The 56,084-nt window shown below is 67.6% G+C and carries 54 protein-coding genes and 1 pseudogene (1 of these 55 running past the window's edge); 22 read left to right on the forward strand and 33 right to left on the reverse strand.

The annotated features are described in order from the left end of the window. Nucleotides 1–115: 115 nt before the first annotated feature. Nucleotides 116–922, reverse strand: a complete 807-nt coding sequence (locus D7T59_RS01420) for a TOBE domain-containing protein (protein ID WP_180851243.1) — start codon at nt 920–922, stop codon at nt 116–118. Nucleotides 923–1,104: 182 nt separating this feature from the next. Here D7T59_RS01420 and D7T59_RS01425 point away from each other — a divergent pair, with 182 nt between their 5' ends. Genes D7T59_RS01425 through D7T59_RS01450 form a run of 6 tightly spaced genes read left to right on the forward strand, consistent with a single transcriptional unit; the run spans nt 1,105 to nt 7,252 of the window. After that, the gene (locus D7T59_RS01425; RefSeq protein WP_180851244.1) at nt 1,105–3,087 is read left to right on the forward strand and encodes a TonB-dependent receptor plug domain-containing protein; all 1,983 of its coding nucleotides are present in this window, start codon (nt 1,105–1,107) and stop codon (nt 3,085–3,087) included. A gap of 2 nt (nt 3,088–3,089) precedes the next feature. After that, a complete protein-coding gene (locus D7T59_RS01430; RefSeq protein ID WP_164136300.1) occupies nt 3,090–3,632 on the forward strand; it encodes a DUF2478 domain-containing protein in 543 nt (180 codons plus the stop codon). Beyond that, nucleotides 3,629–4,666, forward strand: coding sequence for an ABC transporter substrate-binding protein (locus D7T59_RS01435; RefSeq protein ID WP_180851245.1), 1,038 nt, complete (start codon nt 3,629–3,631; stop codon nt 4,664–4,666). The genes D7T59_RS01430 and D7T59_RS01435 overlap by 4 nt, the downstream gene beginning before the upstream one ends. A gap of 2 nt (nt 4,667–4,668) precedes the next feature. Further along, complete coding sequence (locus tag D7T59_RS01440; RefSeq protein ID WP_164136302.1) at nt 4,669–5,682, forward strand: FecCD family ABC transporter permease; 1,014 nt, start codon at nt 4,669–4,671, stop codon at nt 5,680–5,682. Beyond that, nucleotides 5,679–6,455, forward strand: coding sequence for an ABC transporter ATP-binding protein (locus D7T59_RS01445; protein ID WP_180851246.1), 777 nt, complete (start codon nt 5,679–5,681; stop codon nt 6,453–6,455). Before D7T59_RS01440 ends, D7T59_RS01445 begins: the two co-directional genes overlap by 4 nt. Continuing rightward, nucleotides 6,452–7,252 (forward strand): class I SAM-dependent methyltransferase, encoded by an 801-nt coding sequence (locus D7T59_RS01450; RefSeq protein WP_180851247.1) that lies wholly within the window; start codon nt 6,452–6,454, stop codon nt 7,250–7,252. Before D7T59_RS01445 ends, D7T59_RS01450 begins: the two co-directional genes overlap by 4 nt. A 332-nt stretch (nt 7,253–7,584) precedes the next feature. Here the strand turns inward: D7T59_RS01450 and D7T59_RS01455 are convergent, their stop codons facing one another. From D7T59_RS01455 to moaA, 19 genes are all read right to left on the reverse strand, one after another. Next, the gene (locus D7T59_RS01455; protein WP_180851252.1) at nt 7,585–8,253 is read right to left on the reverse strand and encodes a sulfate/molybdate ABC transporter ATP-binding protein; all 669 of its coding nucleotides are present in this window, start codon (nt 8,251–8,253) and stop codon (nt 7,585–7,587) included. Next, nucleotides 8,243–8,926: a molybdate ABC transporter permease subunit gene (gene modB / locus D7T59_RS01460; protein WP_180851253.1), complete on the reverse strand. Its 684-nt coding sequence runs from the start codon at nt 8,924–8,926 to the stop codon at nt 8,243–8,245. The genes D7T59_RS01455 and modB overlap by 11 nt, the downstream gene beginning before the upstream one ends. Before the next feature lie 3 nt (nt 8,927–8,929). Beyond that, the gene (gene modA, locus D7T59_RS01465) at nt 8,930–9,673 is read right to left on the reverse strand and encodes a molybdate ABC transporter substrate-binding protein (RefSeq protein ID WP_180851255.1); all 744 of its coding nucleotides are present in this window, start codon (nt 9,671–9,673) and stop codon (nt 8,930–8,932) included. Nucleotides 9,674–9,692: 19 nt separating this feature from the next. After that, nucleotides 9,693–10,469, reverse strand: coding sequence for a helix-turn-helix domain-containing protein (locus D7T59_RS01470; protein ID WP_164136307.1), 777 nt, complete (start codon nt 10,467–10,469; stop codon nt 9,693–9,695). A gap of 11 nt (nt 10,470–10,480) precedes the next feature. Further along, nucleotides 10,481–11,695 (reverse strand): oxygen-independent coproporphyrinogen III oxidase, encoded by a 1,215-nt coding sequence (locus tag D7T59_RS01475; protein ID WP_180851256.1) that lies wholly within the window; start codon nt 11,693–11,695, stop codon nt 10,481–10,483. A 141-nt stretch (nt 11,696–11,836) separates the two neighbouring features. Beyond that, on the reverse strand, nt 11,837–13,162 hold the full coding sequence (locus D7T59_RS01480) for an MFS transporter (RefSeq protein ID WP_180851258.1): 1,326 nt from the start codon (nt 13,160–13,162) through the stop codon (nt 11,837–11,839). A 23-nt stretch (nt 13,163–13,185) separates the two neighbouring features. Continuing rightward, a complete protein-coding gene (locus D7T59_RS01485; protein ID WP_180851260.1) occupies nt 13,186–14,085 on the reverse strand; it encodes a peptidylprolyl isomerase in 900 nt (299 codons plus the stop codon). Between the two features lie 3 nt (nt 14,086–14,088). Further along, nucleotides 14,089–14,796: a respiratory nitrate reductase subunit gamma gene (gene narI / locus D7T59_RS01490; protein ID WP_180851262.1), complete on the reverse strand. Its 708-nt coding sequence runs from the start codon at nt 14,794–14,796 to the stop codon at nt 14,089–14,091. Then, the gene (narJ, locus tag D7T59_RS01495; RefSeq protein WP_180851264.1) at nt 14,793–15,473 is read right to left on the reverse strand and encodes a nitrate reductase molybdenum cofactor assembly chaperone; all 681 of its coding nucleotides are present in this window, start codon (nt 15,471–15,473) and stop codon (nt 14,793–14,795) included. The genes narI and narJ overlap by 4 nt, the downstream gene beginning before the upstream one ends. After that, nucleotides 15,473–17,014, reverse strand: coding sequence for a nitrate reductase subunit beta (narH, locus tag D7T59_RS01500; protein WP_180851265.1), 1,542 nt, complete (start codon nt 17,012–17,014; stop codon nt 15,473–15,475). Before narH ends, narJ begins: the two co-directional genes overlap by 1 nt. Continuing rightward, the gene (locus D7T59_RS01505; protein ID WP_180851267.1) at nt 17,014–20,808 is read right to left on the reverse strand and encodes a nitrate reductase subunit alpha; all 3,795 of its coding nucleotides are present in this window, start codon (nt 20,806–20,808) and stop codon (nt 17,014–17,016) included. Before D7T59_RS01505 ends, narH begins: the two co-directional genes overlap by 1 nt. Nucleotides 20,809–20,880: 72 nt before the next feature. Continuing rightward, nucleotides 20,881–22,299, reverse strand: a complete 1,419-nt coding sequence (locus D7T59_RS01510; protein ID WP_180851269.1) for a NarK family nitrate/nitrite MFS transporter — start codon at nt 22,297–22,299, stop codon at nt 20,881–20,883. Between the two features lie 145 nt (nt 22,300–22,444). Then, nucleotides 22,445–22,810: a hypothetical protein gene (locus D7T59_RS01515; protein WP_164136311.1), complete on the reverse strand. Its 366-nt coding sequence runs from the start codon at nt 22,808–22,810 to the stop codon at nt 22,445–22,447. Continuing rightward, nucleotides 22,807–23,349: a molybdenum cofactor guanylyltransferase gene (gene mobA, locus D7T59_RS01520; RefSeq protein ID WP_099553424.1), complete on the reverse strand. Its 543-nt coding sequence runs from the start codon at nt 23,347–23,349 to the stop codon at nt 22,807–22,809. The genes D7T59_RS01515 and mobA overlap by 4 nt, the downstream gene beginning before the upstream one ends. A 108-nt stretch (nt 23,350–23,457) precedes the next feature. Beyond that, nucleotides 23,458–23,958: a molybdenum cofactor biosynthesis protein MoaE gene (locus D7T59_RS01525; RefSeq protein ID WP_180851271.1), complete on the reverse strand. Its 501-nt coding sequence runs from the start codon at nt 23,956–23,958 to the stop codon at nt 23,458–23,460. Nucleotides 23,959–23,961: 3 nt separating this feature from the next. Further along, nucleotides 23,962–24,222: a MoaD/ThiS family protein gene (locus D7T59_RS01530; protein ID WP_180851272.1), complete on the reverse strand. Its 261-nt coding sequence runs from the start codon at nt 24,220–24,222 to the stop codon at nt 23,962–23,964. Beyond that, nucleotides 24,219–25,475, reverse strand: coding sequence for a molybdopterin molybdotransferase MoeA (locus D7T59_RS01535; protein ID WP_180851274.1), 1,257 nt, complete (start codon nt 25,473–25,475; stop codon nt 24,219–24,221). Before D7T59_RS01535 ends, D7T59_RS01530 begins: the two co-directional genes overlap by 4 nt. Next, on the reverse strand, nt 25,475–26,470 hold the full coding sequence (gene moaCB, locus D7T59_RS01540) for a bifunctional molybdenum cofactor biosynthesis protein MoaC/MoaB (protein WP_180851276.1): 996 nt from the start codon (nt 26,468–26,470) through the stop codon (nt 25,475–25,477). The genes D7T59_RS01535 and moaCB overlap by 1 nt, the downstream gene beginning before the upstream one ends. An 8-nt stretch (nt 26,471–26,478) precedes the next feature. Then, on the reverse strand, nt 26,479–27,459 hold the full coding sequence (gene moaA / locus D7T59_RS01545; protein ID WP_180851277.1) for a GTP 3',8-cyclase MoaA: 981 nt from the start codon (nt 27,457–27,459) through the stop codon (nt 26,479–26,481). Between the two features lie 194 nt (nt 27,460–27,653). Here moaA and D7T59_RS01550 point away from each other — a divergent pair, with 194 nt between their 5' ends. Then, nucleotides 27,654–28,058: a ribonucleotide reductase subunit alpha gene (locus D7T59_RS01550; protein ID WP_164136370.1), complete on the forward strand. Its 405-nt coding sequence runs from the start codon at nt 27,654–27,656 to the stop codon at nt 28,056–28,058. Here the strand turns inward: D7T59_RS01550 and D7T59_RS01555 are convergent. Continuing rightward, nucleotides 28,052–28,381: a hypothetical protein gene (locus tag D7T59_RS01555; protein WP_097047753.1), complete on the reverse strand. Its 330-nt coding sequence runs from the start codon at nt 28,379–28,381 to the stop codon at nt 28,052–28,054. The two genes, D7T59_RS01550 and D7T59_RS01555, sit on opposite strands and share 7 nt — an antisense overlap. A gap of 568 nt (nt 28,382–28,949) precedes the next feature. Between D7T59_RS01555 and D7T59_RS01560 the strand changes: the two genes are divergently transcribed. Continuing rightward, nucleotides 28,950–29,324 carry a hypothetical protein gene (locus D7T59_RS01560; RefSeq protein ID WP_180851279.1) on the forward strand — a complete coding sequence of 125 codons (375 nt, stop codon included), beginning with the start codon at nt 28,950–28,952 and terminating at the stop codon, nt 29,322–29,324. Between the two features lie 95 nt (nt 29,325–29,419). Here D7T59_RS01560 and D7T59_RS01565 read toward each other — a convergent pair whose 3' ends face one another. Then, nucleotides 29,420–30,430, reverse strand: coding sequence for an alpha/beta hydrolase family protein (locus D7T59_RS01565; protein ID WP_180851281.1), 1,011 nt, complete (start codon nt 30,428–30,430; stop codon nt 29,420–29,422). An 88-nt stretch (nt 30,431–30,518) separates the two neighbouring features. On the opposite strand from D7T59_RS01565, the pseudogene D7T59_RS21230 reads away from it, so the two are divergent. The 6 genes and pseudogenes from D7T59_RS21230 to D7T59_RS01590 all read left to right on the forward strand — a co-directional run. Next, nucleotides 30,519–30,702: pseudogene (locus D7T59_RS21230) on the forward strand (alpha/beta fold hydrolase); the annotation flags it as partial. Between the two features lie 689 nt (nt 30,703–31,391). Further along, on the forward strand, nt 31,392–32,018 hold the full coding sequence (locus D7T59_RS01570; protein ID WP_180851283.1) for a hypothetical protein: 627 nt from the start codon (nt 31,392–31,394) through the stop codon (nt 32,016–32,018). A gap of 59 nt (nt 32,019–32,077) precedes the next feature. Further along, nucleotides 32,078–32,503: a YbbD-related protein gene (locus D7T59_RS01575; protein WP_180851284.1), complete on the forward strand. Its 426-nt coding sequence runs from the start codon at nt 32,078–32,080 to the stop codon at nt 32,501–32,503. A gap of 35 nt (nt 32,504–32,538) precedes the next feature. Continuing rightward, complete coding sequence (locus tag D7T59_RS01580; protein WP_180851286.1) at nt 32,539–33,075, forward strand: Cif family virulence factor; 537 nt, start codon at nt 32,539–32,541, stop codon at nt 33,073–33,075. After that, nucleotides 33,072–33,752: a hypothetical protein gene (locus D7T59_RS01585; RefSeq protein WP_258012956.1), complete on the forward strand. Its 681-nt coding sequence runs from the start codon at nt 33,072–33,074 to the stop codon at nt 33,750–33,752. Before D7T59_RS01580 ends, D7T59_RS01585 begins: the two co-directional genes overlap by 4 nt. 82 nt (nt 33,753–33,834) lie before the next feature. Beyond that, complete coding sequence (locus tag D7T59_RS01590; protein WP_008265627.1) at nt 33,835–34,227, forward strand: diacylglycerol kinase; 393 nt, start codon at nt 33,835–33,837, stop codon at nt 34,225–34,227. A gap of 50 nt (nt 34,228–34,277) precedes the next feature. Here the strand turns inward: D7T59_RS01590 and D7T59_RS01595 are convergent, their stop codons facing one another. Beyond that, complete coding sequence (locus D7T59_RS01595) at nt 34,278–35,198, reverse strand: M14 family metallopeptidase (protein ID WP_180851288.1); 921 nt, start codon at nt 35,196–35,198, stop codon at nt 34,278–34,280. A 145-nt stretch (nt 35,199–35,343) separates the two neighbouring features. Here D7T59_RS01595 and D7T59_RS01600 point away from each other — a divergent pair, with 145 nt between their 5' ends. From D7T59_RS01600 to D7T59_RS01625, 6 genes are all read left to right on the forward strand, one after another. Next, the gene (locus tag D7T59_RS01600; RefSeq protein WP_180851289.1) at nt 35,344–35,997 is read left to right on the forward strand and encodes a DUF3348 family protein; all 654 of its coding nucleotides are present in this window, start codon (nt 35,344–35,346) and stop codon (nt 35,995–35,997) included. A 10-nt stretch (nt 35,998–36,007) separates the two neighbouring features. Continuing rightward, entirely contained in the window at nt 36,008–38,272 is a 2,265-nt protein-coding gene (locus D7T59_RS01605) for a DUF802 domain-containing protein (protein ID WP_180851291.1), read from the forward strand. Continuing rightward, complete coding sequence (locus tag D7T59_RS01610; protein WP_180851292.1) at nt 38,269–38,907, forward strand: OmpA family protein; 639 nt, start codon at nt 38,269–38,271, stop codon at nt 38,905–38,907. The genes D7T59_RS01605 and D7T59_RS01610 overlap by 4 nt, the downstream gene beginning before the upstream one ends. Next, nucleotides 38,825–39,265: a DUF2894 domain-containing protein gene (locus tag D7T59_RS01615; RefSeq protein WP_219629827.1), complete on the forward strand. Its 441-nt coding sequence runs from the start codon at nt 38,825–38,827 to the stop codon at nt 39,263–39,265. The genes D7T59_RS01610 and D7T59_RS01615 overlap by 83 nt, the downstream gene beginning before the upstream one ends. 269 nt (nt 39,266–39,534) lie before the next feature. Then, nucleotides 39,535–41,853, forward strand: a complete 2,319-nt coding sequence (locus D7T59_RS01620) for a TonB-dependent receptor (protein WP_180851295.1) — start codon at nt 39,535–39,537, stop codon at nt 41,851–41,853. A gap of 21 nt (nt 41,854–41,874) precedes the next feature. Beyond that, nucleotides 41,875–43,335 (forward strand): esterase-like activity of phytase family protein, encoded by a 1,461-nt coding sequence (locus tag D7T59_RS01625; protein ID WP_180851297.1) that lies wholly within the window; start codon nt 41,875–41,877, stop codon nt 43,333–43,335. A 76-nt stretch (nt 43,336–43,411) separates the two neighbouring features. Here the strand turns inward: D7T59_RS01625 and D7T59_RS01630 are convergent, their stop codons facing one another. From D7T59_RS01630 to D7T59_RS01675, 10 genes are all read right to left on the reverse strand, one after another. Further along, on the reverse strand, nt 43,412–43,858 hold the full coding sequence (locus D7T59_RS01630) for an REP-associated tyrosine transposase (RefSeq protein ID WP_180851298.1): 447 nt from the start codon (nt 43,856–43,858) through the stop codon (nt 43,412–43,414). 187 nt (nt 43,859–44,045) lie between these two features. Next, on the reverse strand, nt 44,046–44,804 hold the full coding sequence (locus D7T59_RS01635; protein ID WP_180851300.1) for a 2,3-dihydro-2,3-dihydroxybenzoate dehydrogenase: 759 nt from the start codon (nt 44,802–44,804) through the stop codon (nt 44,046–44,048). Next, nucleotides 44,795–48,685 carry an enterobactin synthase subunit F gene (locus tag D7T59_RS01640; protein ID WP_180851302.1) on the reverse strand — a complete coding sequence of 1,297 codons (3,891 nt, stop codon included), beginning with the start codon at nt 48,683–48,685 and terminating at the stop codon, nt 44,795–44,797. The genes D7T59_RS01635 and D7T59_RS01640 overlap by 10 nt, the downstream gene beginning before the upstream one ends. Further along, nucleotides 48,682–48,939, reverse strand: coding sequence for a phosphopantetheine-binding protein (locus tag D7T59_RS01645; RefSeq protein ID WP_180851303.1), 258 nt, complete (start codon nt 48,937–48,939; stop codon nt 48,682–48,684). The genes D7T59_RS01640 and D7T59_RS01645 overlap by 4 nt, the downstream gene beginning before the upstream one ends. Further along, a complete protein-coding gene (locus tag D7T59_RS01650) occupies nt 48,939–49,571 on the reverse strand; it encodes an isochorismatase family protein (RefSeq protein ID WP_180851304.1) in 633 nt (210 codons plus the stop codon). The genes D7T59_RS01645 and D7T59_RS01650 overlap by 1 nt, the downstream gene beginning before the upstream one ends. Then, nucleotides 49,571–51,223 carry a (2,3-dihydroxybenzoyl)adenylate synthase gene (locus D7T59_RS01655; RefSeq protein ID WP_180851305.1) on the reverse strand — a complete coding sequence of 551 codons (1,653 nt, stop codon included), beginning with the start codon at nt 51,221–51,223 and terminating at the stop codon, nt 49,571–49,573. Before D7T59_RS01655 ends, D7T59_RS01650 begins: the two co-directional genes overlap by 1 nt. Continuing rightward, nucleotides 51,220–52,413, reverse strand: a complete 1,194-nt coding sequence (locus tag D7T59_RS01660) for an isochorismate synthase (protein WP_180851306.1) — start codon at nt 52,411–52,413, stop codon at nt 51,220–51,222. The genes D7T59_RS01655 and D7T59_RS01660 overlap by 4 nt, the downstream gene beginning before the upstream one ends. Next, entirely contained in the window at nt 52,410–53,606 is a 1,197-nt protein-coding gene (locus D7T59_RS01665) for an MFS transporter (RefSeq protein ID WP_180851307.1), read from the reverse strand. Before D7T59_RS01665 ends, D7T59_RS01660 begins: the two co-directional genes overlap by 4 nt. A gap of 153 nt (nt 53,607–53,759) precedes the next feature. Beyond that, nucleotides 53,760–54,071: a DUF3817 domain-containing protein gene (locus D7T59_RS01670; protein ID WP_164136371.1), complete on the reverse strand. Its 312-nt coding sequence runs from the start codon at nt 54,069–54,071 to the stop codon at nt 53,760–53,762. A 153-nt stretch (nt 54,072–54,224) separates the two neighbouring features. After that, nucleotides 54,225–55,160, reverse strand: coding sequence for a TIGR03571 family LLM class oxidoreductase (locus tag D7T59_RS01675; protein WP_180851308.1), 936 nt, complete (start codon nt 55,158–55,160; stop codon nt 54,225–54,227). A gap of 66 nt (nt 55,161–55,226) precedes the next feature. Here D7T59_RS01675 and D7T59_RS01680 point away from each other — a divergent pair, with 66 nt between their 5' ends. After that, a complete protein-coding gene (locus D7T59_RS01680) occupies nt 55,227–55,676 on the forward strand; it encodes a GNAT family N-acetyltransferase (RefSeq protein ID WP_164136335.1) in 450 nt (149 codons plus the stop codon). 119 nt (nt 55,677–55,795) lie between these two features. Then, nucleotides 55,796–56,084: the beginning of a thioredoxin family protein gene (locus tag D7T59_RS01685; protein ID WP_180851310.1), read on the forward strand. 1,232 nt of this gene lie beyond the right edge of the window; the window shows 289 of its 1,521 coding nt (coding positions 1–289); the start codon lies at nt 55,796–55,798; the stop codon falls past the right edge of the window.

Here is a 56,084-nt window from a genome sequence, read left to right on the forward strand (position 1 = left end):
CCCCCCCCCCCCCCCCSCCCCCCCACCCCCCCCCCCCCCCCCCCGCCCCCCCCCCGCGCCGCCCCCGCCCCCCCCCCCCCCCCCCCCCCCCCCCCCCCGGCACTACCAGACCGCTCTACATCGGCACGCCCACAATCACGCTAGACGCCTTGAACAGTACTGTTGCCGTGCTGCCTACGCGTAGTTCCAGAGCTGCGGTACTGGCGCGGGTGATCACCGCCACCACACTGCAGCCATGGCCGATGTCCACCACCACCTCGTCATTCACCGCGCCCTCGGTGATGCGCTCCACCGTGCCGGCGAACTGGTTGCGCGCCGAGTAGCGCGCGCCCTCGCCCTGCGCCACGATCACCGAGGAAGCTTTCACCAGCGCATAGGCCGGCACGCCCACCGCCAGCCCCAGCGATTCCACGCTGCCATGGGTGATGGTGGCCACCAACGCCAGGCCCGGTGCCACTTCGACCTGCACTTCATCATTCACCGCACCGGTGGCCAGCGCACTGACCCGGCCATGGAACTGGTTGCGTGCACTGGTGATCATGCCGATTCTCCGGATCAGGGCCAGATCCTCGTCCAGCCCGGGGGTGGCCTGCAGCGACTGCAGGAAGGTGCGGTGCGCGCGCTCGACCTCCTCGAAACGGGCGATCAGCTGGTGGCCGCGCTCGGTCAGTCGTGCACCGCCACCACCACGGCCGCCCACGCTGCGCGCGACCAGCGGTTCGCCGGCCGCGGTATTCATCGCGTCCACCGCGTCCCAGGCGTTCTTGTAGGTCATGCCCATGCGCTTGGCGGCCTGGCTGATCGAGCCACACGCATCGATCAGGCCCAGCAGCGCGAAGCGTCCGCGACCGCCCACGCTCTGACCGGCAATGCTCAGCCACAGGTTGCCCTGCAGTTCCAACGGCGGCTCGGCCTCACTCATCGTGCATCGATCCCTGCGTTCGCGAGAGCGACCAGTGTACGGCGTGACCGCCCTGCACCGGGCTTGATATCGATCAAGGTGGCCGTGCCGGCCAGCGCCGAGAATCCCCGGGTCGGTCATCAAGTTGACCCCTGCCAACCGTTATATCATCTTGGATATAACGAACCCGAGGACTCGCGAGGATGCGTACCTGTCGTTTCGTTCTACCCCTGTCCGTCCTGCTGCTCCCGCTTGCCGCCACCGCGGCCGACACTGCCTCGCCGCCGGTGTTCACCCTGGGCACGATCGACGTGCATGCCGAGCGCGGCACGTCGCCCACCGTGGCAGAGCGCAGCCTCGACGCCGAACGCATCCAGCAGCTCGACCGCAACACGGTCGGTGATGCGGTCAGCGTATTGCCGGGCGTGAGCCTGGCGCGCAACTCGCGCAACGAGGACATGGTCTACCTGCGCGGCTTCGACGCACGCCAGGTACCGGTGTTCCTCGATGGCATTCCGCTGTACGTGCCCTATGACGGCTACGTGGACTTCGGCCGTTTCACCACCTTCGACCTGGCCGAGATCCAGGTCGCCAGTGGTGGTGCCTCGCTGCTGTACGGGCCGAACATCCTCGGCGGTGCGATCAACCTGGTCAGCCGCCGCCCGGAGCGTGCGCTGGAAGGCGACGTGCGGCTGGGCATCGCCGATGGCGGCGAGCGCAAGGCGGCGATCAACCTCGGCGGGCGTCGTGGCGACTGGTACTTCCAGCTCGGTGCGTCGATCCTGAAGGCCGATGAGTTCCGGCTGCCGAAGGGCTTCGTCGACTACAAGCGCGTGCCCACCGACACCGGCAAGGACCGCCGCAACGCCTCGCGCGACGATCGCCGCCTGTCGTTCAAGCTGGGCTACACCCCGCGCGAGGGCGACGAGTACGCGATCGGCTACGCGCGCCAGGACGGCGAGAAGGACAACCCGGTCTACACCGGCACTGCGCGCAGCGGCATCCGTTACTGGCGCTGGCCGTGGTGGGACAAGGACAGCCTGTACTTCATCGGCAACACCCGCCTGGGCGAGCACACCACGCTGCGCACCCGCGTCTACCGCGACACCTATGGCAACGGCCTGGATGCCTACACCGACGGCACCTACCAGGTGGCGATGGACAACAGCAGCTTCCCCAGCATCTACGATGACCGCACCGTGGGCGGCTCGGTGACCCTGGCCACCACGGCGCTGCCGCGCCAGGAACTGCAGTTCGCGATCCACTACAAGGAAGACCAGCACAGCGAGCGCAACCCGCACTCGCCCACCAAGGATTTCCGTGATGTCACCACGTCAGTGGCGATCGAGGACCGCATCGCGCTGACCGACACCTCGCACCTGCGCGTGGGCATCGGCCATGACCGCCGCGACGCCAAGCGCGTGTACTTCTGGCCGACCGGCAGCACCGATGCCACCAACGCCGTGCTGGAGTACGTGCAGCAGCTGGCACCGGACCAGCAGTGGTATGCAAGCGCCGCGCGGCGCACGCGTTTCCCGACCATCATGGACCGCTACTCGGCGCGCATGGGTGCGGCACTGCCCAACCCGGATCTGAAAGCCGAGCATGCCACCCACTTCGAGGTGGGCCTGCGTGGCCGCTGGTGGGAAGGTGGCCAGCTGCAGGCGGCAGTGTTCCAGAGCCGCATCGATGACCTGATCCAGAATGCGGTAGTGGCCTCGCGCGAATGCGGCGGCAGCACCTGCAACCAGGCGCAGAACGTCGGCAAGGCCCGCCACCAAGGTGTCGAACTGGGCCTGCGCCAGCGCATCGGCGACGACTGGGACCTGCAGGCCAGCTACACCTGGCTGCGCCGCACCAACCTGGAAGACCGCAGCGTGGCCCTGCTCGACAGCCCGCGCCAACGGCTGTTCATGGCGGTGGGCTGGCAGCTGCTGCCACAGCTGAAGCTGCAGGCCACGCTGGAAGCCGAGCAGGGCCGCAAGGTCAGCTACGCCGATGCCGCACGTCCGGTGCGCGAGCTGCCCGGCTATGGCATCACCGGCCTGAAGGCCAGCTGGAGCCCGCGCGACGCCTGGGATTTCGACCTCGGCGTGCGCAACATCGGTGACACATGGTACGAGCTGGCCGACGGCTACCCGATGCCGGGCCGCACCTGGTTTGCCAACGCCAACTGGAGGTTCTGAGCATGATCGCCATACAGGCCCCGCGCATTGCCGCGATCGTGCATGACCACAGCGGCGAACCCGATGCCCTGCTGGCCGCGTTCGCCGCACGCCAACTGGCCGCCGGCCACCGCGTGCGCGGGCTGGTGCACCTGCCGCACGAACCCACCGCCAACGGCAACAAGCGCATGGCACTGATGGACGTGACCGATCCCGGTTCGCGTTATCCGATCAGCCAGGCGCTGGGCCCGGCCTCCTGTGGCTGCAACCTGGACCCGGGCGGCATCGCCGATGCCAGCGTGGTGCTGCGCCGCGCGTTGCAGGACCGCGCCGCGCTGGCCATCGCCAACCGTTTCGGCACGCTGGAATCGGAAGGGGGCGGCATGGCCGATGAGCTGCTGGCGCTGATGCTGGCCGGCATCCCGTTGTTGACCGCGGTGAAGCTGCCCTACCTCGACGCGTGGCGCCAGTTCACCGGCGGCATGGCCGTCGAGCTGCCCGCCGATGACGCGGCATTGCAGGCCTGGTGGGATGCCTGCCGCACCGCACCGGAGGCCGCCGCATGAGGCGGCGCGCCCTGCTGCAGGCATTCGCGCTGGCACCGTTGCTGGTCGCCAATGCCAAGCTGCTGGCGATGCCGGCGCAGCGCGTGCTGCGGCTGGGTGCGCCCAAGGCCACGCCCAAGCGCGTGTTCGCGGCCGGTCCACCGGCTGCGGTACTGCTTGCCGCGGTGGCACCCGAACGCCTGCTCGGTTGGCCGATGAAGGTATCGCCCGAGGCACTGGCGCAGCTGCCGGCAGCGCTGCGCACGCTGCCGGTGGTCGGTCGCCTGGCCGGGCGCGGCAGCACGGTCAGCCTCGAGCGCCTGCTGGCAATGCAGCCGGACCTGGTACTGGATGCCGGTGACTTCGACGCCAATTACCGCGACTCGGCCGAGCGGGTCTGGAAGCAGACCGCGATTCCGTTCGAGCTGATTGCCGGCCGCCTGCCCGATCATCCGGCGCAGCTGCGCCACGTCGGCAGGCTGCTGGGTGTTGCCGCACGTGGCGAAGCACTGGCGCAGGCGGCCGAAGCGCAGCTGGCACTGGTGCGTGAGGTGCTGGCGACGCGTCCCGCTGCGACGCGGCCCACCGTGTACTACGGGCGTGGCAGCGACGGCCTGGAAAGCGGTCTGTCCGGTTCGATCAACACCGAAGTCATCGAGTTCTGTGGCGGCCGCAACGTGGCCGCCGGTGCCGGCGCCGGGGGCCTTGCCCGCGTGTCATTCGAGCAACTGCTGGCCTGGGATCCGGATGTGATCCTGACCCAGGATGCCGGGTTCGCTGCACGCGCGGCGCAGGATCCACGCTGGCGTGCCCTGCGCGCCGTGCGCGAGCGTCGCCTGCACTGCGCACCCGTACTGCCGTTCGGCTGGCTGGATGGCCCGCCCGGCGTCAACCGCCTGCCCGGCCTGCCGTGGCTGCTATCCAGGCTGCATCCGGGTGCAGTGCCGGCGCTGGCGCCTGCCGCGCTGCGCGCGCGCATCGGTGCGCTGCATCAGCTGCTGTGGGGCCAGCCATTGCCCTCCGCACTGGCACGCAGCCTGGATGCGAACCTCTGAGCATGCGCACGCTTCCACGCTGGGCCTGGCATGCCGGTGGCTGGAGCCTTCTGCTGGCGATGCTGCTGCTGGCGTTCTCGGCCGGCCAGTTTCCGGTGCGTCCGGCGGCGCTGCTGCATGCGATCGGCTGGCAGCTGTTCGGCATCGGCGAACCCAGCCCGCCTGCGGTGCAGGCCGCGCTCTGGCATATCCGACTGCCACGCGTGCTGGCCGCCGTGCTGATCGGGGCAGTGCTGTCGGCGGCCGGCGCGGCCTACCAGGCCATGTTCCGCAATCCGCTGGTGTCGCCGGACATCCTCGGGGTCTCGGCCGGCGCGGGCCTTGGCGCTTCGCTGGGGCTGTTCCTCGGCCTGCCGATGCTGCTGGTGCAGGGCATCGCCTTCGCAGGCGGGCTTAGTGCGGTGGGCCTGGTCTGCCTGGTGGCGGCGCTGGTGCGGCGGCATGATCCGGTACTGGTGCTGGTGCTGGCCGGCGTCGCGGTGTCTGCGTTGCTCGGTGCCGGCATTTCACTGCTGAAGCTGCTGGCTGATCCGTACACCCAGCTGCCGTCCATCACCTTCTGGCTGCTGGGTGGCTTGAACGCGGTGGTCATCGACGACCTCAAGGTCACCGCGCCATTGCTGCTGATCGGGCTGCTGCCGCTGGTGCTGCTGCGCTGGCGAGTGAACCTGCTAGGCCTGGGTGATGAAGAGGCCAGCGCGCTGGGCGTGGCGGTCACCCCGCTGCGCTGGACGCTGATTGCCGCCGCCACGCTGTGCACCGCGGCAGCGGTGTCACTGGCCGGCATCATCGGCTGGGTCGGGTTGGTGGTTCCGCATATCGCGCGGCTGCTGGTCGGTGCTGATTTCCGCCGCCTGCTGCCGGCCAGCCTGCTGCTTGGCGCCAGCTTCCTGCTTGCCGCCGATACGCTGGCGCGCACCCTGGCGCCGATCGAACTGCCACTCGGCATCCTCACCGCCTTCGTCGGCGTGCCGTGTTTCCTGCTGGTGCTGGCACGCAGCGAGCGTCGCCCATGAATGCTGCGGCCCCGCTTCTGGCGGCACGTGGCCTGGTCATCGGCCATGCCGGCGTGGCACTGGGCGTGCCGTTTGCACTGTCGGTGCAGCCCGGCGAGGTGCTGTGCCTGCTTGGCCCGAACGGCTGTGGCAAGACCACCCTGTTCCGCACCCTGCTCGGCCTGCTGCCTGCGGTACGCGGCGAAGTGGACCTGCAGGGCTCGCCGCTACGCGCGCATGATCGCGCCGCCCGCGCCCGCCGCATGGCGTACGTGCCGCAGGCCGCGCCGCTGCCCTTTGCCTGGCGCGTGCGCGAGGTGGTGGCGATGGGCCGTGCCGCGCACCTGGGCCTGCTGTCCGCACCTGGCCGCGCCGACGAGGCCATCGCCGATGACTGCCTGCGCGAACTGGGCCTGCAGGCGCTGGCCGAACGTACCGTCACCACGCTCAGCGGTGGCGAACGCCAGCTGGTACTGATCGCACGTGCACTGGCCCAGCAGGCGCAACTGCTGGTGATGGACGAACCCACCGCCAGCCTCGATTTCGGCAACCAGCTGCGCATCCTCGACACCGTGCGCCGCCTGGCCGAGCGTGGCATCGGCGTGCTGCTGTCCACCCATCAGCCGCAGCACGCGCTGCAGGTGGCCGACCGCATCGCGTTGATGTCCGCTGGCAGCCTGCAGGCGCTCGGCCCTGCCCGCGAGGTCGCAACGCCCGAACACCTCGCCACCCTGTATGGCGTCGATGCCGCACGCGTCGCCGCCGCCCTGCCCGCTTCCGGAACTTCTACATGAATACACCGCTACCGACCCCGATCGACCACAGCGCACGCTATCGCCAACACCTGCAGGCCTGTGGCTTCCGGGCCAAGCCGGCCAGTGCCTGGGACGCGCGTGCCGCACAGTCCAGCTGGAGGCGCCGTCACGACGACTACAGCGAGGCGTTCCTCGCCCGGCTTGATCTTTCTGGCGTGGCCACCGTGCTCGACGTGGGCTGCGGCCCCGGGCTGCTGAGCCTGCCGATCGCTACGCAGGTCGGTCATGTGCATGCGCTCGACTACAGCACCGGCATGCTCGACGGCCTGCGTGCCGCCATCACCCGCGACGGCGTTTCCAACGTCACGCCTTGGGCGCTGTCGTGGACCGACGACTGGCGCGACGTGCCGCGCTGTGATCTGGCCATTGCCTCGCGCTCGCTGATGGTGGCGGATCTGGAGGCCGCGCTGCGCAGGCTGGATGCGCACGCCCGCCAGCGTGCCTGCATCACCTTCGCCACCGGTCCTCGGGCCGGCGTACCGGAGTTGGCCGAGCTGCTTGGCCGTGATTGGGTGCCGATGCCCGATCATCGCTACCCGATCAACATGCTGCTGGACATGGGACGCGAGCCGCAGCTGGACTACCTGCCCGAATCGGTGCGCGACGTCGCGCAGGATGCCGACGGCCTGGTGCGCCAGGCCGTGGAGCTGTTCGGTGCGCTGGATGCGGATGAGGAGGCACGCGTACGTGCATGGCATGCACGCTCGCCACAGCATCGTTTCGGCATGGCGCCGACGCGGCGCTGGGCGTTCATCCAGTGGGCGACGAACGGTTGAACCGGTAGAGCCGGCCGCTGGCCGGCTGCTCCGGAATCCGTGGTTGCCGGCCAGCGGCCGGCACTATCATCAGATGCAACCAACCATCGCCTGTACGTCACGGAACCCCTGAACCGGTAGAGCCGGCCGCTGGCCGGCTGCYCCGGAATCCRTGGTTGCCGGCCHGCGGCCGGCACTACCATCAGATATGGCCATCCATTGCCCGTGCGTCGCGAAACCCCTGAACCGGTAGAGCCGGCCGCTGGCCGGCTGCCCCGGATTCCATGGCTGCCGGCCAGCAGCCGGCACTACCATCAGATGCAACCAACCATCGCCCGCGCGTCCATCACGGATCAACCGCCGACGATGCGGCCGTCCACCACCCGTGCTACCTGCTGGCCGAACATGGCCACATCCTGCGGGTCGTGGCTGATCAACAACAATGGGATGCCGGTCTTGTCCAGCACGGTCTCAAGCTCCTGGCGCAGGTGCTGGCGAAGATCATGGTCAAGCGCAGAGAACGGCTCATCCAGCAGCAGCGCCTGCGGCTGCGTCACCAGGGCCCGCGCCAGCGCCGTGCGCTGGCGTTGGCCACCGGAGACCTGCGAGGGCAGCAGATCGCCCACCGTGTCGATGCGGAATGCGTGCAACCACTGCTCCACTGCGTCGAAGCGCTGGCGGGCGCGCGGATTCAACCAGCCCTTCTGCAGACCGAACGCCACGTTCTGGCGCACGCTCAGATGCGGGAACAACGCATAATCCTGGAACACGTAGCCCAGCCGACGGCGCTGCGGTGGCAGGTCCACGCCGGCCGCCGCGTCAAACAAGGTCTGCCCCTGCAGGCGCACGTGGCCCTGGCCCGGCCGCAGCAGCCCGGCCACTGCCTTCAGGGTCAGGCTCTTGCCGGCACCCGAGGGGCCGAACAGCACTACCTGCCGCTGCGTGCACTGCAAGGCTACGTCCAGCATGAAATCCTGGCTGGCCGCCTGCAGCCGACGCTGCACCTGCAGGTCAAGCCACATCGCGCATCTCCCGGCGACGCCCACCCACCAGCCGCGCGGCCAGCAGCAGGATCACGATGCAGACCACCGAGGTCAGGATCACCAGCGCGTTGGCCTTGCCATCCTGCCCGGCCTGCACCGCCTCGTAGATGGCAATCGACAGCGTCTGCGTGCGGCCAGGAATGCTGCCGGCCACCATCAACGTGGCACCGAATTCGCCCATCGCGCGGGCGAACGCCAGCAGCAGGCCGGCGAGGATGCCGCGCCAGGCCAGCGGCAGCGTGATGCGGAAGAACACCGCCGCTTCGGACACACCCAGCGTGCGTGCGGCCTGCTCAAGCTGACCGTCCACTTCCTCGAACGCCGCGCGTGCCGGCTTGAATACCAGCGGCAGCGAGGCCACCGCCGCAGCGATCACCGCCGCCTGCCAGGTGAACACCAGGTTGATGCCGAACCACGACTGCAGCCAGGCGCCGATCGGGCCGTTGCGGCCGATCAGCACCAGCAGGTAATAGCCCAGCACCGTTGGCGGCAACACCATCGGCAGGGTCAGCAGCGAATCCAGCAGCTCACGGCCGGGAAAGCGCCGCCGCGCCAGCAGCGCGCCCAGTGCCACGCCCAGCACCAGATTGATCGCGGTGGCCCAACCGGCCACCTTCAGCGACAACCCCAGCGCGCTCCAGTCGAGATCCATGCCTCAGGGCTTACCGAACCCGTGCTTGGCCAGGATCGCCTGGCCCTGTGCCGAACGTACGAAGGCGGTGAAGCGCTTGGCTTCGGCCGGCTGCGCACTGGCCTTGGTCACCGCCAACGGATAGGCAATGCGCCCCGACACCGGCACCGCGAAGGCACGGCGCACCCGGTCGGGCATCGCCTGCGCATCGGTGGCGTAGACGAAGCCGGCATCCACCTCACCGCGCGCCACGTAATCCAGCGACTGGCGCACGTTCTGCGTGGTGATGGTCTTGCCCTGCACCGACGGCCACAGGCCCGCCGCTTCCAGCGCGCCCTTGGCATAGCGGCCGACCGGCACGCTGTCCGGGTTGCCCAGTGCGATGCGCTGCACGCCGGCACCAGCCAGGTCCTTCAGGGTACGCGGCGCAGTCTTGGCCTGCGGCGGCACCACCACCCACAGCGCATTCACTGCGAACACCTCGCGGGTACCGGCCGCCAGCAGGTCCTGCTGCTGTGCCTGGTCCATCGTGGTTTCATCGGCCGACGCGAACACATCCACCGGTGCGCCACGGCTGATCTGCTGCAGCAGCACGCCGGACGCGGCGAAGTTGAAATCGACCTTGGTCCCCGGGTGCGCCTTCTCATAGGCGGCGCCCAGTTCGCGGAAGCTCTCGGTCAGGCTCGATGCCGCCGACACCGTCAGGTCGGCCGCCCAGGCCGGCACCGTGGCCAGCAGTCCCAGCAACAACAGTCCAGCTCGCTTCATCGTAGGCTCCCGGCCAGGTTCAGTTCGGATCGGATTCGTCGGCCACCGCCAGCGCCGCCAGGCGCTCGGGCTGCAGCAGCAGGATCTCACGCTGCTTCACCGCGATGATTCCATCATCGCTCAGGCGACGCAGCACGCGGCTGGCGGTTTCCGGCGCCATCCGCAGGTAATTGGCGATCTCGGTACGCGCCATCGTCAGGTTGAAGCGCGTGGCGGAAAAACCACGCCGCGCGTAACGCTCGGACATGTCCAGCAGGAACGCGGCCATGCGCTCTTCGGTACGGTGGTTGGCGGCCAGGGTAGCGACCTTGCCGATCTCCGCACTGAGCAGGCTGAACAGCTTGGCCTGCAGACCCGGCATGCGCGTGGCCAGCGAGCTCAGCTTGGGGAACGAGATGCGGCACAGGTGCACCGTATCCAGCGCCACCGCATTGCAGGGGAAGCGCGAACCGTGGATCGCATTCAGGCCGATCACTTCGCCCGGCAGGCTGAAGCCCAGCACCTGCTCGTTGCCCTGGCTGTCATCGACGAAGGTCTTGACCATGCCGGCGCGTACTGCGGCGATCGAATCGAACGATTCGCCGGCGCGGAAGATGTAGTCACCCGCATGGAACGGACCGACGTGGTCAACCAGCACATGCAGCTCGCCCAGCGCGGTCTTGTCATAGCCCTGCGACATGCAGGCATCGGAAAACGCACAGGTACTGCAGAAGTGCAGCGCGTCGCCGTCATCAGCGGCGGCAGGGTTCGGCGTGGCCCGGCCGAGACGGCCCTGGGAAGGCGGAGTTGAAGACATCGAGGCAGGACTCAAGCGATGGCGGCCGCCGGCCGGAAGCATGCGGCCATCATACGCCACAGCAGCCGCCCTTCTTCGGCCAGCCGCAGTACGCGCCCATCCCAGTGTGCCCAGCCGCGCGCCAGCAACGGTGCCAATGCCGGCAGCTGCTCGGCGAAGCATTCTTCGAACGGTTCATCGTTGCGCCATTCGAAGGCAGCCGCATCGAGCGCGTGATCGCAGGCGATGCTCTGCGCCACCTCGGCCGCCAGTCGCTCGTCTTCGGACAGGATCAATCCGGCAGACACGCCCATGTGCCCGGCCTGCAGCCGCGCACGCCATTCGCCCAGTTCGTCCTCCAGGCGGTAGAACACCTCGCCGATCTGGCTGCAGGCGGACAGGCCAAGCCCGATGAAATCGCTGCGGTCGCGGCGTGGCGCGCCGGCCAGGTCACAATGACGCTGGCCATCGCCCGGGCCATGCGGGTTGGGCAGGTCGCCGCGCTGATAGTGATCGCCACCGATCGGCTCGTAACCTGCTGCGCGCAGCAGGCGCCAGCTCTGCAGCCATCGTGCGGCCGAAGGATGTTCCGGCAGTGCGAACGGCGCCGGCAACAGGATGCGCTCGGGCGCTTCGGCCAGCACCTCATGCAGTCGTTCGATGAAGCCGGTGTCCTCGCTGCCGGGCACCCGCAACTGGTAGTAGCGCGCGGTAAAGCCGACCTGTCGCGCCTGTGCCAGCAGGGTCGGCCCCGGCGCATCGGCACGGTCGATCACGTTCAGGCGGGTACAGCCGACCGCACGCAGCTGCGCCGGTGACAGCGCACTACCCGCGTCCAGCCGCACTTCCACTTGCGGGCGCGCCACGGTGCGCAGGTGCTGCGGCACCGCATCCAGCAGCTGGCCCAGCTGGGGCGGTGGCAGCGTCTCGGCCAGCCCCAGCTGCAGTACCATCGCCGCTACCTCGCGATCTTCAGCCAGCGCGCCGGCCTGCAGGCGCAGCGCCAGCAGCAGGGTGTCCAGATACGCCTGCGCTGGCGCATCGCGTCCACCACGACCAACCTGGAAGCCGAGCGTCAAGCCACGCGGGATCAGGTGCTCGTTGCTGGCGCGCACGGCGCCGCGCCACCCGCTTTCGCCAAAGCCGGTACTGAACTGGTCAGCCGGCGGAAACAGCACGTGTCGGGGCTGCCGCAGCAATGCCGCCTGCAGCGCAGTGTCCTCGCTCTCGTCAACGTGGAAGCTCATGGCAGACATCTTCGGGCGTTCCTCTTCGCGTGGCCCTGATTGAAATCAAGCGTGGCGCATCGGTGGGTTCATGCCGGCCMGCGGCCGGCACTACCCCTTCACCCACCACTTGGTAGTGCCGGCCGCTGGCCGGCAACCCCCTCAGCCACCGCGCACCCGCTCGGCCGCGGCCGCATCAATGGCTTCGGGCAGGTCGGTCTCGCGGTCGATCTGCGGGAAGTGGCGACGTTCCATGCGACGGATCGCGAAGTGCATCCATGCCAGTGCAGCCGCCACCAGCACGAACAGCAGCATGAAGCAGCTGCTCCAGATGCCCACTGCATCGTTCAACGCGCCGAACACGATCGGCAGGATGAAGCCACCCAGGCCACCGATCATGCCGACCACGCCGCCCACGGCACCCACGTGCTGCGGGTAGTACACCGGAATGTGCTTGTAGACCGCGGCCTTGCCCAGCGACATGAAGAAGCCAAGCACGAACACCAGCACGGTGAACATCACCACGCCGATGGCCAGATGGAAGTGGATCGGGCCATGGATGCCCTTCACCACATACTCGGTATCCGGGTAGGCCAGCAGGAAGGTGCAGATGGCCGACACGCCGAAGGTCCAGTACATCACCCGGCGCGCACCCATCCGGTCCGACATCCAGCCACCGACCACGCGGAACAGGCTGGCCGGGATCGAGTAGCACGCCGCCAGCATCCCAGCGTGGCCCACGTCCATGCCATAGGCGCCCACCAGGTAGTGCGGCAGCCACAACGCCAGCGCCACGAAGCCGCCAAACACGAAGAAGTAGTACAGCGAGAACCGCCAGACCTGCAGGTTCTTCAGCGGTGCCATCTGCTCGGCAAACGGCACCGGCTTCACGCCTTCGCGGCGGCGCTGCTCCAGCGACGGATCTTCCTTGCTGAAGAGGAAGAACAGCACCGCAGTGACAGCCAGCGCAACGGCCCAGACCTTGGCAACCATGGTCCAGCCGGCCGCCACCATCACCAGCGGCGCCAGCAGCTTGGTCACCGCCGAGCCGATGTTGCCGGCACCGAAGATGCCCAGTGCGGTGCCCTGCTTGCTGGCCGGGAACCACTTCGATACGTAGGCCACGCCCACCGAAAAGTTGCCGCCAGCGATGCCCACGCACAGCGCGGCAATCAGGAACTGGGTGTAGGTCTGCGCGTAGGTCAGCATCCAGGTGGCCACGGCGCCACACAGCATCACCAGCACCATCACCTTGCGGCCACCGAACTGGTCGGACCAGATGCCCAGGAAGACGCGGCTGACCGAACCGGTCAGCACCGGCGTGGCGATCAACAGGCCGAACTGGGTGTCGTTCAAACCGAGCTGTTGGCTGATCTGGATGCCGATGATCGAAAAGATCATCCACACCGCAAAGCACACGGTGAAGGCGAACGTGCTCAGCCACAGCGCACGTTGCTGCTGCCCGGCACTGGCGGGGGCCTGGTTCATGGGGTCTCCTCGTTCAATGGGGTTCAGCCGATATCCGCGTCGGCTTCAATCTCGTCCAGCCCGCGCACCGGGTAGCGCTCCTGCAGCTGCAGCAGGTAGGCCTGCACCTCGCGCTGCCGCACCTGCAGCTCCAGGTAATCACGCAGCTGTGGCAGCACCGCCTCGAACGGCTGTGGCTGGCCTTCCTCGCGGGCATCGACGCAGACCACGTGGTAGCCCCAGCGCGATTCCACCGGGAAACCGGCCAGGCCCTCGCGCAGGCGGAACACCTGGCGGTCGAACTCCGGCGTGGTCTGCCCGCGCTGCAACCAGCCGAGGTCGCCGCCCTCGCTGCTGGAGGGGCAGCGCGAATGGCGCAGGGCGAAATCGGCGAACAGGTGCGGCGACTCCTTCAGCAGCCCGACCAGCCGCTCGCCTTCGGTGCGTGCGGCGAAGCGCCCGGCCACGTCGTCGGCCGGCGCGGCCAGCAGGATATGGCGCAGGCGCACGCGGTCAGGCGAGCGGAATCGCTCCGGATTCTGCTCGAAGTAGCGGCGGCAGTCTTCGTCGGTCGGCACGCGGTCTTCGATCGCGTCCTCCAGCAGCTGCTGGATCAGCACTTCCTCGTCGCTGACCCGGTTGCCCTCCGGTGCCTGCAGGCCCAGCCGCTGCGCTTCCAGGCGCAGCAGCTCGCGCACCACCAGTGCACGCGCCGCCTCGGCCCGTGACTGTTCCGGGCGCATCGCCCGGTGGTGCTGCATCTCGCGGGCGATGTCAGCCTCGCTGATCGCGGTCTCGTCCACGAACAGCCGGCACGGTGCCGGCTGACCGAGCGAGCGTGGCCCCTGCGCTGCCGCGTCATGGTGATGCGAATGCGCCTCGGCGGGAACCGGTGCGGCGGAGTCGATCACGGTGATCGGTAGGAATTTCGGCAGGCTGCCCATGACTTACTCCCGCGGACCGTAGCGCAGCGTGGCCTGGCGGCGGCGCACCACCTGGTAGGGCCGCCACAGGTAGCTGATCGGAATGCTCCACACGTGCACCAGGCGAGTGAACGGCGCAATCAGGAACAGGGTCAGGCCCAGGAAGATGTGCATCTTGTAGACCCAGCTGACGCCCTCGATGTAATCAGCGGCACCGGCGCGGAAGGTCACGATGTGCTGCGCCCATTCGGCCAGCTGCACCATCACCCCACCGTCAAGGTGGCCGGACGACACCCGGATGCTGTACAGGCCCAGGCACAGCTGGGCGAACAGCAGTACCAGAACCAGGGTGTCACCGAAGCTGCCGGTGGCCCGTACCCGCGCATTGAACAGGCGGCGTACCAGCAGGATGCTGATGCCGATGAAGCACAGCGCGCCGAACACACCACCGACCACCATCGCCAGCACCTGCTTCTGCGACGAGGTGATGAAGTGCTCGTACACCGCGTGCGGGGTCAGCAGGCCGACCAGGTGGCCACCGAGGATGGCCAGGATGCCGATATGGAAGCAGTTGCTGCCGATCCGCATGCCCTTGTCCGACAGCATCTGGCTGGAGCCGGTGCGCCAGGTGTACATGGCCTTGTCATAGCGGGCCCAGCTGCCGATCAGCAGCACTGCCACGGCGATGTACGGGTAGTACTGGAAGGCGAATTGATGCAGGGAGTAACTCATGGCTGGACCTCTCGATGCGAAGGACGGGCCGGCGAACGCACGGGCGGCTTGCAGTCTTCGGCAGGGGCTTCGGCGCCGAAGCGCACCGCCTCCTCCTCCCACAAGCGGTCCATGGCCTCGGCGGTATCGTCGCGGACTTCTTCGCTGGCACGCTGGCGCAGCGCCTGCAGATCGGCCTTGCCGTCACCGGCTTCGACCAGGATCTCGAACAGCACCCGGTGCGGCAGCTCACGCTCTGCAGCACGCGCCGCCAGCATCCCGGCGATGTGGCCGATGTGGTGCAGCCATTCGCGGGCCTCGCTGCCGGGGCGATGGGCCAGGAACTCCAGCAGCAGCGGCAGGTAGTCCGGCAGCTCGCGGGCATCCAGTTCGAAGCCGTTGCGGCGGTAGGTTTCGACCAGATCGACCATGGCCTGGCCGCGGTCGCGCGACTCGCCATGGATGTGTTCGAACAGCAGCAGGCTCATCGAGCGGCCGCGGTCGAAACTGGCCAGCCACGCCGCCTGCGCATCCAGCGCGTCGGTGGCCAGCAGCTGCTGCACGAAGCTGCGCAGCTGCTGGCGGCGGGCGGCGCTCAGCGCCGGGTCGTCACAGGCGGCGAGCAGTTCCTCGCCGTGCTGCCACAGTTCTTCACGGGGGTAGTCCAGCAATACCCCGACCAGCTTGAGCACGCTCATCACACCACCTCCTTGCGGTGGTTCGGGCCCTTGTCCACCACGAAAGTGGTGGTCTTGCGCTGGCCGAACAGATCGGCCGGGCTGTCACCATTGCAGCCGTTGCCGAAGGTGAAGCCGCAGCCGCCGCGCTCGCCGAAGGCATCGTTGGCGTACTCGCGGTGGCCGGTCGGAATCACGAAACGGTCCTCGTAGTTGGCGATGGCCAGGTAGCGGTACATCTCTTCCACCTGGGCGATGCTCAGCCCGGTCTGTTCCAGCACCGCGGTGTCTTCCACGCCGTCCACGTTCTTGGCCCGACGCCAGGCACGCATCGCCATCAGCCGCTCCAGCGCGCGCACCACCGGCGCCTCGTCACCGGCCGTCAGCAGGTTGGCCAGATAGCGCATCGGAATGCGCAACGAAGCCACGTCCGGCAGCTCGCCGCTCATGCCCACGCGGCCACGTTCGGCGGCGGACTGGATCGGCGACAGCGGCGGCACGTACCAGACCATCGGCAGCGTGCGGTATTCCGGGTGCAGCGGCAGCGCCAGCTTCCAGTCGATCGCCAGCTTGTACACCGGCGACTGCCTGGCCGCATCCAGCCAGCTGTCCGGGATGCCCTCCTTGCGCGCAGCGGCGATCACCGCCGGGTCATTCGGGTCCAGGAAGATGTCCAGGTGGGCCTGGTACAGGTCTTTCTCGGCGGCCACCGAAGCCGCATCGGCAATACGGTCGGCGTCGTACAGCATCACACCCAGGTAGCGGATGCGGCCCACGCAGGTTTCCGAGCACACGGTCGGCTCGCCCATCTCGATGCGCGGGTAGCAGAAGATGCACTTCTCCGACTTGCCGCTCTTCCAGTTGTAATAGATCTTCTTGTACGGACAGGCCGACACACACATGCGCCAACCGCGGCACTTGTCCTGGTCGATCAGCACAATGCCATCTTCCTCGCGCTTGTAAATCGCGCCCGACGGGCACGCCGACACGCACGCCGGGTTCAGGCAGTGCTCGCACAGGCGCGGCAGGTACATCATGAAGGTCTTCTCGAAGGCGCCGTAGATCTCCTTCTGCACCTGGTCGAAGTTGTAGTCGCGCGAGCGCTTGCTGAACTCCGAACCCAGGATCTCCTCCCAGTTCGGGCCCCACTCGATCTTCTGCATGCGCTCGCCACTGATCAGCGAGCGCGGCCGCGCGGTGGGCTGGTGCTGGCTGTCCTTGGCGGTGTGCAGGTTCTGGTAGTCGAAATCGAACGGCTCGTAGTAGTCGTCGATCTGCGGCAGGTCCGGGTTGGCGAAGATCTTGGCCAGCATGCGCCAGCGGCCACCGGCGCGTGGCACCAGCTTTCCGGCGCGGGTACGCACCCAGCCGCCGTTCCACTTGTCCTGGTTCTCCCATTCCTTGGGGTAGCCGATGCCCGGCTTGGTTTCCACGTTGTTGAACCAGGCGTACTCGACGCCCTCGCGCGAGGTCCAGACGTTCTTGCAGGTGATCGAGCAGGTATGGCAGCCGATGCACTTGTCCAGGTTCAGCACCATCGCGATCTGTGCACGGACCTTCATCACACCACCTCCTTCGCAGCTGCAGGTACTGACTCGCCGGTCGCTCCTGCGCGTCCTACGCCCGCGACACTCGAACTTCCTTGTTCATCGTCCAGCCAATCGATCTTGTCCATCTTGCGCACGATCACGAACTCATCGCGGTTGGTGCCGCAGGTGCCGTAGTAGTTGAAACCGTAGGCCAGCTGCGCGTAGCCGCCGATCATGTGGGTGGGCTTGAGCACGATGCGGGTCACCGAGTTGTGGATGCCGCCGCGGGTTCCGGAAATCTCCGATCCCGGCACGTTGATGATGCGTTCCTGGGCGTGGTACATCATCGCCATGCCCGGCATCACCCGCTGGCTGACCACCGCTCGCGCAGCGATCGCGCCGTTGACGTTGAACAGCTCGATCCAGTCGTTGTCGACGATGCCGGCGCTGCGTGCGTCATCCTCGCTGATCCATACGATCGGGCCGCCACGCGACAGCGTCTGCATGATCAGGTTGTCGCTGTAGGTGCTGTGGATGCCCCACTTCTGGTGCGGGGTGATCCAGTTCAGCACGATCTCCTTGTTGCCGTTCGGGCGCTGGTTCAACAGCGGTTCCACCGTGCGCGTGTTGACCGGCGGCCGGTAGCCCATGAAGGCCTCGCCGAAGTCGATCATCCACTCGTGGTCCTGGTAGAACTGCTGGCGGCCGGTCACCGTGCGCCACGGAATCAGCTCGTGCACGTTGGTGTAGCCAGCGTTGTAGCTGACGTTGTCGTCTTCCAGCCCGGACCAGATCGGCGAGGAGATGATCTTGCGCGGCTGCGCCTGGATGTCACGGAAGCGGATCGCCTCGTGCTCCTTGCCCACCGCCAGATGGGTGTGCTCGCGGCCGGTGAAGGTGCCCAGCGACGCCCAGGCCTTTACTGCTACATGGCCATTGGTTTCCGGCGCCAGGTGCAGGATGACTTCGGCCGCATCGATCGCAGTCGAGATCGCCGGCCGGCCCTGGCTGACGCCCGCCTCGTGCACGGTGTGGTTGAGCTTGCCGAGGAATTCGACCTCGTGCTTGGTGTCCCAGCTCATGCCCTTGCCGCCGTTGCCCAGCTTGTCCAGCAGCGGGCCCAGCGAGGTGAACTTGCGGTACAGGTTCGGGTAGTCGCGCTCCACCACCGTCATCGACGGCATGGTCTGGCCCGGGACGGCCTCGCACTCGCCCTTCTTCCAGTCGGCCACGCCGAACGGCATGCCCAGTTCGTTGGGGGTGTCGTGCAGGGTCGGCACCAGCACCAGATCCTTCTCCACGCCCAGCACACCGGGCGCCATCTCGCTCACGGTGCGGGCGACCTCCTTGAAGATCTCCCAGTCGCTGCGCGATTCCCAGGCCGGATCCACCGCCTTCGACAGCGGGTGGATGAACGGGTGCATGTCCGAGGTGTTGAGGTCGTCCTTCTCGTACCAGGTCGCGGTCGGCAGCACGATGTCCGAGTACAGCGCGGTGGTGCACATGCGGAAGTCGAGCGTGACCAGCAGGTCCAGCTTGCCTTCCGGCGCCTCGTCACGCCACGTCACTTCCTCCGGCTTGATCGCCCCCATCTCGCCCAGATCCTTGCCCTGCAGCCCATGGCGCGTACCCAGCAGGTGCCGCAGCATGTATTCGTGGCCCTTGCCCGAGGAACCGAGCAGGTTCGAGCGCCAGATGAACATCATCCGCGGGTGGTTCTGCTGTGCATCCGGATCAGCGAAGGCGAAGTCCAGAGAGCCGTCCTTGAACTTGCCCAGCGCGTAGTCGGCCGGGGCAACACCCGCCGCTTCGGCCTCGCGCACCAGCTGCAACGGGTTGCGGTCCAGCTGCGGCGCACACGGCAACCAGCCCATGCGCACCGCGCGCAGGTTCAGGTCGGCCAGGCTGCCGCTGTACTTGCTGGCATCGGCCAGCGGCGACAGCAGCTCATCCACCTGCAGCTTCTCGTAGCGCCACTGCCCGGTGTTGAAGTAGAAGAACGACGTACCGTTCATGTGGCGCGGCGGGCGGCTCCAGTCCAGGCCGAACGCCAGTGGCTGCCAGCCGGTCTGCGGGCGCAGCTTCTCCTGGCCCACGTAGTGCGCCCAACCACCACCGGTCTGGCCCACGCAACCGCACATGATCAGCATGTTGATCAGGCCGCGGTAGTTCATGTCGTTGTGGAACCAGTGATTCATGCCCGCGCCGACGATGATCATCGAACGGCCATGGGTCTTGTCGGCGGTACGTGCGAACTCGCGGGCGATCTCGATCACCTCGGCGCGCGACACGCCGGTGATGCGCTCCTGCCAGGCTGGGGTGCCCGGCACCATGTCGTCGAAGCTCGATGCCACGTTGCCGCCGCCAAAGCCACGGTCCACGCCGTACTGGGCCAGCAGCAGGTCGTAGACAGTGGCCACCAGGGTTTCGCCACCCTCGGCCAGGGCCAGGCGACGCACCGGGATGTTGCGCTCAAGCACGTCGTCGGCCGGCGCGGCAGTCCAGCCATCGGTCTCGATGCCACCGAAGTACGGGAAGCTCACCGCTTCGATGCCTTCATGGCCATCGGCCAGGCTCAGGCGCAGGCGCGTCTCGGCGCCCCTGCTCTCCTTCTCCTCGATGTTCCACTTGCCCTTCTCGCCCCAGCGGAAGCCGATAGAGCCGTTCGGCACCACGATCTGGCCGCTGGTTTCGTCATAGGCCAGGGTCTTCCAGTCGGGGTTGTTGGCTTCGCCCAGCCCGCCCAGTTCACTGGCGCGCAGGAAACGGCCCGGCACCAGGCGGCCATCGTCGCGGCGCTCCAGGCGCACCAGCATCGGCATGTCCGAATACTGGCGGCAGTAGTCCTGGAAGTACTGCGAAGGCGAATCCACATGGAACTCGCGCAGGATAACGTGGCCAAAGGCGAAAGCCAGCGCCGCATCGGTGCCCTGCTTGGGGTGCAGCCAGTGGTCGGTCAACTTCGCCAGCTCGGAATAGTCCGGGCAGATCGCCACCGTCTTGGTGCCGTTGTAGCGCGCCTCGGTGAAGAAGTGCGCATCGGGCGTGCGCGTCTGCGGCACGTTCGAGCCCCAGGCGATGATGTAGCGGCTGTTGTACCAGTCGGCCGATTCGGGCACGTCGGTCTGTTCGCCCCAGATCTGCGGCGATGCCGGCGGCAGATCGCAGTACCAGTCATAGAAGGACAGGCAGGCGCCACCCAGCAGCGACAGGTAACGCGCACCGGCGGCGTAGGACACCATCGACATGGCCGGAATCGGCGAGAAGCCCACCACGCGGTCCGGGCCGTACTGCTTCACCGTGTACAGGTTGGAGGCGGCGATGATCTCGTTGGCCTCTTCCCACTGCAGGCGCACGAAGCCGCCCATGCCACGGCGGGTCTTGTACGAGCGTGCCTTCTCCTTGTCCTCGACGATGCTGGCCCACGCGTCGACCGGGGCCTTGCTCTTGCGCGCCTCGCGCCACAGGCGCAGCAGCGTGCCGCGGATCAGCGGGTACTTCAGCCGGTTGGCGCTGTACAGGTACCAGGAATAGCTGGCGCCACGCGGGCAGCCACGCGGTTCATGGTTGGGCAGGTCCGGGCGCGTGCGCGGGTAATCGGTCTGCTGGGTTTCCCAGGTGACCAGGCCGTTCTTGACGTAGATCTTCCAGCTGCATGAGCCGGTGCAGTTCACGCCGTGGGTGGAACGCACGATCTTGTCGTACTGCCAGCGGGCGCGGTAACTGTTTTCCCAGTCACGGCCTTCGCTCTTGGCGAATCCGTGGCCATCGGCAAAGGTCTGGGGATCACGCTTGAAGAACTGCAAGCGATCGAGGAAATAACTCATCGGGGGTCTCCCTTTGCGGACATCGGCATCGTGGCTGTGTGTGTCATCTGGCTGCGGTGCGTTTTCATGTCGTCAGCAGGGTGTCTCGGCACCGCGCCGGTAGTACCACCACCAGGTCACGGCCAGGCAGGTGACATAGAAAACAACGAATCCGTACAGCGCCATGTCGGGGCTGCCGGTCAACGTAATGGACGAGCCGTAGCTCTTGGGAATGAAGAAACCGCCGTAGGCACCGATCGCACCGGAGAAACCGACCACTGCGGCCGACTCGATGCTGGCCTGGTGTGCGGCCGAGGCCTTGCCTTCGGCATTGTCGTTGGCCGACCAGCGCTCATGCAGGGTGCGGAAGATCACCGGGATCATGCGGAAGGTGGTGCCGTTGCCGATGCCACTGAGCACGAACAGCGCCATGAAGCTGAGCAGGAAGCCATGGAAGTTGCCACCCTGGCCATCGCTGGGCAGGAAGTGCAGCACGCCGAACACTGCCGCGATCATCAGCGCGAACACCCAGAAGGTCAGGCGTGCGCCACCCCAGCGATCGGCCATGCTGCCACCCACCGAACGCATCAGTGCGCCCAGCAGCGGGCCGATGAAGGCGTAGGCCAGCGGGTTCACCTCAGGGAACTGGCTCTTCACCAGCATCGGGAAGCCGGCCGAAAAGCCGATGTAGGAACCGAAGGTGCCGATGTACAACCAGCACATCAGCCAGTTGTGCTTGCGGCGGAAGATCACCGCCTGCTCGGAGAACGACGAGCGGGCGCTGGTCAGGTCGTTCATGCCGAACCAGGCCGCGATGGCGCACAGCGCAATCGCCGGCACCCAGATGAAGCCGGCGTTCTGCAGGAACAGCGGCGCCCCACCCTCCACCGCGGGCTGCGGTGCACCACCCAGCGCACCGAACACGCCCACGGTGATGACCAGCGGAATCACCGCCTGCGCCACCGACACGCCCACATTGCCCAGGCCGGCGTTCAGGCCCAGCGCCAGGCCCTGCTTCTGCTTGGGGTAGAAGAAGGAGATGTTGGACATCGACGACGAGAAGTTCGCGCCACCGAACCCACACAGGATCGCGATGGCCACGAACACCCCGTACGGCGTGGCCGGGTTCTGTACCGCAAAGCCGAGCCAGAGCGTCGGCGCCAGCAGCGAGGCCGTGGACAGCGCGGTCCAGCGGCGGCCGCCGAAGATCGGGATCACGAACGAATAGAAGATGCGCAGCGTGGCGCCGGACAGGCTGGGCAGCGCCACCAGCCAGAACAGCTGGTCGGTGCTGAAGTTGAAGCCGATCTTCGGCAGGCTGATCGACACCGCCGAGAACAGTACCCAGACCGAGAAGGCCAGCAGCAGCGAGGGAATCGAGATGACCAGGTTGCGGGTGGCGACCCGCTTGCCGGTGCGCTCCCAATAGCCGGGATCTTCCGGCGTCCAGTCGCTGATGACGCGACCCGGACGGGCAGTGCTGCGGACAACAGGATCGCTACCGACGGTCATACATGGCTCCAAGGCTGTGGAATGACGTGGGTACTGCGTTTCAAGTTGTGACCCGTCGTCATGCAGCCATTAGGCCGCGCAGCAACAACGACGGGGTTGATCTGGATCAATCAGGGGCCGGTTTCCACCCTGCCCCTGACAAATGTCAAACCGATGAAGCGGTGGTGCGGCGGGACACCCCGCGCTGGCGCACGCTGTCGCGCACGTCCACATCGAACTGCAGCTGAAGCTGGCTGCCATCTTCCAGGGCAATGTCGAACGGCAGGCCCTCCCGACACGGCAGCCGCGCCGCCAAGCCCTCGACTGCCGGGCGCGGCAGTACCAGGCGGCAGAAGGTGCCGCCATCGAGCAGCACCGGTTGATCGCCGCCATGCAGCGACACCGCCATGCCCCAGCCCTCGATCCCGCCGAAGCGGGTCATGTTCTCGACCGATTCACCGGCCAGCAGGCGCGCCAGCTCGGCCTCGTCCAGGCGAAGCCGCACCGATTGGTCCTGCAACTGCACTTTCATGACGCAACATCCTCCCATTGTTCGGGGGTATTGCAGTTGACCAGCCCGGCCTCGTCAACCGGCACCAGCGCCACGGTGTTCACGCCAAGACGACGCTGCAGGGCCTGCAGCGAGCGCGGACCGTCCGGGTCATCCAGCATCGATCCAAGTACATTGCGACAAGCATCGTCTATATCCACCAGCATGGGCAGGGGGTGGCCCGCAAAGATCGTGCATGGACCGCGATGGCCGTCACGCAATTGCTCCAGCAATCGCGGCGGCAGCAGCGGCGTATCCACCGGCACCACCCAGGCAGGGCCATCGGGCATGCGCATCGCCACACTGTAGAGCCCGCCCAGCGGCCCGCAACGTGCCACGCGGTCCGGCACGCCGCCGAATGCCGGGTAATTTCCGCTGACCCAGACCTCGCGTGCGCCGGCCTGCATCAACAGGCCCCGCATGTGTTCCAGCAGGGTTCGACCCTGCCACGGCAGCAGTGCCTTGTCGCGGCCCATCCGGGTGGACAGGCCACCGGCCAGCACGATGCCGTTGATGCTCATCGCAGTAGAGCCACGCCATGCGTGGCTGCGCCGGCCGGATGCGCGGGAAAGGCCTCATCCACGCATGGCGTGGATCTACTGAACCCCGCGCCCCCCTGAAGGGCGGGGTCAATGCTGGTGATCGTGCGCATGGTCATGGGAATGAGCGGGTTCGCTGTCCGCATGGCACAGGCTGCAACCCTCGCTCCACTCGCTGTCGCCGTCCTCGTAATGCTCCTGCTTCCAGATCGGGCACTGGTGCTTCACCACCTCGATCAACTGCCGGCAGGCACGGAACGCCTCGTCACGGTGCGGGCTGCCCGCCGCCACCACCACCGCCACATCGCCAATGCCCAACCGGCCCTTGGCGTGGGCCACATACAGCTTCAGCTTCGGACCAAACGTGGCCTCGACCTCGGCGGCCAAGCGCTTGAACTCGTTCAGCACCAACGGCTCGAACAGGTCGTAGGTGATCCCGGTCACCGGCCGGCCGACGTTGACGTCGCGCACCTTGCCGATGAACACGTCGATGCCACCGAAACCCGGATCGGACACCGCAGCGATGCCCTCGGCCGGATCGATCGCCGCCTGCGCGCGGTCCACCACCTTGGCGATGATCTTCTCGCTCATGGTTCAGCCCCCGCTTACCGGCGGCAGGATCGCCACCCGGCCATCGTCGGGCAGCGCCTCGTGGTCGCGCAGCACACGTTGCTGGTCGGCGAATGCCGAGTAGTCCAGCAGGCCAGCGCGGAAACCCGGCCAACGCACCGGCAGCAGCTCGCGCAGCGCCTGGCGCAGATCGGCCACGGTGCCACCGGCCACATCCACCGCGATCTCGCGGCTGGCATCCAGATCGGAAAACGCACCGAACAACTGCAGATTCACCCGTTTCATCGTGACTCCTGGCTCACCAGCTGCACCGGGTCATGGTGACCCCAGCCCTGTACCTGTACCGGCGTGCCAGCGATGGCCAGGTCACCCTCGGCCTCCAGCACCACCCAGGCGTTGGCCTGCAGCATGGACATCAAACGGAACGACTCCTGCCCGGACAGCACGCGCGCACTCAGGCGCCCCTGACCGTCCACTTCCACCCGCGCACGCGCATGGAAGCGCAGGCCCGGCGGCTTGCGCACGTCGGCCTGCAGCGGCAGCTGCAACACGGCTTCCGGCGCCAACCCCAGCAGGCGCCGCAGCACCGGCTCGACGAAGAAACGCTGGCCCACGGCCGCCGACACCGGGTTGCCCGGCAGCCCGAAGTACAGCGCGCCATTGGGCAGCACCGCGAACAGCAGCGGCTTGCCTGGGCGGATCGCCACCTTGTGGAACACGATGCGCGCACCACGGCCGCGCAGCGCATCGGGAACGAAATCGTAGCGCCCGGCCGACACTGCCCCCGTACTGATCAGCACCTGCGCGCCCGCGGCCAGCGCTTCATCCAGCACCGCATTGAACGCGGCCACGTCGTCGCCCACCGTGCCCTGCCAGACCACCTCGGCACCGGCGGCCTGCAGGCGGCCGACCAGATACGGCCGGTTGCTGTCACGGATCTGCCCGGATTCCAGCGTCTGCGCCGCTTCGGTCACCAGCTCCTTGCCGGTGGCGATCACCGCCGCCTTCGGCCGTGCCACCACCGCCACCTGGCCCACGCCGATGGCATGCAGCAGCGTGCGCGCATTGATATCCAGCACCTGCCCGGCCTGCAGCACGCGCTCGCCTGCGCTCACGTCCTGGCCGCGCAGGCGCACATGCTGGCCCGGCTTCACCGATGCCTTCAGGGCGATGCGGGTCGGGCGTCCCTCCTCGCTGGCGAGGATGTCCACGTTCTCGACCGGTACCACTGTGTCCAGCCCGGACGGCATGCGCGCACCGGTCATGATTTCCCAGGCACCCTCGCCGCCCTCGGCGCCGGCATCGCCGGCCGCCTGCCAGCCCTGCACCGCGAATTCGGTACCGGCCTCGAACGTCGCGCCGTTGGCGCGCAGCGCGAAGCCGTCCATCGCCGAATTGTCGAACGGCGGCAACGACTGCCCGCTGTGGATGTCACTGGCCAGGGTACGGCCGCCGGCCTCATGCAGCGGCAGGCGCTCGGCCGACAGCGGCGTGGCCGCGTCCAGCAGGTGCTGCAAGGCTTCGCTGTAGGCAATCATCAGTGGCCACCACCCTCGACCATCGCCAGGGCGTGGCCCAGTACCGGCGCAAGGATATCCAGGCACTGCGCCGCCGCCTTCGGGCTGCCAGGCAATGCGAACACCAGCATGTTGCCCAGCTGCACCACCTCGGCGCGGCTCAGCCAGGCCATCGGCGTGTGCTGTGCACTCAGTGCCCGCACCATCTGCGCCAGGCCATGCACCGGCCGCGCGTCCAGGGAACGCAGCGCCTCCGGTGTCAGGTCACGCGGGCCCAGCCCGGTACCGCCGGTACACAGGCACAGGCGCACGCCCTCGGCGGCCAGGGCCTGCAGGCGGCCCGCCAATGGTTCGATGCCATCAGGCAACACCTCGGCGGCCACCACCTCGCCGCCCAGCCTTTTCAGGCCGGTCACCAGGGTCGGGCCGGACACATCCTCATAGGTGCCTTCGCTGGCACGATCACTCAGCGTGATCACCGCGCAGGCCGCGCCCTGCAGGCCCTTCGGCGCACGCGGCTTGAAGCGCGCGCGCTCGGCATCGTCCATGCCATCCGGGTGCAGCCACACGCCGCGCTTGCCACCTTCCTTGAACAGCAGGCGGATGCCTTCAATGCGCAGGGCCGGTTCCACCGGCTTGCTCAGGTCGTACAGGGTCAACAGCGCCGCGTTGACGCCGGCCAGTGCCTCCATCTCCACGCCGGTGCGCGCCTCGCTGGCGCACTCGCACCACACGCGGATCGCCTGCCGTTCCGGCACCGCCGCGCAGAACACCTGTACCAGCTCCAGCGGCAGCGGGTGGCACAGCGGCATCAGCATCGAGGCCATCTTGGCGCCCTGCAGGCCGGCAATCTCGGCCATCACCAGCGCATCGCCCTTGGGCAGGCGGCGCTCGACGATCAGCGGATAGGCCACCGGACCGGCATGCAGCTCGCCCACCGCCACCGCACGGCGGCGGGTGATGCGCTTGTCGCGGACATCGGCCATGTGGAAGGCCGCATTCAATTCCCCACTCATCGTGTTGCTCATCCTCCGATGGAGGCCAGGTGCGGGGTCAGCCCGGTCTGGCCCTGGTGCAGTCCATGCCCGGCCGCTTTCAGGCCAAGCTGTGTGGTGATGCGTGCCAGCAGCGCGTCGTGGTCATCGTCGCTCTGCAGCAGCGGGCGCAGCGGCACGCCGAACTCGCCGAACAGGCACAGCCGCAGGTCGCCCTTGGCGGTTACCCGCAGGCGGTTGCAGCCCTTGCAGAAGTCACGCGAATACGGGGCGATGATGCCGATGCTGCCGCGATGGTCGGGGTGGCCGAACTCACGCGCCGGGCCCGCATCGGCCGCGCGCGGCCGCTCGTGCCAGCCGGCCGCCAGCAGCTGCTCGATCACCAGGTCGGCGCGCAGGTGGTGGCGCTGGAAGTAGGCTTCGTTGTCGCCGGTGCGCATCAGCTCGATGAAGCGCACGCTGAAGGGGCGGTCGCGCAGGTAGTCCATCCACTGCGGCAGCTCGTCGTCGTTCAGGCCACGCAGCAGTACCGCGTTGAGCTTGATCGCCGGCAGGCCCAACGCCTGCGCCAGGGCCAGGCCCTGTTCGATCTCCGGCAGGCGGTCATGCCCGGTGATGGTTTTGAAGCGTTCGCGCTGCAGGCTGTCCATGCTCACGTTCAGCGCGGTCAGGCCAGCCCGGTGCCACCCCGGCAGGCGCCGCGGCAGCAGCGTGCCGTTGGTGGTGATGGCCACCTTGCGGATGCCCGGCACCGCCGCAACCGTGGCGATGATCTCGTCCAGGTCCTTGCGCAGGCTGGGCTCACCGCCGGTCAGGCGGATCTTGCTCATGCCCAGCGCGGCAAACGCACGCACCAGACGCGCGATTTCATCCACCTGCAGGAAGCGCGGGCGGCCATCGGCCTGGTAACCGTCGGGCAGGCAGTAGCTGCAACGGAAGTTGCAGGCTTCGGTCAACGACAGGCGCAGGTACGGAAAGCTGCGTCCGAAACCGTCGGTGAGTTGGCTCATGGCTGGTCCACCTTGTTGCTCCACCGTCTTGCCTGTGCCCGGAACGGCCCGGATACCCTCGCCTGCTGGAACGATTGCCAGAGTACGCGGCCTTCAGTTCCATGGGCATGACTTAAATCAATCGCGTTCGGCCCCGCGCGACAGGCGTTGTGGCAGCATGCGGCTTTCCGTGCAGCGGGCGTGTGACAACCCTCATGATGATGAACGATTTCCAGCAGCTGCTGCACGCCGCAGGCCAGCAGGCTGAACCGCAACGCTTGCTGTTCGTGTTCGTACGCGCCGAGCTGCCCGAATCGCCCACCAGCGACCAGCGCGACCGGCATGACCGCCGCGAGGGCGGCACCCTGTCGCCGGTGCTGTGCGTGGACAAGCTGCCGGCCGACGTCCCCAGCTTCCAGGCGCTGGCGGCCGAATCGACCACCACCGGCATCGAGTGGGATCTGGTCTTCGTGGCGGCGCTGGATGGGCGTGGCGGTTTCGCGCCCAACAGCGATGAGGCCGCTCGCCCGCTGCAGCTGATGGTCAACGCCATCCATGACGGTCAGATCGGCCGCTTCGCCGCCTTCGACCGGGGCGGCGAGCCTGTTCAGTTCTATTGAGCCACCAGCTGCAGGGTCAGAAAGAAGATCACCAGCACGGTGTTCAGCCCCCAGGCCACGGTCAGCCCGCGCGCGGCCACGCCCAGATTGGGGTTGTGCGCAGTAGGCGCCGCCCGCCACACCGCCGGGATGATCCAGCCGGTATAGAGCAGCAGCACGGCAAAGACCCCCAACAGCAGCGGGGTGCGCTGGTTGGCCAGGGCCCAGAGGGCCACCGCCCACAGAATGTTGCTGGGAATGACGCCCTGCAGCCAGAACACACTCCAGAGCCGTGAACGCCCCGGGGTATCGGGTGTCGGATGCAGGGAAGCGGCGGCGGTCATAAGTCTCCTTCTGGTTAGGAAACGTGCCGGACCAGCCTGCGCTTGGTGGCTGGGAACGTCAACCCGAGTCGCACGTCACGCTTTGGCGCCGGTTGGGCCCCGCCAGGCTCGACTCAGGCTCGCGCGGAGCCTGTCGCTATCGCCCCTCCCCACCTGCTCCCTCCCACTTCCCAACCTCGACATCTGTCGCAGATTGCACGATGCGGGCGGATCACCACGCCAGCCAGCGCTGGCAGTGCTTAACAGCGTGGGAGAATGCTGAAAGCGTCTTCAATCGAGTGATGTTTGCAACTGTTCTGATTGGCATTGCTCAGCGCCAGGGGCTCAGATGGCGTGCCACCGGAAAAGGGTGGCCGGGTTTCGAATCCCGAGTTGGTCCTGAGTGATTGCGCTTGCCAGTCGGCGTCCACATTCCGTGGCGCCGGCTGGCAATCCGTCTGCCGGCTATGGCGGGCGGTGCGTGGGGGCGTTCGCGCCCACCGGCTTGGGACCAACCCGGATTCGAACCACGTACCGCCCGCCACTTTTATGGGTGGCGGCTACCGATTGCCCTGCACGGAGCCCTGCCATGAACGAATCGGACGTCCCCCACCTGCACGCCTATCGCAGCACCGCCCCTGACGACGGTTCGCCATCGGCTGCGCCTGTGGTGGACCGGAACACCTTCATTGCCAACCTCAACCGCATCGGCTCCGGTGCGGCGGCCGATGGCCAACCCTGGCCGGAGCGGCATCAGCTGCCCGGGCGCTGCCTGGCCCTGGCCGATGCCGATTGCGCGTTGAGCGGGTTGCGGGTGGTGCTGGAAATGCTGCCGGCGGCGGAACGCACCCGGCAGAACGGCGAACCGGAAGAGTACGTGGGCGACCGGGTGATGGAGGGGTTGGTACTAGCCAGCCAGTCGTTGTGCGCGCAGGCGGTGGGGCGGTTGCAGCTTGACGTGTGACGTCGTGCGACGCGACGGCCGACCGGGCAGAGGTATCACGCTGCCTCGTACTTCATTTGTCTGCCATTCGCGGGCGTGCAGCCACCATCACCCGCTCAGGGCTGCTTCGTCACCCACGCCCAGACACGTGTCCAAATCTCCGGTGCGATCGAGATGCGCTTGCCCGGACGGTCTGGATCAGTCACCCGCATCCCGTGGTCGGCCTCCGGATAGACCCAGTAGTCAAGGTTGCTGCGGCCGCGCGACAGGAACGACACCATCGCGAAATCGGTGTTGATGATCGGGGCCTTGTCGTCGTCGCCGCCCTGCACCAGCAGCAAGGGGATCTCCAGCGCCAGCATGTCCTCCACCACGGCATGCGTACCAAATCCCGACCAGCGCCGGTTGGTCTCGCCCATGAACTGTTGCTCCAGACCGAGCGGATTGGCATGGATCGCCTTGATGGCCGCGAAGACCTCCTCGACGGCGGCCTGCGCTTCGGCGCGGGTGATCTCGCCTCGTTCAGCACGCAGCCGTTGCTCGATGATGAAGTCCTGGTACTGCGGCAAGGCCAGTCCGCCCCACCCTACAGCCTTGTCCGCGTGTACCAGGCCTGCCACCGCAAAGACATACTGCGCTCCCTCGGATCCGCCCATGATCACGACCTGGTCAATTCTGTCCCCCAGCGTGCGGCGCGCTGCGGCAACGGCCAGCACCGTGCGCGCGATCAACGTGTCGCGCGCGAGCCCCGCACGGTAGGCGGGCCCATCCAACGGAAGCGGTCGTCCCTTGGCCGGGTCCAGGCGCATCTCGGCTGAAAACGGAACGCCGGGCTTGTCCACCAGCAGGAAGTGCGCGCGGTCGCGAAATGCGAAGAGATCGCGGGGAAAACTGGTTCCCTGGCTGCCGTCGCTGAAACGCTGGAAGTGCGGGAACGCACCTGAGCCTGGCAGCCATACCACCAGCGGACCCTTTTCCTCCGGGTTGACGTTGTCGATGTGCCAGCCAATGTCCCCCAGGGCCGGGTCATGTACCACATGGCTATCGAACTGCGCAGGCGTTGCCGCCTCCAGCGCAGCCGCCGGCATTGCCAGGACAGCCAGCGCCACCGCCAGGATCAACCGCATGTCTTCCCCTTGATCTGCTTATGGAACATTCCCGCAAATTGCACACTGGGGTGCCAGGCCACAAGTGCAGAACGTATCCATGCGTACCACGATGGGGCAGCGCCACGCGTTCAAGCAGGCCGACAGTGCACGCGTGCAGCCAGCTGCCGCCGGTGATGGCCGTCGACTACGCGGTGCTGACCGGACAACTGGATGCACCCGGTGCGGAGACCCCGCGCACGATGGCGGACCTGCCGGTTGCGCTGCTGACTGTGACCCAGCTCGCTGCAGAGCGCTGTTCTTCCCGGCAATGCGTTCACGCAAGCAGTTCCCTGGGGCCAGCAACCCGATACCAAATGTCTGCTCGTGGCGATTGCCACCGGACTGATCATCGTCGCGCTCCATCGCCGAGGCAGCCCGTACATCCGGATAACCACAGGACGGATTATCAGGACCGAGACGCTTTCTTCCGGCGCCGCCTGCGGCCCCGCTTCGCGGCGGGTTGCGCGCCCAGACCCTCCGTCAGGGCGGTATGCCCGGCCAGCAATGCACAACCAAACATCGTCATCGCAGAAGCCACTTCGTAGGCCCGCCAACCGAAGTACTGGCTGATGGCAATTCCCATTCCACACAGCCTTCCACACCGCGTACTGGTCGGGCCCAGACCATGGATAAGCACCAGTACGCCCAACAGGATCGCCAGCGCCGCCATGGCCAAGCATGCGAAGAAAATGAAAGGTCGATGGATGCGCATGGGCGTGCCGCGGTTTCCCGGTGTGAGAGGCAGCGCAACGGGGCAACCAGCCGACAGGGGGCACCCAGCTCCAGCATCATCCTGGACGGCTGCCTCCTTGCGCCACAGCAACGCATCATCCATGCACGCCGCGCTCAACGTCAACGTGCTGGCACCATTGAAGCCGCACTGTTCCGGCCCAGGCCTCCGTGCTAGCGTGCGCCAACAATCTCTTCACGGAGTGCATGGATGCGCAGCGGAGCAGGAACTGGACTGATCATGGCCTGCGTGGCCCTTGCGACGACGGCAGTTGCAACGGCGGCGACACCCACCGCACCCCCTGGTGATCGCAGCCAGGACTTCGTGCAGACACGGGCCATCGAGGCGCGCTGCCAGAAGACACTGCCCGGCCTGGAACTGCAGTTGCAGGAGGGCCGCAAGCACTGGCTGTCGACGCTCGACACCGCGCAGTTGCGGGCCGCCGAGGCCTATGCCAGCAGCAAGGAGGGCAAGGCACTGGAAAAGGGCGTGGAACGCGATGCCTCCCGCGCGTTCGGTCGCAATACCTTGTCCGCCGCGGCGACCTGCGTTGGCCTGCTCGCCGAATATGGCCCGGCTCATCCGCTGCCTGCCGGAACGGCAATGCCGGCCGACCGGGTGCAGCACTACATGCTGCACTTCGCGCCGATGGCGCTGGCCCGGCTGCAATGCGCGCACCTGGAGGGCATCGACGTGACAACCCAGCCCGATGGTTCGGAAACCTGGCAGTACCGGGCCTGCGGCCGGACCGAATCCGTGCGCATGGCCCCGCTCGGGCAGAGCTGGTCGATGAGCGATGCGGACCGCAATCGCCTGTTCGATGCCCTGACCCGATAGGCCCGACGACATTCCACGTGGACGCACGCACGATGTTTCCACTCTGCATCTGGACCAGAATGCGATCCCTCCTTGCATTGACGGTCTGCACGGCGCTCGGCGCCTGCGGACTGGTGATGGACAGCTCGTTCGACACCCAGCAGCAGGCCATCGACGCCGACATGGTGAACAAGGGATGGGTTCCCGGTTGGGTGCCCCACGAGGCGACCAAGCTGAGCGAGGTGCACGACCTCGACTCAAACACCAGCGCGCTGGCGTTCGCCAAGCCCCCTGCGATACCACTGCAGCTGCCTGCGGATTGCCAGGCAACCACATTCAACAACAGTGATCCTGTTGCATTCAATCGACACTGGTGGCCTGGCAACGCGACGCTCAGCGCGTCGTACCGCGTCTTTCGCTGCGCGCCCGAATCCGGGAAATCAGTCTTCGTCGCCATCAACAGGACCGAAGACCACGTGCTTTTCTGGCGAACCTACGCGCGGTGATGCGCGAGCGCCACCCCGCTCCTCCCCAGGAACCCATGATGCCAGACGCACGTGCACGCTTCGCCGCCCTCGCCCTCGCCCTCTTCCTCCCGGCGTGCCTGCCGGCCTACGCCGCGGAGAACACCCCCGCCGACGTCAAAGCGATCGAACAGGTGGTCGAGTCCTTCCGCACCTCGCTGATCAACAAGGACAAGCCGACCTACATGAGCCTGTTCTTCTCTGAAAAACCGGAAGACATCGGCTGGCAGTTTGTCTCCGAGGATGTGCGCCTGCAGGACATCCGCAAGGCCAAGCCCGATGCGATCAAGGCACGGCAGATTCCCGCCAACAACTTCATCGCACTGATCGACGGGGCGGTGGCCTCGCCGAAGCCGAAGGAGGAGACATTCTCCAACACGAAGATCGAGACGGATGGCGATGTAGCCTCGGTGTCGTTTGACTACAGCTTCCACGACGATGGAGTGAAGACCAACTGGGGCAAGGAGATGTGGCAGCTGATCCGCACCGAACAGGGCTGGAAGATCTTCTCGGTGATCTATTCGATCCGCGATTCACGCAGCCCGGCCGAATGAGTGATCTGTCAGACTGGTGCCCACCGTCCGTCCACGCCAGCCAGACCCCGATGACCCGGATTGCCGACCTCAACGCCGACCAGCTCGCCCACCACGCGCTCAACATCTTCATCGCCCAGGGCCGCCATGTGGAAGGCGCCCGCGTGATCTACCGGGCGCTGCAACTGGACCCGCACCATCCCGGTGCGCTGCGCTGCCTGAGCGATTTCCTGGCCCACGAAGGCACCGAACCGTTCGCAGCGGCCACGCTGGAACACGCCCTGTCCGGCACCGTTCCACTGAATGACGATGCGCGCCGGATGCTGGATGACCTGCGTTTCCTCGACATCTGGTCCTGGGGATTTTCGCGGCACGTCTCCGGTGAAGCCAACCTCAGCGGCGAAGCCTTCCAGCAGCGCGAGGACTTCGTCTTCGATGGCCCGGCCTATGCGGCCTTCCTCAACACGGTCACCGAGCCGGCCGGATCGCTGCAGGGCGCCTTCCAGGCCGCGGTCCGCATCTGCGGGCTGATGTCCGGCCTGCTGCGTCATGCGGAGAAGGACAATCCTGCCTTCGATGACGTGCTGCGATCTTCCGCCTTCGTCGAGACCGAGGCGTACCCGGCATGGCTGGCCTCGCCGACTGATGAACTGGACACCCTCGACCAGGCCATCCAGGCGCAGCGCCAGGCCGGCTGAAGGAAAATCCAACGGGCGTCCGACGCTTTCCCGACGCCCGCCTGCACATCCTGTCGTGAGGTCAATTCATGGCAGGACCGGCATGCAGCCACCTCACCCCAGGGACAGCGGCAAGTACCCGCACGGCAAGACCGGGCTTCGCCGCATCTTCCACACGCTGATCCATTCGCGCGATGGCTTCATCGCCACGTTCCGTGGCGAAGCGGCCTTCCGGCAGCTGTTGCTGCTGCATGCACTGCTGATGGTCGCGGCCTTCGTGCTGGACATCAGCACGATCGAGCGGGCCGTGGTGCTGGCCGTCTGCTTCATCAGCCTGCTGGTGGAGCTGCTCAACTCGGCCATCGAAGCGGTGGTCGACCGCATCTCGCTTGACCACCACCCACTGTCCAAGAACGCCAAGGACATGGGCAGCGCCGCACAGACCACCGCACTGCTGATGGTCGGCACGGTGTGGGGCGTGATCCTGCTGGGTTAGGTCACGCCCAAGCCGCCGGGCATGACCCGGCGCTACCTCGTGTTGATACGTTACTGCGCCGCCAGGGCGAAATCCAGGCCCGCACACACCGCCGCCACCTGGGCGTCGTTGCATTCCTGCGGGTTGGTACGCGGGCTGTCCGGGTAGACCTCGGTGGTGGTGGCAAAGCGCGCATCGGTGAAGCCGGCGCAGGCGCCGATCGAACGCGATTCACCCCAGACCACGCCCGGCGACTGCAGCGGCAGGCCGACCAGATTGCCCGCGGCATCGGCCGGGGCGATATGGGTGACCGGGGCTACGGCGGTGATCAACGCTTTCTGGAACTCGGCCTGCGGGTCTTCGCTGTTGCCGATCACATAGAAACCATCCGGGATGGTGTCGCGCTCGAACGGCTTGCCGTCGCGGGCGCAGCGCGCAGGATCGAACTCATGCAGGTCGCTGTCGGTGGTCTCGTGCAGGTCCAGGTGCACCAGCAGGTTCGGCTTGCGCTCGGCCACCCAGGCCATCAGGGCGGCCGCTTCCTCGATCTGGCCACCGTCACGGAAGCTGCGGTTGGGGTCGATGGCATCCGGGTTCCAGCGCTGGATGCGCTCGTAGCCCCACGGGCTGACGCACGGCGCCACGATCAGGTTCAGCCGGCCCAGGTAACGCTCGGCCTGCTGTTCCAGGAACTGCAGTGCGCCGTGCACGCCGCTGGTCTCGTAGCCATGCACGCCACCGGTGATCAGCGCGGTCGGCAGCGCCGGGTTCCAGTCGTGGTTGACCACCGCGAACAGCGGGTAATGGTCCGGCGCGTAGTCCAGCTGGCCGTACTGGATCACGTCGAAGCTGTCGTCCAGGCGTTCGAGCGCGGCCACCACGTCGTCGTGGTAGCTGCGCTGGCGCTGCTGGCGGGCCCGCCACTGTGCGCGTTCCGCGTCGCCCCAGGGCTGTCCGGGGGTGCCGATCGGGTAGAACTGCGCAACAGTCATTGGGGAACTCCAGGGGTCGAACGGATGGGTGCAGCCGGACATTCTAAGCCCTGTCGCGCCTGCGGGTGCCCTCCCCCGGCCCCGCCTTCATCCAGGCAGGGTCATCTGGTTGTAAAATCAACGGTTTTTGGCCCCTCACCCCTTGATGGCGAACGCAGCGCAGCCGGTCCTGGGTGGACCGGAATTCCTCCGCCTGCTCGCCCGTCTCAGCGACGGCGCGATGCCGGCCAGCAGTCCCGCCCTGACCGATCGCCTCGGCCAGTGGGTGGACTGGAGCCGTGCCGTGGCCCTGTCCGGGGCCTTGGGCGGACGCCTGCCCGAGCCGGGTGAGGCCACCGAAGCGGCCGAGGATGTGCTGGCGGACTGCGCCCAGGCCCATGCCAGCCTGCTGGCCTCGATCCGTGAGGATGCAGAGGCCGAGCGCCTGCTCGACCTGGCCGAAGCCGCTGCGGCACCCAATTTCGCCTCGCTGCGCCAGCGCTACCGGGTGCTGCAGCAGGCCATCCAGACCGCCACCGGGCGCCTGCGCGGCCGCCTGCGCGACCAGCTGGTGCAGGTTTCGCCGCAGCTGGCGCGGCTGGCCGAGGTCGACGCGGTGATGGAACAGACCCTCACCCCGCGCGAGCACAGCCTGCTGGCCACTGCGCCGGCGGTGCTCGGCGCCCGTTTTGAACGCGTGCACGGCCAGCCCGGCTGGCGCGCGGCCTTCCGCCATGACATGCGCACCCTGCTGCTTGCCGAGCTGCAGCTGCGCTTCCACCCGATCGAAGGGCTGCAAGACGCCCTGCGCTCCCACTGACCGGAACACCATGTCCAGAACTGCTTTCCATGTCGTTGTTTTCCTTGTCGGCCTGCTGGCCGTGTGCTGGATCGGCATTGGCTACGTTTCGGTGCATCCGCTGGGTGCAGCGGTGGCGGCGATCATCGCGGCCTGCTACATCGCCGGTGGCGTGGAGCTGTACCGCTACCGCCAGGCCAGCAACGGCCTGCGCAGCGCACTGAGTGACCTGTCCAGCGCGAAGGAAAGCCTCGCTCCCTGGCTGGAGCGCGTGCCGATGGGCCTGCGCAACGCCGTGCGCCTGCGCGTGGAAGGCGAGCGCACCGCCCTGCCCGCGCCGGTACTGACTCCGTACCTGGTTGGCCTGCTGGTGCTGCTGGGCATGCTCGGCACCCTGCTGGGCATGATGGACACCCTGCGTGGCACCGGCCTGGCCCTGCAGAGCGCGACCGACATGGCCGCCATCCGCGGCTCGCTGGCGTCACCGGTCCAGGGCCTGGCGGTGGCATTCGGCACCTCGATCGCCGGTGTGGCCAGCTCGGCCATGCTCGGCCTGCTGGCGGCGCTGCTGCGCCGTGACCGCCTGCAGGCCGTGCAGCAGCTGGACCGGGCCATTGCCGGCGACCTGCACCCGTACTCGCAGGCCTGGCAGCGCGCCGAATCGCTGCGACTGCTGCAGGCACAGTCCGCCGCGCTGCCGGCGCTGGTTGATCGCCTGCAGGCGATGACGCAGACCTTTGAACTGCACAGCACGGCCGCCAATGAGCGCCTGCTGGCCGGCCAGGCCGAGTTCCTGACCCAGAGCCAGGCCCTGCAGGAACGCCTGGCGGTCTCGCTGCAGCAGTCGCTGCGCGAAGGCGCCGAAGCCAGTGCCGCCGCCATCGGTGGCGCGCTGCAGCCGATGGCCGAGACAACGCTGGCTGGCCTGGCCCACCATGGTGAGGCGCTGCATGCCCGTGTCGAGCAGGCGGTGCAGCAGCAGTTGTCTGGCCTGAGCGACGGTTTCGAGCGCAGCCGCGTCGCCACCGAAGCCAGCTGGGCCAAGGTGGTGAACGAGCAGACCCAGGCACAACAGGCGCTGGTGAGTGATCTGCGCCAGCACCTGCAGGCCTTCAGCGATGGCCAGGGCACGCAGGCCGAAGCACTGGTCGCGCGCATCGGTGAGCGCCTGCAGGCCGATGCCAGCGGCAATGCCGAGGCCTGGCGCGCCGCCGCCGAACAGCAGCAGGCATTGAATACCGCGCTGGTCGAACGCCAGCAGCAGGCGTTGCTGGCCGTCAGCGAGCATCTGGACGCGCGTGCGCAGGCGCTGCTGCAGGCACTGGAGCAGCACCACAGCGCCAGCCAGGCGCTGCTGCAGGATCATGAAGAGCAGCGCTCGCAGCAGTGGCAGGCCGCGCAGGCCGCCACCGCGACCGCGCACGCGGAACTGCAGGCCAGCCTGGACAGCCGCGAGCAGCAGCGCCAGGCGCGCTGGAACGCGGTCGGCGCCGAACTGCAGCAGGCCCACGCCACGCTGCAGGCGCAGTTGCAGGCCGGCGACGAACAGCGCCTGCAGCGCTGGAGCGATGCCCTGCAGCATGTTTCCACCGATCTGGCCGAGCGCCTGCAGGCCAACGGCGAACGCCTGGCCACCCAGCAGCAGCAGGTCTGCGACACGCTGGCGGCGACCGCGCAGCAGATCGGCGAGAACGGTCGTGCACAGGCCAACGCCACGCTGGCCGAGGTTTCCACCCTGCTGCAGACCGCTGCAGCCGCGCCGAAGGCCGCTGCCGACGTCATCAACGAACTGCGCAGCACCCTGTCCGAAAGCCTGGCGCGCGACAACGCGATGCTGGAAGAACGCGGCCGCCTGCTGGCCACCGTGCAGACCCTGCTCGATGCGATCAACCATGCCTCGCACGAACAGCGCACTGCCGTGGACGCACTGGTCGGCGGTTCGGCCGAGCTGCTGGAACGCGTCGGCAACCGCTTCACCGACCATATCGCCGCCGAGACCGGCAAGCTGGATGGCATTGCGGCCGCACTCAGCGGCAGCGCCGGCGACGTCGGCCAGCTGGCCGGCAGCTTCGGTTCCGCGGTCGAGCAGTTCGGTACGGCCTCGGCTGAGCTGTCCGGCCGCCTGGAACAGATCGGCGGCGCGCTGGACGCTTCGCTGGCCCGCAGCGATGAGCAGCTGGCCTACTACGTGGCGCAGGCGCGCGAAGTGGTCGACCTCAGCCTGCTGTCGCAGAAGCAGGTGATGGAAGAACTGCAGCAGCTGGCCACGCGCCGCGGCAAGGCCGGCAGCGCATGAGCGACGAGCTGGAGGTCGACGGCGGCTCGCATGCCCCGATCTGGGCCGCCTTCGGCGACCTGATGTCGGTGCTGCTGGGCGCGTTCGTGCTGATCCTGGTCGGCGTGGTCGCCGTGCAGCTGGAACTGTCGCAGCGGCTGGACCAGGAAGTGAAGCAGCGCCAGGCCGAAGCCAAGCGCCTGCACACCCTGGAACAGGCACTGGCTGGCCCGTTGGCGGCCGGCCGAGTGACTCTGGTCGATGGCCGCATCGGCATCAGTGGCAGCGTGCTGTTCGCACTGAATTCGGACCAGCTGCAGCCGGAAGGCCAGGAGCTGCTGCGCAGCCTGGCCGCGCCGCTGGCCGCCTACCTGGGCACGCGCGAAGAGATCCTGATGGTCAGCGGCTTCACCGATGACGCACCGGTGCGCGAAGGCAACCGCCGCTTCGCCGACAACTGGGAGCTGTCCGCGCAGCGTTCGCTGACCGTGACCCGCACCCTGATTGCCGATGGCGTGCCCGCCGACGCGGTGTTCGCCGCCGCGTTCGGCAGCGAGCAGCCGGTCAGCTCCAATGCCAGCGAAGACGGCCGCGCGCGCAACCGGCGCGTGGAAATCGCGCCGATTCCCAAGCCCAAGGCCGCTGATGGCAAGTAAGCCGCCCGCACTGGATGGCCTGCGCGCACTGGTGCGCGACCTCGATGCGGGGTCGCGTTCGCTGCCGCATTACCCGCAGGTGCCGATGCTGCAGCAGGTGCAGCGCGAGTGGTCGGAGCTGCGCAGCGAACTGCAGGTGCGCCGCTCGCTGCGCACCGAGGCCCCGGCCGACGGCGGCCCGCTGAACTCGGCGGTGCTGGTGCAACGCATGCTGGACACGATGCAGTCGACCAGCCCTGGCTACCTTCGCCATTTCATCGACTACGTGGACACCCTGTCGTGGCTGCAGGCGCTGCAGGATGGCGCCGCCAGCGGCGGCGATACCGCGAAGCCGAAGCGCACGCGCAAGCCGCGCTGAACACCGATTGGTAGTGCCGGCCGCTGGCCGGCAGCTGCATATTGCCAGATGGGTCCACGTGGCTGCCGGCCAGCGGCCGGCACTACCCGTCCTGGTAGGCGCCTCACAACGGATGAACATGTCACCAGACAGTCATCTGTCTAGCGCACCATTTTCACGTTGACCCACGGCGCCTGCAGCGCCCGCTGGTCGCATCGGTTGTCTCCCCTTCTGAACTCCATGAGCTCCGCGCCCACGCGGTGGCTCGTGCCTGCCTGAGTGTCCGTAACATGACGAAGACTTTGTTGGCCGCCGCGCTGTTGATCGCGCTCGCTCCCGCGGCCTGGGCGCAGGACGCTGCCCCGACCTCCACTGGCACGTCCGCCACCAACCTCGATGCGGTCTCGGTGATCGGCAGCGGTGAAGCGCGCCAGGTCCAGCGCATCACCCGCGAGAACCTCGACATCCTGCCGCCGGGCACCAGCCTGCAGAAGACGCTGAACCTGCTACCGGGCGTCAACGCGCAGTCGGCCGATGCGCTGGGCACCAACGAGCAGTCGATGACGCTGAGCCTGCGCGGCTTCAACTCCACCCGTCTCGGTTACACGCTCGACGGCGTGCCGCTGGGCGATGGCGCGTACAACAACTACAACGGCCTGACCATCAACCGTGCGCTGATCAGCGAGAACATGGCCGGCGCCGAACTGGCGGTGGGCATCGGCAGCCTCGGCACGCCGTCCACCAGCAACCTCGGCGGCACCATTTCCTATACCTCCGACCGCCCGGCGCAGGAACTAGGCGGCCGCGTGGTGCAGACCTTCGGCAGCGATGCCAACCGCCGCACCTTCGTGCGCGTGGACAGCGGCGAGTACAACGGTTTCTCCGGCTACGTTTCCGGCATGAATGCCGCCTCCGATCTGTGGAACAACCAGACCGCCTACAACAAATCCACCACCAAGCAGTTCAACGCCAAGGGCGTGTGGAACTTTGGCCGCGGCCAGATCACCGGTTTCGTCGATACCTCGCGCACCACCCAGGCCGACTACTTCTACCTGTCCAAGGACGAGATGTCGCGTGGCCTCGGCTGGGACTGGGGCGGCTACGCGCCGGACTGGAACAAGGCGGTGGCCAAGGCCTACTGCAACACCGCCAGTTTCAATGCGAAGAAGTGCGACAGCAGCGGCCCGGACAAGGACGCCGATGGCGCCTTCACCGCCGGCCAGATCCTGCGTGACGACAACCTGTACTACCTGGCCGGTGATTTCTTCCTGGCCGATGGCTTCAGCCTGCGTGCCCTGGCCTACCACCACGATGACCGCGGCGAAGGCCACAACTGGAACAGCGGCGCGTGGTCGAACAAGGGCACGGCGCAGGAGATTCCGATCATCTTCCGCAACACCATCTATACCATCGACCGCGATGGCGGCACGCTGTCGTTCGACTGGGAACTGGGCGCGCACCGTATCGAAGGCGGCGTCTGGTACGAGCGCAATACCAGCAGCGCCGAGCGCTACCAGACCGCCGTGGACGGCCCGCGCGACCTTAGCGGCATGAACACCCTGCCCTCCGATGTGGGCGTGTTCGCCCAGCGCACCCGCTGGAAGACCCACCAGTTCTTCCTGAAGGACACCTGGCGCCTGCTCGATGATCGCCTGACCCTCGAGTTCGGCGCCAAGAGCCCGCATGCCGCCTCCGACGCACAGGCGCTGCCGGGCGACGCGAAGACCCCGATCTCGCCGACCTCGAACAACCAGTTCGCCACCGGTTCGCTGAAGGCCAGCAGGAATTTCCTGCCCAGCATCGGCGCCAACTTCCGCCTCAGCGAGCATCACGAGATCTTTGCCAGCTACGCCGAAAACATCGCCATGTTCCAGGGCGGCTTCAAGCTGGGCCCGCAGGCGGTCAGCCAGGCCACCTGGAACGCACAGGGCGACCTGAAGCCGGAGGAATCGCGCTCGCTGGAGGCCGGCTACCGCTTCGTCACCGACACCCTGCAGGCCTCGATCGCGGCCTACAGCGTGCGCTTCGACAACCGGCTGCTGCAGTACAACCCTTGTGACTCGCGGCAGCCGGTCGGCCCGACCTGCGGCAACCGCTTCTACAACGTCGGCGGCGTCGACAGCCGTGGTGCCGAGCTGACCGTGCTGTGGACCCCGAACGAGCACTTCAGCTGGTACACCTCGACCTCGCTGAACCGCTCGACCTATGCATCCAACTACGTGCAGGCGGGCGTCGAGCAGCAGATCAAGGGCAGGATCCAGACCGACACGCCCAAGCAGCTGCTGGCCACCGAGATCACCTGGCGCGACAACGGCTGGTTCGCCAGCCTGCGTGGCAAGTACACCGGCGAGCGCTTCTACACCTACACCAACGACCAGGGCTTCGGTGGCTTCACCGTATTCGATCTGGCCGGTGGCTACGACTTCGGCCAGGTCGGTATTGCCAAGGGCATGCGCGTGTCGTTCAACGTGACCAACCTGACCAACAAGCGCTACGCCAGCAACCTGGACTCGAGCGTGTTCGCGCCCAGCGACCCGGCCGGCAAACTGTACGTGTTCCACGCCTCGGCACCGCGCCAGGTGTTCGGTACGATCGACCTTCGCTTCTGATCGAACGCCCGGAGTCCACCGATGCTCGCAACCGCCCTGCTGCTGGCCACCCTGTCCGCCAGTGGATACTCCGCCCCGCATGAGGCCAGTGGTGCGCCGCCCCGCACGCTGGAACTGGGTGGCCGCACCTACGTGGACAAGGGGCTGGTAGCAGCCGGGCGGCTGCCGGCCGGCACAGTGGACTTCCTTGGCGACACGCTGGGCTCGTTCTCGTCGCTGGCGGTGCAGCCCGGCACCTGGAAGCGCACCGCCAACGGTTACGAAGGCGTGCTGTGGACCCTGCCCGACCGCGGCCGCAACGATCCCGAGGCCGGCCTGTTCTACGACTACGCTGGACGCGTGGAGCGCATGCAGCTGCGTATCGACGTCACCCCGGGCAAGCCCGGTGCGCCCGGCACGCTGACGATGGTGCCGGACAAGGGCGTGGTGCTGAAGGACTTCAACGGACAACCCTTCACAGGCGCTGACCCGGGCGACCACACGATCACCCAGCGCGAGGTGGTGCTGCCCTCGCCGGCCAGCGGCGCCGGTGCAGGCAAGGTCTCGCTGGATGCCGAGTCGCTGCAGTTCACCGCCGATGGCCACTTCTACATCGGCGACGAGTACACCGCCAACGTCTACTACTTCGATGCACGGGGGCAGCTGCAGGGCGTGATCGTGGCGCCGCCTGCGATACGTCCCCAGCGCGATGGCAAGCCCGCCTTCGGTTCGCTGGCGCCGCCACAGACCGGGCGCCGCAACAACCAGGGCGTGGAAGGCATGGGCCTCTCGCCCGACGGCAGCCGCCTGTTCGTGGCCCTGCAGAGCGCGACGCTGCAGGACAGCGCGCAGGGCAATGCGGCCGGTCGCATCAACACGCGTGTGCTGGTCTACGACGTGACGACCTCGCCAACGCCACAGCAGCCGATCGGCCATTACGTGATGGCCTTGCCCGCCTACGCGCACGACGGCAAGGGCAAGCTGGACCGCACCGCCGCGCAGAGCGAGCTGCGCGCATTGGACGACAATCGCTTCCTGCTGCTGGCCCGTGACGGCAATGGCCTGGGCAAGGACGGCGACGATCCGATCGTCTACAAATCGGTGCTGCTGGTGGATGTATCCGGTGCCAGCAACCTGGCCGGCAGCACCTATGAAACCGACACGACCTCGGTGCTGGCTGATGCGGCGGACACCACGTTGAAGGCCGGCATCGTGCCCGCACGCAGCGATGAACTGCTGAACCTGCTCGACCGCCCGCAGCTTGCGCGTGCCGGGCTGGACCTGGACACGAAGCGAGGCCCGCATGCCGGGCTGCTGTCGGAAAAATGGGAAGCCATGGACGTGCTCCCGGCGCTCGACCCGCAGCATCCGAACGACGTGCTGCTGCTGATCGGCAACGACAACGACTTCATCGCCCGCCATTGCCGCATGCAGGGCCAGGCCTGCGACAGCCCGTACGACAACGACAACCGTGTGCTGGTCTACCGCCTGACCCTGCCCTGACTGCAATGGGTAGTGCCGGCCGCTGGCCGGCATCCGTCATGTTCGGAGACCTGGTAGTGCCGGCCGCTGGCCGGCATCACAACCAGACCGACCACGCGTACGGATACTCGCCAATCTGCCCAGCAAGACCGGCGCGTACCGGATTTCCCAGGATGTACAGCGCCTGCCGCGCCAGCGACTCCTCGGCCCTCACGGCATGATCGAAGTAACCAGGCTGCCAGACCGTACATCGACGCGCCGCCAGGCGATTCAGGGCAAGCGCGCTCGACGACTTCATTCGGCGCGCAATGCCTGAAAGGTGACCTGCGCGCAGTTCGAGCATCCAGTGGACGTGATCCGGCATGACGACCCATGCGAGTGACTGCACCAGCCCCCGACGTTCGATGTAATGGAACTGGTCGATTACACATGCCGCTGCAGCTTCGCCTTCAAAGAGCCGGCGGCGCTGATGCGTGGTCGTTGTCAGGACGTAGACCTGACCGACAATGGAACGCCGGCCCAGGCGGAGGCGGTGGCTGCTCATGCCCCATGGTGGAGCGATCATTGCGCGTTGAACGTCAGGCCATGCCTCGATGGATGTTCGGAGATGTCTGAAGTTGAATGAGGTTGCCGGCCAGCGGCCGGCACTACCGGGRRCTATGGGTTGCCGGCCAGCGGCCGGCACTACCGGGGGCTATGGGTTGCCGGCCRGCGGMCGGCATTGGCAGGACTCACCCGCGCAAGGTGGCGCCGCCATCCACGTACAGGTCGCTCATCGCCACATGCCCGGCCTGCTCCGAGAGCAGGAACATCACCGAATGAGCGATGTCTTCCGGGGTAGCCAGCTTGCGCAGTGGAATGCCGGCCTTGTAGGTTTCCAGGCTGCCGGCGATCACGCGTTCTGCGCCGTGCTGGTCCCGCCACATGCCGGTCTGCATCGGCGTCAGTGTTGAACCCGGGGCGACGATGTTGCAACGGATGCCCAACGGCGCCAGCTCCAGCCCGAGGCAGCGGGTGAACATCGTGGCCGCGGCCTTGGACGCGGCATAGGCGGCCATGCCGTGCCGCGGTACGCCCGCCGCATTCGAGCTGACGGTAACCATCGCGCCATGCCGACGCGGTGACATCACCCGCGCCAACGCCCTACCGACGTGGAATACACCATCGGCATTGACCGCGAACACCCGCCGCCAGGCGTCGTCGTCGGTTTCGGTGACGCCGCCCACATGCAGCACACCGGCTACGCTGGCCGCCAGCGAAATCGGCCCGATGCGCGCCTCCACCTGATCCACCAGCGCGTCCACGGCCGCACTGTCGGTCACGTCCAGGGCGAAGGCGTGCACACGTGCATCCACTGCCTCGGGCACTCCGCGGTCGGTCGCCACCACCGTGCAGCCGGCCTCGGCCAACAGCCGTACCAGTGCCTCACCGATGCCGCCGGATGCACCGGTCACCAGCGCTACGCGGCCTTCAAAACCGGTCAACTGCATGTTGCGATCTCCTGTTGCTCGTCCCATTGGCGCAGCCGCGCCGACAACCACGGTGCCAGCTGGGCCACCGCATCGCGGCCGGTCAGTTCGGCGTGCAGGAACGGCAGTTCCAGCGCCTGCACCCTGCGCGCGTGCGTCCGCCACAACGCCGACTGCAGCTGTGGCCGCGCCTGATGATCACGGCCAGCGCGGACGTGCACCAGCGTGCCGTCGAACGGTTGGTGAATGTGTTCTCGGATGAGTCGATTGGTCCCGGTCACCGCGCGCACCACGCCGTCCAGCACCATATCCGGCAAGCTGCCGAGCGCACTGCCACCGCGGCGCAGGAACGCGAGAATGCGTTCACGACTGTCAAGTTCCGGATGTGCGTCCGGGTCGTGGCCGGCAATCGCCAGCAGTGCGCGCAATGCGGCGATGGCATCGGGTTCCGGTTCGGCCCGCCAGCACTCGCTGGGATAGGCGTCCAGCAGCACCAGCTCGCCGACCTCGCGCCCGATCTCATGCAGCCGCACCGCCATTGCCTGGGCGAGGATGCCACCCACCGACCAGCCCAGCAGATGCACCGGTCCCTTCGGTTGCAACGCGACCACCCGCTGCACGTAGTCATTGGCCATGGCTTCGATGCTGGACGGCAACGGCTGCTTCGGGTCCAGCGCGGGCGACTGCAGGCCATACACCGCCCGCGCCGGCTGCAGGGCACGCGCCAGCGTCCGATAGTTCCAGGCGATGCCACCGGCCGGGTGCAGCACGAACAGCGGCGTGGGTCCGGCAGATTCGGTCGCGGCCAGCGCGATCACCGGCCCCAGCGCGTGATCGGCCAGCGCGGGCGGCTCGGCAATGCGTACCGCCAGCGCAGCCACGGTGGGCTGCGCAAACAAGGCCCCCAGACCCAGATCGCAGCGCCAGCGCTGTTCGATCGCCAGCAGCAGATGCACCGCCGACAGCGAGTCGCCGCCAAGGCTGAAGAAGTCCGCATCCACCGCCACCGGCGCTTCACGACCAAGCGCCTGCGCAAACAGCAACGCCAGTTCCTGTTCCAACGGCGTGCGCGGCGCCAAGCCGACAACGTCATGTTGCGGTGGCTTCGGCAACGCGTTGCGGTCGAGCTTGCCATTGGCGGTCACCGGCCAATGATCCACACCAACGAACGCCGAGGGCACCATGTAGTCCGGCACGCGCGTGGCCAGGTGGCTGCGCAGCATCACGGCATCGGCAAGCGCCGGCGACACATAGGCCACCAGCCGCGCATCGCCGGGCAGGTCCTGGCGCAGCAGCACTTCCGCGCGCTCCATTCCGGGCAGTTCGCGCAGTGCCGCCTCGATCTCGCCCAGCTCGATGCGCAGGCCGCGCAGCTTCACCTGATGGTCGCTGCGACCGAGGTATTCGACCGCACCATCGGGGCGCCAGCGCGCCACGTCGCCGGTACGGTAGATGCGCTCGCCCGCCAGGAACGGATCAGCCAGGAAACGCTCGGCAGTCAGGTCATCGCGGCCCAGGTAGCCACGCGCCAGCTGTACGCCGCCCAGGTACAGGTCGCCGGGCACCCCAACCGGGACAGGTTGCATCCGGGCGTCCAGAACGTACAGGCGGGTGTTCCATACCGGGAACCCGATCGGCACCGGTCGCGATCGATCCTGCGCCGAAGCCGGCCAGTAGCTGACGTCCACGGCCGCTTCGGTCGGGCCATACAGGTTGTGCAGCTCGGCGTGCACGCGCGCATGGAAGCGGTCGCGCAGCGCCGCATCCAGCGCCTCTCCACTGGTGAACACCCGACGCAGCTGCAGTCCCGCCGAAGCCGGCGCGGCGAGGAAGGCATCGAGCATCGAGGGCACGAAATGCGCCGTGGTGATGCCCTGGTCGCGGATCAGCCGGGCCAGTTCAGTGGGATCGCGATGCGCGTCCGGCGCAGCGAGCACGAGGGTGGACCCGCACAGCAGCGGCAGGAAGAATTCCCAGACCGAGACATCGAAGGTCGCCGGGGTCTTCTGCAGCACACGATCATCGGCACCGAAGCCATAGTGCTCGCGCATCCACAGCAAGCGGTTGACGATGGCGCGGTGTTCGATGACCACGCCCTTGGGCTCGCCGGTCGAACCGGAGGTGTAGATCACATAGGCCGCATCGCCGGGCGCAGGATCGGCCCACGGTGCGGCAAAACTCAGCGCAGTCCACTGCTCCGGCGCAAGCACCGGCACACCGGCCATACGCGCCGATACGTCCGCCGCTGCCAGTACGCACACCGGCTGCGCCGAGGCGAGAATACGCGCCAGGCGCTCATCGGGATGTGCGAGGTCCAGCGGAAGATAGGCCGCGCCTGCGCGCAGCACCGCAACCAGCGCGATCACCAGTTCCGGCGAGCGCGGCAATGCCACCGCCACCACGCTGCCCGGGCCGACGCCCATCGCGCGCAGCTGTGCGGCCAGCGCGAAACTGCGCGCTTCCAGTGTTGCGTAGTCCAGCGTGGAAACACCGAAGACCAGCGCGGGTGCGTGCGGATCACGGTCCATCCCCTGCTGCAGCAACTCGACCAGCGTGGTCTGCGGCAGCGCGTGCGTGGTGGCATTGAATCCGTGGACCACCGCCTGCGCCTCCTCGGCGGTGGCCAGTGATACGGCCGCGATGTCCTCAGCCTGCAGTGCCGCCGACACGAAATGCAGCAACCGCGCCGCGTGCGCCTGTACATCCTCGCGACTGTACAGCGCGGGGTTGGCCTCGATCTCCAGATCCAGCAGGCTCTGGCCATCACCACGGAAGCCCAGCGTCAGGTCATCGACCGGCCCGGTGCACAGCACCTCCAGCGTCGCCTGCACGCCGGCCAGCGCCAGCGGCTTGTAGAACGGCTGCACGTTCACCAGCGGACCGAGCAGCCGCTGCTGCGCGCCCACCAGGCCCAGGTCCCGGCGCAGCTGCTCGCCCCGGTAGCGGCCGTGCTTGCGACCCTGGCTGAGTTGCCGGCCCAATGCCCGGGTAAACGCCTCGACACTGCCCTCGCCGGCCGCTACCCGCAGCGGCAGCACGTTCATCACCATCGCAGGCACCCGGGCGGACGCATTGCCAAGCCGCCCCATGTAGGGCACGCCCAGCACCACTTCATCGGCGGCGCTCATCCGTCGCAGGTACTCGGCCGACAACGCGGCCAGTACGTCCGGCCAGGGCTGAAGCCAACGCACCGCGGCCTGCAGCAGCTGCCCGCGGAACGCCGCATCGAGCGGCTGCACCCAGCGCAGCGCGTCGTCGCTGGCCGCAAGCGTACCGGCCAGGCCCACGCCTGCCGGCGCGCCCTGCATGTACTCGCGCCACCACTGACCAGCCTGCGCGCGACGCGGATCGGCACGATAGGCGACGTCATCGGCCAGCACGCCCGCCAGCCCCGGTAGTGGCTCATCCGTACGACCTGCGTACAACGCGCACACGCGATCAGTGAACAGCGCCATGCCGTAGCCATCGGCGGCCAGATGGTGCACACGCAGGTACCAGACCCAGCGCTGTCCGCCCAGATCAAGCAGCAGCTGCTGGCTGATCCGGTCGCGGGAGGGATCCACCGGGCTCAGCCGGTCGGCGTGCATCAGGCTACGCGCCGCGGCTGCGGGATCCGCCTCGGCGGAAACATCGCGTACCGAAAGCCGTGGCACGTGAGCCAGATCGTGCCACTGCAGGGGCTGGCCGTCGTCGCCCTCGGCAAAGCGCAGCGCGAAGGCCTCCGCCTCAATTGCGGCCTGGTCTGCCGCTGCGACGAACGCAGCCACATCCAGCGGCCCCTCGATCCACACCGCATGGGCCGTGTTGAACGACGGGTTGTCCGGTGCCAGCCGCTGTGCGAACCACAATCCCGCCTGCGCCTCGGTCAATGCCACCGGCGTGGCCAGCGCGACGGCGTTCATGCGTTCTGTGCGGCCTGCAGCTTCTGCACCACGCCCCACCACTGGCGCAGCGTGGTGTGCTCGGCCAGCTGCGAGAACTCCAGCGGCAGGCCGGTGTTGCCCCACGCCAGGACCAGTCCGAGCATGCGCATCGAATCCAGGTCCAGGTCGATCAGGTTGTCGTCGTCACCGATCTCGGCCGGCGTGCACTCCAGCACGCGCGCCACGTCGGCACGCATCCGCTCCAGATCCAGCGCATCACCCATGGCAGCCATCACAGCACCTCCAGCAGCTGGTCGGTGGTCATCGGCACGCCACTGGTGCGCGCAATCCAGTACAGCGCCTGATCGTGATCGACACGCGAGAAGTCCGCCACCGCATCGGCGGCAATGAACGCTTCGATGTCGCGCTGGAACGCTTCCATCACGGTCGCGGTGCAGCCGATATGCGCGTACACGCCGGTCACCAGCAGCTGGTCGCGCCCACGTACCCGCATCAGCGTCTCAAGGTTGCTGCGCTGGAACGCGCTGTAGCGGTGCTTCACCAGCACGTGCTCGCCCGGCTGCGGTGCCAGCGCCTCGATGATCGGCTCATGATCGGCACTGCGGCGCATGCCCGGGCCCCAGAGGTCGGCCTGCAGGCCACGGTCGCGGCGATCCTGGTCGCCATGCTGGGCGGTGTAGAACACCGGAATGCCGTGTGCGCGGCAATGCGCCAGCAGGCGTGCGACGTTGTCCACGGCCGGCCGCAGCGGTGCATTACCGGCGTCGAATGCGGCCAGGAAGTAACGCTGCATGTCATGCACCAGCAGCGCGATACGATCGCGTTGCGGGCGCCACGGTCCACGCGCCTGCGGCAGTTCGGCGGCGGTCGGCAAGGGATAGTCGGTGATACGGGGCAGCGCCATCAGCGCGTTCCTCCTGTCTGTTGCAGATGACGCGCGCGCAGCTGCGCGCGCAGTTCGCGGCGACTGATCTTGCCGACCGCAGTGGTATCGAAACTGTCGATGAACACGACCTGGTCGGGCACTTTGAATGCGGCCAGGCCGCGCCCGCGCATCCACGCCTTCAGTGCCGGGGCTTTGAACGGTTCGCCCTGCGGGATCACGAAGGCGCAGCTGCGCTCGCCCAGGTACTCGTCGGGAATGGAGACCACGGCCGCATCGAACACGCCGGGATGTGCCATCAGGTGGTCCTCGATCTCCTCGGCGGAGATCTTCTCGCCGGCGCGGTTGATGTGGTCACCCGCACGGCCCTGTACCACCAGGTAGCCACCGCGCAGCTGCTGCACCCGGTCGCCGGTACGGTAGAAGCCGTCGTCGGTGAACGAGCGCGCATTGGCCACCGCATCGTTGTGGTAGCCGCGGATGGTGTAAGGGCCGCGCGTCAGCAGATGCCCCACCTCGCCCTCGGCCACTGGCTGGTCATGGTCATCGACCACGCGCACTTCGTCGTCAGGGCTGATCGGTCGCCCCTGGCAGGCCACGACCAGGTCTTCCGGATCGTCCAGGCGGGTGTAGTTCACCAGCCCTTCGGCCATGCCGAATACCTGCTGCAGGGTGCAGCCGAGGCCGTCGATCACCCGCCGCGCAGCTTCCGGCACCAGCTTGGCGCCGCCCACCTGCAACACCTGCAGGCTGGACAGATCATGCTTGCTGGTAGCGGCCGCCTGCGCCCACAGCAATGCCAGCGGTGGCACCAGGCCACAGCAGGTCACCCGCTCCCGCGCGATCAGCGGGAAGGCCGCATCCGGGCCGGGGCCCGGACTGAGCACCACGCGGGCACCTGCGTACAACGCGCCGAAGAAGCCCGGCGAACTCATCGGGAAGTTGTGCGCGGCCGGCAGCGCGACCAGGTAGACGCTGTCGCGGTCGATGCCACAGATCGCATTGCTGGCGCGGAACGAATAGATGTAGTCGTCGTGGGTGCGCGGAATCAGCTTGGACAGCCCGGTGCTGCCGCCGGAAATCTGCAGGAACGCCACCGACTGCGGGTCCGGGTCGGCCGGCAGCTCGCTGCGATCGCCCTGCAGCGCCTCCAGCGCGGTGAACCCCTGGGCATCGCCATCGATCACCACATGGCGTACTGCGGGCACCTCGGCCTGCAGCACCCGGGCCAGCGTACGGTGATCGAAGCCATCATGCACGTCGGCAGTGATGTAGGCACTGGCCTCGGCCTTGTTGGCGAAATGCACCAGTTCGGTGATGCGATGCGCAGGCAGCGCGTACACCGGCACCAGGCCAGCGCGGAACAGGCCGCAGATCGTAGCGATGAACCCCGCGCTGTTGCCCAGCTGCACCAGCACCCGCTCGCCCGGCTGAAGGCCGAGTGCCAGCAGCCCCGCGCCGATGCGTCCTGCCTCGTGCCATAGCTGCGCGTAGCTCAGGCGGACATCACCGGCGACCACCGCGATATCGTCGGCGTAGCGCTCCGCGCGCTCACGCAGGAACGCCGGAAAGGTCTCGCCGCGCCAATGCCCTGCCTCGCGGTAGCGGGCGACCAGGTCATCAGGCCACACCTGCTGCAGTGGCAGGCGGGAAAAACCGGAGGAAGCGTTCATGCGGCAGGCTCGATGGTGGGCACCGGCTCATGTACGCCGAGCGCATTCAACAGGGCAGCGAACTTGGCTGCGGTTTCGGCAACCTCTGCCTCGGGTTGCGAGTCGGCGACGATGCCGGCACCGGCATACAGGCGCAGCTGCGTGCCCTGCAGGCGCGCGCAGCGGATCGCCACGTACCAGTCGCCATCACCCTGCGCGTCCAACCACCCCACGGCGCCGGCATAGAAGCCACGCGGCACAGGTTCCAGCTCGCGGATGCGCTGCAGCGCCGCCTGCTGCGGCGTTCCGCAGACCGCTGGCGTTGGGTGCAGCTGCGCCAGCAGTTCAGCGGCGGTCGTCTGCGGATCCTTCAGGGTGGCGTGGATGCGGGTACCGAGGTGCCACATGCTTGCGGTGGCATGCAGAACGGGGCGCGGCTGTGCATCGATGTGGCTGCAGTACGGCGCCAGGCCCTCGACGATGGCCTCGACCACATGGCGGTGCTCGTCATGGTCCTTGGTCGAGGCCAGCAGCGCCTGCGCGGCACGCTCGTCCTCTGCGGCATCGGCGCTGCGCCGGGCGGAGCCCGCCAGCGGGTGCGACAACAGCTCGGCGCCGCGCTTGCGCAGCAGCAACTCCGGGGTTGCCCCCACCAGCCAGGCTGGCGCCTGACCCGGCTCCACCGGCAACGGCACCGTGTAGGTTGCCACCGAGGGATCTGCACCAAGGCGTGCCAGCAGCACATCCGGAGACAGTGCCTGGCGGGTGCGTGCCAGCAGGCTGCGCGCCAGCACCACCTTGTGCAGGTTCTGCTCGGGCGCACGCAACGCCTGCACTGCCGCAGCGACTGCAGCGGCATAGTCCTGCGGCGCAGGCTCGGCCAGCAGGGCGCCGTCCATCGGCGGTGCGGCCTGCGGCTGCAGCGGCAGAGCCGGCAGCAGCCGCTCAGGCTGGTAAAGCGCATCGTCCGCACGCGGTTCGAACGGCACAGCGCCAACCAGCAGGCCCGGACCGCCGCGCTGCTGCGCAAAGAACTCCGAAACGCGTTCTGCCAATGTCGCCAGCGCACCGGCCGGCAGCGTGGCGCGGCAACCGCGGGCGTGCACGTGCTGGCCGGCATGCTGCAACAGGAACAGCGACGCGTCGTCGCTGCTCTCCAGCGGCGCTGACGCTGCTTCCGGCCACGCCCCCTGCATCAGGGAATCGTTCATGGGGTCTCCTTCATCCGATGCGCTGCGGCCAGCGCGCACAGCAACAGCAGCAGCGCACCGACCAACAGGTATGGCAGGCTGTGCCCGCCGCGATACAACAGCGTGCCGAGCATCGGCCCGGCCACCATGCCCAATCCCTGCGCGGCAGCGACGGTGCCAGCGGCAGCCCCCTGCTCGTGCGCTTCCACTGCGTCAGCGGCCAGCGCCTGGAACGAGGGGAACACGAAGCCCATGCCGAACGCTGCCAGCGCGTAGGCTGCAGGCAACTGCCAGGCTTGCTGCACGCCTGCCACCGAGGCAAAGCCGATGCCGGAAATCAGGGCGCCCAGGACGATCCAGCGGCGTGGATGTACGTCCAGCTTCATCACCAGCGCCTGCGCCAGGATCAGGCCGACACCGACCGCTGTGAGTGCAATGCCGGCCATGCGCGCGCCCGCCGCCGCGTCCAGGCCCAGGCGATCAATCGCAAAGAAGCCCACCGTGACCTGCGCGATGGTCACCGAGACCATCGCGATGAACGCCGCCAGCTGTGGCAGGCGCAGGCGTGGGTCGAGGCGACTCATGGGCGTGCGACGCTGTGCGTTGCCAGCGGCCACCGGGGGCGTCGCCGGCAGTCGCCAGGCCAGCAGCGCCAACGCCACCAATGGCAGCAGTGCAGCCACGTACAGCGCCAGCGAGAGATTCGTATAGGCCAGCCAGCCAGCGGCGGCCGGGCCCAGCACCATGCCCAATGCATTTGCGCTGCCCAGCCGCGCGAGGAAGCTGGCACGCTGTCCAGTTGGCGACTTGTCGGCGATCAGAGCCGCAGCAGTGGGTGGCACCGCCGCGTAGAACAGGCCGATCAGGCCACGCGCACCCACCAGCACCAGTACCGATACCAGCACCGGCGGCACCGCCTGCAGGGCAACGTCGATGAACACCGCCAGCGCGATGTAGACAACGGTGTAGGCACTCATCGCCAGCATCAACACCCGTTTGCGGCCGATGCGGTCGCTGAGCTGCCCCCACGGGCGTGCAGCCAGCATCCACAACACGCCTGCAGCGGTAACCGACAGGCCGGCATGCCATTCGGACAGGCCGAGCATGCGGACCACCGGGCCGATCACGGCGACGAAGGACATCATCGCCATGGTGCCGATCAGGGCAGCCAACACCAGCGCCGGCAAGCCGGGAACGACGGGACGTGCGTGCATGAAACACCAGCCGTAACAGGAAAGGATGGCCGGGCGCGCCTGCGCGCCCCACCCGGTACCGGCCCTGCTCCGGACCGGATGCCACCCTCAAATGATAACGGCTCGTATTTGCATTTGATACCCATTCTCTTGAATGGGCATGCAACAGCAGGTTCAGCGCATCGCACGCAGGCCCAGCAGGCCACGGCGCTTGAACCACCACTCCAGCGGCAGCGTCACCAGCGGCGGGATGGCCGCCAGCAGCGCCAGGGCACTGGCCCACCACGGCCAGCGCAGGCGCACCGCTGCGAACAGGGTGACTGCCACATAGACCAGGAAGGCCACGCCGTGCAGGGGCCCGAACAGCTTCACCAGCGCCACGTTGGCCATCGGGCCGTACTTCATCCACATGCCGACGAGCAGGCCGGCCCAGGTCACGGCCTCGATGAAAGCGACCGCGGCGAACAGGCGTCCGGTCGGGTGCATGGGGGAACGTTGGGTCACACGGGCTCCGGCATCGGGATATCAAATGCGAATGATACGCAGATGCGAACGTTCCGGACACCGGCGGGTAGCGCCGGGCCATGCCCGGCGAGCGCAACGGTGACAACCAGAGAGCGTATCCACCAGGGTGGACACCTACCGGAGCATATGCGGCAGCACCTGCTCTCCAATCTCGCGCAGCACTGCGTCCATCGGCCGCCCGTTGTCGACCAGGTTGAACATCACATGCACCACACCCTGTGCATGCGCGCGCAGCAGGTAGTCGCGCAGGCCGTCGCGGCCGACCTTCAGCCCCAGCGGCAACGGCTCGGGCGGCGCCTGCGGATCGGCCTGCAGATCCAGCAGCATCGACTGCACGAACGGCTTGGCTGGGCCAGTGCCGTGCGCCTGCGCCTGTTGCCACAGGCCGATACGTCCTTCCTGCGCGGCCTCTTCGCGGTGATAGGTGGCCCAGCCTTCGGCCTCGCGTGCGATCCACTGCAGGCTCTGCCGCGCAGTGCCCACCACCAGCATCGGAATGCGCGTGGCCGGGGCCGGCAGCACGTCGAAGCCACCGGTGGCCTGCACTACTACGGCCCTTTCTTCGGCCTGCGGTGACAACGCCGCGCGCAACAACGTCCAGCGTTCACGGAACGTCGCCGCCCTGCCCTGCAGATCCTCGCCGAATGCGGCGAACTCTTCCGGGCGATCGCCCGAACCCAGGCCCAGCACGAAGCGGCCGCCACTGATCCGGTCCAGGCTCAAGGCCGACTTCGCCACCTGCAGCGGCTGGCGCAACGGCAGCACAATGGCCGCGCTGCCAACCACGATGCGCTCGGTCGCCGCAGCCAGCATGCCCAGCCACAGGAACGGATCGTCCAGCGCGCTGGCTGCCGCATCTGGTCCCTGCGGCACCATCAACGGCACGTCACGCGTCCACAGCGCGGCAAAGCCGAGGTCATCGGCCAGCCGCGCGATGCGCCTCGCCTCGCCCAGGTCGGCCAGCCCGTGCGCTGCCACGGGCGTCATCAGGCCCAGGCTCAGGCCCTGTGCTGGAAACAACGCAGCGTAAGCGGGATTGAAACAACTCATGCCCGCAGCTTAGCGTGCACGCATGGGGCAACGATGACGCGCCGCCCACCACCGGAAGAACACTGCATGCCGAGGATCCGCCCTGCACATGTCGATGACCTGCCCGCGATCAGCGTGGTGTGCCTGGCCGCGTTCAACGCGGCGGTGGCACCGACCCTCGGCGCGGACGGCATCGCCACGTTCGCCAGTGTCGCCACTGCCGATGCATTCGGCGTGCGCCTGCAGGGCGACAACCACATCCTGGTCGCCGAGCTGGGGGACCACATCGTCGGCGTGATCGAACTGAAGGCGGGCCGGCACCTGGCGATGCTGTTCGTCGATCCCGCCTGCCAGGGCCAGGGCATCGGCCATGCCCTGTTCGAAGCTGTGCTGCCGCAGGTGCGCGAGCCGGTCCTGACCGTGCGCGCCTCGCTCAATGCAGTACCAACCTACCTGCGCTACGGCTTCGTGCTGGACGGCGACGTCGGCAAGTTCAATGGGCTGGTGTATCAGCAGATGGTACGGGCGACGGCCTGAGGGCACCCGCCCGGCAATGCCCGGCGGGCGTCATGCCCTGCTGCACGCCCGTCATGAGCAAACTGAATCAGCAGGCTCCCCGGCCGTTCCTACAATGGCCTGTCACCCCGTCCTTCGAGATGCTGCCGATGCGCGTCGCGCTTTCCGTGTTGCTGCTGGCTTCGGCGCTGAGCGCCTGTACCCCGGCCCCGGTTTCCACCGCCAACTCCGCCGAGGCAGCTGCACCGGCCACGGCCATCGCCTGGCGCCAGGGCGATGTGGACGATGCCTTCGCCGAGGCCGCCGACAGCGGCAGGCCGGTGCTGCTGTACTGGGGCGCGGTCTGGTGCCCGCCGTGCAATCAGCTCAAGGCCGGCCTGTTCAAGGACCCCGCCTTCATCGCGCTGACCGGCAAGTTCGTGCCGGTCT

The sequence above is a fragment of the Stenotrophomonas maltophilia genome (genome assembly GCF_013464915.1).
GTDB classification, from domain to species: Bacteria; Pseudomonadota; Gammaproteobacteria; order Xanthomonadales; family Xanthomonadaceae; genus Stenotrophomonas; species Stenotrophomonas maltophilia_AT.

Coding starts and splice junctions, on each gene's coding strand:
- D7T59_RS01485 (WP_180851260.1), bottom strand. CDS start 14,085: ATGGGCAGCCTGCCGAAATTCCTACCGATCACCGTGATCGACTCCGCC.
- D7T59_RS01535 (WP_180851274.1), bottom strand. CDS start 25,475: ATGATTGCCTACAGCGAAGCCTTGCAGCACCTGCTGGACGCGGCCACG.
- D7T59_RS01600 (WP_180851289.1), top strand. CDS start 35,344: ATGGCGAACGCAGCGCAGCCGGTCCTGGGTGGACCGGAATTCCTCCGC.
- modB (WP_180851253.1), bottom strand. CDS start 8,926: ATGGATCTCGACTGGAGCGCGCTGGGGTTGTCGCTGAAGGTGGCCGGT.
- D7T59_RS01635 (WP_180851300.1), bottom strand. CDS start 44,804: ATGCAGTTGACCGGTTTTGAAGGCCGCGTAGCGCTGGTGACCGGTGCA.
- D7T59_RS01640 (WP_180851302.1), bottom strand. CDS start 48,685: ATGAACGCCGTCGCGCTGGCCACGCCGGTGGCATTGACCGAGGCGCAG.
- moaA (WP_180851277.1), bottom strand. CDS start 27,459: ATGAGCCAACTCACCGACGGTTTCGGACGCAGCTTTCCGTACCTGCGC.
- moaCB (WP_180851276.1), bottom strand. CDS start 26,470: ATGAGTGGGGAATTGAATGCGGCCTTCCACATGGCCGATGTCCGCGAC.
- D7T59_RS01645 (WP_180851303.1), bottom strand. CDS start 48,939: ATGGCTGCCATGGGTGATGCGCTGGATCTGGAGCGGATGCGTGCCGAC.
- D7T59_RS01445 (WP_180851246.1), top strand. CDS start 5,679: ATGAATGCTGCGGCCCCGCTTCTGGCGGCACGTGGCCTGGTCATCGGC.
- D7T59_RS01470 (WP_164136307.1), bottom strand. CDS start 10,469: ATGTCTTCAACTCCGCCTTCCCAGGGCCGTCTCGGCCGGGCCACGCCG.
- D7T59_RS01595 (WP_180851288.1), bottom strand. CDS start 35,198: ATGACTGTTGCGCAGTTCTACCCGATCGGCACCCCCGGACAGCCCTGG.
- D7T59_RS01615 (WP_219629827.1), top strand. CDS start 38,825: ATGCCAGCGAAGACGGCCGCGCGCGCAACCGGCGCGTGGAAATCGCGC.
- D7T59_RS01650 (WP_180851304.1), bottom strand. CDS start 49,571: ATGGCGCTGCCCCGTATCACCGACTATCCCTTGCCGACCGCCGCCGAA.
- D7T59_RS01665 (WP_180851307.1), bottom strand. CDS start 53,606: ATGCACGCACGTCCCGTCGTTCCCGGCTTGCCGGCGCTGGTGTTGGCT.
- D7T59_RS01440 (WP_164136302.1), top strand. CDS start 4,669: ATGCGCACGCTTCCACGCTGGGCCTGGCATGCCGGTGGCTGGAGCCTT.
- D7T59_RS01610 (WP_180851292.1), top strand. CDS start 38,269: ATGAGCGACGAGCTGGAGGTCGACGGCGGCTCGCATGCCCCGATCTGG.
- D7T59_RS01655 (WP_180851305.1), bottom strand. CDS start 51,223: ATGAACGCTTCCTCCGGTTTTTCCCGCCTGCCACTGCAGCAGGTGTGG.
- D7T59_RS01430 (WP_164136300.1), top strand. CDS start 3,090: ATGATCGCCATACAGGCCCCGCGCATTGCCGCGATCGTGCATGACCAC.
- D7T59_RS01675 (WP_180851308.1), bottom strand. CDS start 55,160: ATGAGTTGTTTCAATCCCGCTTACGCTGCGTTGTTTCCAGCACAGGGC.
- D7T59_RS01625 (WP_180851297.1), top strand. CDS start 41,875: ATGCTCGCAACCGCCCTGCTGCTGGCCACCCTGTCCGCCAGTGGATAC.
- narJ (WP_180851264.1), bottom strand. CDS start 15,473: ATGAGCGTGCTCAAGCTGGTCGGGGTATTGCTGGACTACCCCCGTGAA.
- D7T59_RS01510 (WP_180851269.1), bottom strand. CDS start 22,299: ATGACCGTCGGTAGCGATCCTGTTGTCCGCAGCACTGCCCGTCCGGGT.
- D7T59_RS01435 (WP_180851245.1), top strand. CDS start 3,629: ATGAGGCGGCGCGCCCTGCTGCAGGCATTCGCGCTGGCACCGTTGCTG.
- D7T59_RS01525 (WP_180851271.1), bottom strand. CDS start 23,958: ATGAGCGAGAAGATCATCGCCAAGGTGGTGGACCGCGCGCAGGCGGCG.
- D7T59_RS01450 (WP_180851247.1), top strand. CDS start 6,452: ATGAATACACCGCTACCGACCCCGATCGACCACAGCGCACGCTATCGC.
- D7T59_RS01455 (WP_180851252.1), bottom strand. CDS start 8,253: ATGTGGCTTGACCTGCAGGTGCAGCGTCGGCTGCAGGCGGCCAGCCAG.
- D7T59_RS01555 (WP_097047753.1), bottom strand. CDS start 28,381: ATGACCGCCGCCGCTTCCCTGCATCCGACACCCGATACCCCGGGGCGT.
- narH (WP_180851265.1), bottom strand. CDS start 17,014: ATGAAGGTCCGTGCACAGATCGCGATGGTGCTGAACCTGGACAAGTGC.
- D7T59_RS01550 (WP_164136370.1), top strand. CDS start 27,654: ATGATGATGAACGATTTCCAGCAGCTGCTGCACGCCGCAGGCCAGCAG.
- mobA (WP_099553424.1), bottom strand. CDS start 23,349: ATGAGCATCAACGGCATCGTGCTGGCCGGTGGCCTGTCCACCCGGATG.
- D7T59_RS01630 (WP_180851298.1), bottom strand. CDS start 43,858: ATGAGCAGCCACCGCCTCCGCCTGGGCCGGCGTTCCATTGTCGGTCAG.
- D7T59_RS01570 (WP_180851283.1), top strand. CDS start 31,392: ATGCGCAGCGGAGCAGGAACTGGACTGATCATGGCCTGCGTGGCCCTT.
- modA (WP_180851255.1), bottom strand. CDS start 9,673: ATGAAGCGAGCTGGACTGTTGTTGCTGGGACTGCTGGCCACGGTGCCG.
- D7T59_RS01575 (WP_180851284.1), top strand. CDS start 32,078: ATGCGATCCCTCCTTGCATTGACGGTCTGCACGGCGCTCGGCGCCTGC.
- D7T59_RS01680 (WP_164136335.1), top strand. CDS start 55,227: ATGCCGAGGATCCGCCCTGCACATGTCGATGACCTGCCCGCGATCAGC.
- narI (WP_180851262.1), bottom strand. CDS start 14,796: ATGAGTTACTCCCTGCATCAATTCGCCTTCCAGTACTACCCGTACATC.
- D7T59_RS01565 (WP_180851281.1), bottom strand. CDS start 30,430: ATGCGGTTGATCCTGGCGGTGGCGCTGGCTGTCCTGGCAATGCCGGCG.
- D7T59_RS01425 (WP_180851244.1), top strand. CDS start 1,105: ATGCGTACCTGTCGTTTCGTTCTACCCCTGTCCGTCCTGCTGCTCCCG.
- D7T59_RS01480 (WP_180851258.1), bottom strand. CDS start 13,162: ATGAACCAGGCCCCCGCCAGTGCCGGGCAGCAGCAACGTGCGCTGTGG.
- D7T59_RS01420 (WP_180851243.1), bottom strand. CDS start 922: ATGAGTGAGGCCGAGCCGCCGTTGGAACTGCAGGGCAACCTGTGGCTG.
- D7T59_RS01560 (WP_180851279.1), top strand. CDS start 28,950: ATGAACGAATCGGACGTCCCCCACCTGCACGCCTATCGCAGCACCGCC.
- D7T59_RS01515 (WP_164136311.1), bottom strand. CDS start 22,810: ATGAAAGTGCAGTTGCAGGACCAATCGGTGCGGCTTCGCCTGGACGAG.
- D7T59_RS01590 (WP_008265627.1), top strand. CDS start 33,835: ATGCAGCCACCTCACCCCAGGGACAGCGGCAAGTACCCGCACGGCAAG.
- D7T59_RS01580 (WP_180851286.1), top strand. CDS start 32,539: ATGATGCCAGACGCACGTGCACGCTTCGCCGCCCTCGCCCTCGCCCTC.
- D7T59_RS01605 (WP_180851291.1), top strand. CDS start 36,008: ATGTCCAGAACTGCTTTCCATGTCGTTGTTTTCCTTGTCGGCCTGCTG.
- D7T59_RS01530 (WP_180851272.1), bottom strand. CDS start 24,222: ATGAAACGGGTGAATCTGCAGTTGTTCGGTGCGTTTTCCGATCTGGAT.
- D7T59_RS01585 (WP_258012956.1), top strand. CDS start 33,072: ATGAGTGATCTGTCAGACTGGTGCCCACCGTCCGTCCACGCCAGCCAG.
- D7T59_RS01475 (WP_180851256.1), bottom strand. CDS start 11,695: ATGAGCTTCCACGTTGACGAGAGCGAGGACACTGCGCTGCAGGCGGCA.
- D7T59_RS01670 (WP_164136371.1), bottom strand. CDS start 54,071: ATGCACCCGACCGGACGCCTGTTCGCCGCGGTCGCTTTCATCGAGGCC.
- D7T59_RS01660 (WP_180851306.1), bottom strand. CDS start 52,413: ATGAACGATTCCCTGATGCAGGGGGCGTGGCCGGAAGCAGCGTCAGCG.
- D7T59_RS01620 (WP_180851295.1), top strand. CDS start 39,535: ATGACGAAGACTTTGTTGGCCGCCGCGCTGTTGATCGCGCTCGCTCCC.
- D7T59_RS01505 (WP_180851267.1), bottom strand. CDS start 20,808: ATGAGTTATTTCCTCGATCGCTTGCAGTTCTTCAAGCGTGATCCCCAG.